A 57671-nucleotide genomic window follows, 5' to 3' on the forward strand; every position below is an offset into this window, starting at 1 on the left:
TCAAGTGGACTTCGTCACCGTAATACATGGACTTATTTTGCCGTATTGAGTGGACTTCTCACTCCGTAATAATCAATAATAATATGGGGGTTTGAGTATGATACATGGAATCATTGATATTGGATCAAATACGATTCGATTAAATGTATATCAAATTAATGAAAATAATGTTTTTGAGATCTTGTTTTCTAAAAAGGAAGCGGTCGGGATCGTTTCCTATGTTAAAAAGCGCATTATGTCTGAAGAAGGTATTCTAAAATTAGAACAGTGTTTAATACGTTTTAAAGAAATGATGCAGTCTTTAAATATTGGCTCTTTTTCAGCTTTTGCGACAGCTTCTTTACGAAATATTGATAACACACAAGAGGTATTGGATAGAGTTAAAAACGACTGTGATATCAAGATCGATTTACTTTCTGGTGCTCAGGAAGGTAGATTGAGTTTTAAAGGAGCTATTCACGGACTGGCCCATGACAATGGTATCTATGTGGATACAGGCGGAGGAAGTAGTGAGATCATTTTATATGATCATAACCAGATTGGGTATGTCGCCAGTTTACCGATTGGATCTTTAAACATGTTCAATAAATATGTAAAAGCCATTCTTCCTAAGGCAAAAGAAGTTAAATTGATGAAAGAACGTGTTATGAAAGAATTAAAAGATGCCGAGAAGGATAAAGGAACTTTTCGATGTCGATATCTTGCGGTGACTGGTGGTAGCATGCGAGCTTTACGCTCTGTGCTTGTGAGCTTGAAATGGATTGCCAAAGATTGTTATGAGTTTGACAGCAATCTATTAAAAGAACTTACAAAATATTTATTAGAAGATGAAGAGCGTTGTGCGCATTTGTTTTTGAAAGTTAAACCAGACAGGATCCACACTCTTTTTTGTGGATTGGTGATCATTGATACGATTGCGCAATATACACAAGCTGAAAAAATTCAAGTATCAATGAATGGAGTTCGAGAAGGTTATTTGATTGAGAGAGTTATAGGAGAACAAAATGCATAAAAAATATCCGTTTACCCAAAATCGTGAACTATCTTGGCTGCGTTTTAATGAACGAGTTTTAGAAGAAGCAGCAGATCCAAGAGTTCCGTTATTGGAAAGATTAAAATTTATAGCTATTTTTACCAGCAATTTAGATGAATTTTACATGATTCGATGTGGTAGTTTATATGATTTATCTTTGATTGATAAAGATAATATTGATAAACGCAGTGGAATGACACCAGATGAACAGTTAGATGCGATTTATGAAATGAGTGAGAAACTATATGTTTTAAAAGATGAAACGTATAAAGATATCAATCGCACATTAAGATCTTTGCAGATGTCTTGTCTTTCATTTAAAGATCTATCTAAAAAGCAGTTAAAATATGTAACCCAATATTTTGATACACAGATTTTTCCTTTGTTGTCACCACAGATCATAGATGCAAGACATCCTTTTCCACATTTAATAAACAAAGGATTGTATATCATTGTTGAATTGGAACAAGGATACGGAATCATAAGTGTTCCTAATTTTATAGATCGAGTCTTATATGTTCCAGATACGGAGCATTGTTATTTGTTAGCAGAGCAAATTATCTGCCACTTCGTACAAAAGCTTTTTAATGAAGAAGTATTGTTTAAAACAGTCATTCGTGTCACTCGCAATGCCGATATCAACCTGGATGATAAAGCGATTGATGATGATGAAGATTATCGACAATCTATGAAGAAGATCTTAAAGTCTAGAAGTCGTTTGTCACCAATTCGATTAGAATTCTATAAAGATATTAAGGATGATGTCTGTGAATACTTATGCGATCATTTAAATTTGAAACGCAAGCAAGTTTTTGTTTCAAAAACTCCATTGGAAATGGAGCATGTCTATTCCGTTATTGATTCAGCTTCCTTGTCGTTAAAGACACCTTTATCTTATGAAGATTTTAATGCTCAGCCATCCATTGATCTAGATAGTAAGAAACCATTGATTCCACAAATCATTGATCATGATGCTTTATTGTTTTATCCATATCAGGATGTTGGAGTATTTCTTGATTTGTTAAAAGAGGCAAGTTCAGATCCAAATGTTGTTTCAATCAAGATTACGATCTATCGACTTGCGAAACATTCAAAGATTTTAAGATATTTATGTCGAGCTGCAGAGAACGGCAAAGAAGTTACGGTCTTGATGGAGCTTCGTGCTCGTTTCGATGAACAGAACAATATCAATGCAGCAGAAATCTTAGAAGATGCTGGATGTCGAATCTTATACGGTTTTGAAAACTATAAAGTTCATTCTAAGGTTTGTCTGATTACGTATAAAACAAGAAATACGATCAAGTATATTACTCAAATTGGAACAGGGAACTATAATGAAAAAACAAGCCATATGTATACGGATATTTCGTATATAACGGCAAAAGAAAGTATCGGTAAAGATGCAGTAGCTTTCTTTCAAAATATGGCAACATCGAATTTAAATGGATCTTATCAACATTTATGGGTTGCTCCTGCCAATCTAAAACAGGAAGTTCTATCGAATATCGATCTTTTGATCGAACATGCCAAGGCTGGCAAAGCGGCATCTATTAAGATCAAGATGAATTCAATGACCGATATGGATATCATGAAACGTCTTGTTGAAGCCAGCCAAGCAGGGGTAAAAATTACTATGGTTATTCGTGGTATTTGTTGTTTGTTACCAGAGCTTGAAGGCTATACGGATAATATTTGGATCATTAGTATAGTTGGACGTTTCTTGGAACATTCTCGAATTTACTGTTTTGAAACACAGGGTGTCAACAAGGTATATATATCCAGTGCGGATTTTATGACAAGAAATACTGAAAAACGTGTTGAAGTAGCTTGTCCAATTTATGATGAACGATTAAAAAAACGTATATTAGATTACTTTGATGATATTTTAAAAGATAATGTAAAAGCAAGATATCTAAAATCTAATGGACAATATGTACGTGTTGATTCTTCACGAGATCCTTATGATTCTCAAAAAATGAATATGGAAAAAGCGATTGAACTTGTCTCGAATAAAGAGGAAAAAGTGGAAAATGGACTATTTGATATATTAACTCAGTTGAAACAATCAATCTTTAAAAAATAGGCCTTCCTCCATGAAAAGTAGAAAAAAAACTAGAAATAAAGTACAATAGAGAAATCATGGAGGTATTTATGAAAAAAGAGAAGAATTTAACGAAGATTTTATATGTATTTGTTGTTTTATCCTTGGTTTACACTGGATACACATTATTTTCAACATATTCAGCACTTTCAACGTATATAGCTGCTGGAACGATCACAACAGCTCAGATCATTGAAACTTTAATTTCTTATTGTTTTAATCCGGTTATGTTAACTGTGATCCTTTATGCTCTTGCTTGTATGAATGAAACTTTGATCAAATTATTGGTACGTGATGAAGAATCAAAAGAAGAAAAAAAAGAGGCACCAGAACAAAAAGTTGAAGAAGATGAAACAGATATGATCGAATCCAAAGAAATTGTTGATAAAACAAACGAAGACCAGGCTGAAAAATAGCCTGGTCTTTTTAAAGAAGTTTTTCTAAAATTTGAACAGCGTTCGTAGCGGCTCCTTTGCGTATTTGATCGCCGCAGCAGAATAAGGATAAAGAGTGATTTGTAGGATCAGAAATATCTTTACGAACACGGCCTACATAAACAAGATCTTGATCTGTTGTTTCTAAAGGCATTGGATATTGTTTGTGTAAAGGATCGTCTTTTAATAGAACGCCTTGTGCTGATGATAGAAGTTCTCTAGCCTTGGTAATATCGATTTCTTTTTCGCATTCGATCGTGATACTTTCAGAATGGCTTCGTAAGATTGGAACACGAACGCAAGTGCAGTTTACCAAAAGGTTGTCATCGTGTAAGATTTTTCTGGATTCATTTTGTAGTTTCCATTCTTCTTTTGATATTCCTAGATCATCAAAGTCTCCGATTTGAGGAATTAGGTTGTAGGCAATTGGATAAGGAAATGCATTACAAGGTGCAGTAGGATCTTTTAATTGATTTTCTAAATCTTGAATACCTTTTACTCCAGCTCCACTAACAGCCTGAAATGTTGTGACAATCATGCGTTTGATCTTAAATTCTTTATGCAGAGCATTTAATGCGACCAGGGCAATGATAGTCGCACAGTTGGGATTGGCAATGATACCTTTGTTCTTGGCGATATCCTCCGGATTAATTTCAGGGATAACTAGAGGAACATCTTGGTCTAAGCGAAAGGCACTTGAATTATCGACAATGATTACCTTGTTTTCTAATGCCCAGGGAATCCATGTTTTGGCAATATCGTTTTCAGTGGCACCAAGAGCAAAGTCAACATCTTTAAAACTATCTGGATTCAATTCTTCACAAATAATTTCTTGATCGAAGAATTTGAATTTTTTTCCTTTAGAGCGGGCACTTGCCAAAAGCTTTAAGTTGCATTGAATGTTTCTTTCTTCAAGGCATTTTAACATCTGTTGTCCTACAGCGCCTGTAGCGCCTACAATTGCAATTGTCTTCATGACTGTTTCTCCTTTGTGACAAATGTGTCGTAGATAACTTGTATCGTTTTTTCAAAATCTTTTTTCTTTACACCAACCGTGATGTTGATTTCATCGCTGCCTTGGGCAATCATCACAATATTGATGTTGTTAGCTCCTAGAGAACCAAATAGTTTACCACTGGTACCTGGCTTGTCAGACATGTTTTTACCCACGGTTGAAATCAATGAAATATCTTCCTGTGTTTTGATTTCATCTGGTTTTAATTCTGTCTTGATACGGGCAAGAATTTCATATAAGGAATCTTCAATGTCTTTTTTAGAGACAACGATACTGAAGGAATCAATTCCACTTGGAATATGTTCTACACTTATATGATATGCTTCAAGGATCGATAGAACTTTTCGGATAAATCCTATTTCGTTGGACATATGTTTTTTATAAATGTAAATGCTTAAGAAATCTGTCTTTCCAGCAATCCCTGTAATGGCATAAGGGTTGACGTAATTGTTATGTTCTTGAATGATCGTTCCTGCATCCTGTGGTCGATTTGTATTCAAGATATGAATGGGGATATTTGCTTCCTTGACAGGGAATATAGCTTCTTCATGAAGAACGCTGGCACCCATATAGCTTAACTCTCTTAGTTCTGAGTAGGTGATATGTGTAATTTGTTCTGGATCTTTTACGATTCTTGGATCTGCCATTAAAAATCCAGAGACATCGGTCCAGTTTTCATAGACATCTGCATTTAAACATCGTGCCAATATAGCTCCGGTAATATCTCCACCACCTCTAGGAAAAATCTGGATTTGTCCATTGGCACTGCCTCCATAGAAGCCGGGAAAAACAAAGTTTTTATACTGAGCGCATTTTGCGGTTAGTTTGTTTGTTGTTGCCTGCCAGTCAATGGTTTTATCTAATCGAAAACGAATGATATCTTTGGCATCGACAAATCCATAGCCTAAATATTCTGCCATTAATTTGGCACAGAAATATTCTCCTCGTGAAACGATTTCGGCTTGGTTCATTTGATTTAAGTTCGTATAAAAACGATCTAATTCCTTTTCAATAGGTTGTTTTAAACCTAGTTCATTCTTTATTTCCAAGAAACGATCTTTGATCAAATTAAAAACATTTGAGGCATCTACGTGATATTGACGATGTGCATCTAATAAATAGAGCAGGTCGGTAATCTTATTGTCATTTCCGTTTCTTTTCCCAGGGGCACTCACTACAACATATTTTCGTGCAGGATCTGACATAACGATCTCTTTAACTTTTTTAAATTGAGAAGCACTGGCTACACTGCTTCCACCAAATTTTGTGATTTTTAACATAAGCTTATCTCCATATTGCGATCATTGCATCTGTATCTTGTTTTTTGATTTTTTGAATGATTGTCTGATCCATTTGTTCGATCCAATAGTAAGAACCATCTTTTTTTGTATAGTTGATTGTAAGCTCTTTATTTGAACGAATGATCCAGTTTTCTTTGATCAGTGTTTCATCATATGTGTACGTATTGGTTAATAAAATCGTACGTTCTTTGTTTTCCAATGTATCAATTGCATTTTGCATCATAGCTTGAGCGGTAGCTAATTGACCAGCCCCTTGACCTAGATAGCCAAGTGTTTCAAAGCTATGTGCATGGATCGTTTGTGCATTATAGTTGTTTTCAACATTGGCTAAGAAAGTTCCATTATCTAAAAATGCCGGTGCAATGATCGTACAAACTTTTTCATCTTTACAAACTGAAATTGCTAAATGGCGAATGATCTTCCCGTTTTCTTTTGCCAAGGCAATATCATTATTTGAAATTTTAGAAATACCAACAGGTTTTGGCAGCTCTAATTTTTTGTTTTTATAAGCCAGCATATTAGATATAACAGCCTTATAGTAAACATCAATTCCTTCCACATCATTTGTAGGATCTTTTTCGGCATATCCAAGGTCCTGTGCATTTTTTAAGGCAACTTCATAATCAAGATCATTTTTAGTCATTTGATCTAGAATATAGTTGCTGGTTCCATTAAAGATTCCTTCATATCCTTGAATTGGTTCCAAACGCTGTAGCTTTAATAGTGCATCTAAAAAAGGAATTCCACCCGCAACACAAGCTTCAATTTGAATGGTCGTATCATTATCTTTAGCTAGATCTAAATAATCTTCCAAATAGGTTGCGATAACTGCTTTATTGGATGTGATTACATGTTTTTTCGCTTTTAAAGCTTTACGAATCAATGTGTTAGCTGGTTCAAGACCATTCATACATTCCATGACAATATCAATGGATGGATCTTCAACGATATGTTCTTCGTTTGAAAAGCGGGGAAGATCTTCCTTTTCTTTTCGTACATATATATATTGGATATTGAGATCATTGGTTAATTCACAAAGTTTTTCAACACCTTTTCCTACAACACCGTATCCACATAAAGTAATGTTCATTTTATCCTCCTTATGTGTTTTTTTAAAAAACACTTGTTTTTAAATTGTGAACATTGTATCATATGAGATATAGTTTTTCAAGGAGGGATTCCCATGAACAATTTCTATGTTTCAACACGAGATAAACAGGTTCATCTGACATCAAAAGAAGCAATTTTAAAAGGAATCAGTGATGATGGTGGATTGTTTGTCTGGCCTGATTTAGCTGATGTAAAAATTGATTTAAATAGAGTTTGTCAAAATAATTATAAAGAAAATGCTGTTTACATTTTGAGCAAACTTCTACATGATTTTACAAAAGAAGAATTAGAACAATGTGTAAATAATGCATATACAGATACTTTTGCCTCTAAAGACATTACCCCAGTTCGTAAGGTAGGGGATATCTATGTTCTGGAATTGTTTCATGGTCCAACCAGTGCTTTTAAGGATGTTGCCTTGACTTTATTGCCACAGCTTATGTCTGTAGCTCTTGAAAAAACAGATCAGAAAGCTTTGATCTTGACGGCTACAAGTGGTGATACTGGAAAAGCAGCGTTAAATGGATTTAAAGATGTAAAAAATATCGGAATCGAAGTTTTTTATCCAGATCAAAAAGTGAGCCAGATGCAATATCGCCAAATGGCAAGTCAGACGGGTAACAATTTAAAAGTGTTGGCAATCAAAGGAAACTTTGACGATGCCCAAAGTAAAGTCAAAGAATTGTTTTTGGATAAAGATCTAAATGAATTTGCCGCTGAGCATAATGTCATGCTAACGAGTGCAAATTCGATTAATATAGGACGACTTGTTCCTCAGATCGTTTATTATTTTGAAAGTTATAAATATCTTGTGAATCATGATGTCATTAAAATGAATGAACCAGTGTGTTTTAGTGTTCCTACGGGAAATTTTGGAGATGTTTTGGCTGGGTATTATGCGTATTTAATGGGATTGCCGGTAAAGAAATTCTATGTAGCCAGCAATGCTAATCATGTTTTAACAGATTTTTTAACAACCGGAATCTACGATCGTAACCGCGATTTTATTCAGACAATCTCACCTAGCATGGATATCTTGATTTCATCCAATCTAGAAAGATTGTTGTATTATATGTCAAATCAAGATACAGAATTTGTCAAACAATGTATGGATGATCTAAATCAAAAAGGAAGATATCAAATTCCAGCACAGATGTTGGAAAAAATACAATCTTTATTTGGCTGTGGTTATATTGATGATGAAGCCACAAAACAAGTCATAAAAGAAACTTATGATTCCAATCGTGTGATCTTAGATCCACATTCTGCCATTGCGTATAAGGTTGCCAAAGATGCCTGTGAAGATGTGATTGTTTCTTTAGCAACGGCATCACCTTATAAATTTCCTCAGGATGTATTGGATGCCTTGGGTATAGAAAGTACTTCTGAATTTGATGCGATGAACAAACTTGCAGAAATCTGTAGCGATCCAATTCCTGGCAATCTAGCAGCTTTACAAACCTCTAAGATCATTCATAAAGATGTGATTTCTGTCAAAGAAATGGAAGAAAGCGTTAAAGGTATGGTGGAGAAGTTCGTATGATTTGTGTAAAGGTACCGGCAACAAGTGCCAATTGTTGTGTTGGGTTTGATACTTTAGGAATGGCTTTGGATTGGTTCGCGACATTTTACTTTGAACCAAATCCAGAGTTTGTAATTGAAGGCTGTTCAGATGAATTTAAAAATGAAGACAATCTAGTAATCGTGGGATTTAAAAAAACTTGTGATTATATGAAGGTAGATATGCCTACCTTAAAATTAAAAATCGATACAGATATACCTTCATCAAGAGGACTTGGTTCGAGTTCAACTTGTATCGTTGCGGGTATCATGGCAGCGGATGCATGGTTTCACGGTCAATTAAACAAGATGGAGATGCTAAAAATCGCAACCGAGATTGAAGGTCATCCAGATAATGTTGCACCGGCAATATTTGGACAAGCATGCACAAGCTTCATGGATGATGGTGATGTTCGCATGATGATGATTCCTTGTCAAAACTTTAAAGGTTTGGCCATGATTCCGGATTATCCGATTCAAACATCTGAAGCCAGAAAGGTTTTACCACAGACCATTGACTATAAAGATGCCGTTAAACAGGTTGGTTATGCGTTAAGTTTTGTTCAATGTTTATCCAGTGGAAATGAATTGATCTTTCCTAAGACATGCCACGATTTTCTTCATGAACCCTATCGTGGTAAACTCATCAAGGAATATGCTGAAATTCATGACTACTGTAAGAGCATTGATTTAGCTATGTGGATTTCAGGAAGTGGCAGTACGATGCTGGCCATGAGTTTAGATGAGAAAAAGCTGGACATGTTACAAGAATGGATTGTAAAATATTGTGGCATGTCTTATAAGAAGGTATCGATTTCTACGAAAGGAGCATATATAGAGTATGAGTAAGTTCTTTGTTGTTTCAAGTGATATTTTGCCTGAAGTTCTTGAAAAAGTTATAGAAGCAAGAACGTTACTGATATCAGGCAAAGCAAAACGCATCTCAGAAGCAGTTAAGGAAGTAGGGATTTCGCGAGGAACTTTCTATAAATATAAAGATGCAGTATTCTCATTTGATCAGGATCAATCGCGCCGTAACGCTGTAGTTTCTATGATCATTAAAAATGAAAAGGGAGCTTTGTCAAAAGTCTTGTCTTTAGTATCGGTAAAACAGGTCAACGTTCTGGCAATCAATCAAACGATTCCAATTAATGGTATTCATAACTTATCACTGACTTTAGATATAACGGATCTAGAAATCAGTATTCAAGCTTTGTTGAAATTAATGGAAGCTATGCCAATGGTTGATAAGGCGGAATTGGTTGCGGTTGAATAATGAAATCATTCATTTCTTTTATTTGGGGTCTAATGTTTATTGTATGTGCTGCCGTTTTCAGCATTCAATCAATCGCGTTGGATCCTGATTTTTATACAACTCGTTATGAACAAATGGAATTGGCTAGTGATTTAAATGTTTCCAATCAAGATCTCAATGACAGCATTATAGTCTTATTGGATTATATTCAAGATAAAAGACAGGATATGGACATTACGATAACTCGCAATGGACAGGCTGTTGAAGCGTTTAACACAAAAGAAAAGACGCATATGGTAGATGTAAAAGCGCTATATCAAAATGCGATTACTGTGGGTATCGTTTGTTTTGTTTTTATGATTGGTATCCTGGTCTATTTTTTTGTAAAAGAAAAGAAGCTCATGATCAGCTATCTTAGCAAAGGGATGATCCAAGCTTCAATATGTTTAGGAATTGTATTGTTATTTTTTGGAATGTGGATCGCATATGATTTTACAGGCTTTTGGACTTGGTTTCATACTGTGTTCTTCTCTAATGATTTATGGCTGTTAGATCCACGTACTGATTTTATGATCTGTATGTTGCCTGAGATTATTTTTAATCAGCTGGTCATTAGTATTATCATCGAATTTGTTTTGATGGTTGCAATTGCATTAGCGTTTTCAATATATTATCAATTTAAAAAAGCACCGATAGGATTTGATCGAAAATGAATTTAATATTAGCCTCTAAATCGCCAAGAAGAAAAGAGATTCTTTTTAAACTAGGTTATACATTTTGCGTGATTCCGGCCTTAAAAGATGAAGTTTTTAAAGGTCAGGATATTGATGCAGCTTTGAAGAATGTAGCTCTTTCAAAAGTAAAGGAAGTATTTGAAAAACACAATAATGATTGTATTATTGGTGCTGATACGATCGTTGTTTATGATGGGCAAATTCTTCAAAAACCAGCTTCCAAAACTGAAGCGTTTAAAACTTTGAAAATGCTGTCTGGTAAAGTTCATGAAGTCAAAACAGCGGTAGCTTTATGTAGTCCAAATCATGAAGTGGTTGATGTCGTTACGACAAAAGTCTATTTTAAAGAGTTAAGTGATGATAGGATCAACGACTATGTAAATAAAGGAACTTGTATGGATAAGGCGGGTTCTTATGGAATTCAGGAAGTGGATTTTGTAGAGCGTATTGAAGGTTCTTATTCAAATGTTGTAGGATTTCCAAAATATAAAGTGCAAGAATTTTTAGAAAAAGAAAAAGACCACTTGGGTCTTTAGAATAGTTCAATTTGATAACTGAATTGTGTTTCTTCACCAGGTTTTAATATCATCGTACCTTCACGATGGTAGAAATCTGGTGTTTCTTTTTCAAAATCACTGTGTCCATACCAAGGTTCAATGCAGATGAAGTTGCTTGGTGTAGGATGTGTCCAAAGAGCCAGGTATGGGAACCCGGCGAAGTGAACACGTAGACGAGGTTCACCTTGATGGCTTAGTGTTACATAGGAACTCTTGTAATCTTTGTATACCAATGTAGCATAATGGTTAATATCTTCACGAGATAACTTCCATGAATTTAGTTGAACTTTCTTTTCTTTGATGTTTTCGCTAAAACTTGGATCAAAGACAAGCTGTGTAGCTTCTTCATTGAATTCAAAATCAATGGAATAGTCTTCAAATTTTTCATTCTTGTATTGAGGGACTCTAAAAGCAGGATGAAGTCCAAATGAATATGGCATATCTTCTTTTGAAGTGTTTTTGATCGTGTAGTCGATATGTAAAGTCTTGCCTTCAAGAGAGTAAGCAATTTCAAACACAAAATCAAAAGGGTACTGTTTTAAAGTTTCTTCATCAGAGCAGAATGTAAAAATCAATTTGTCTTCAAGTTGTTCCCCTTTAAATGTAGCATAACGGGCAAGGCCATGATTTTTCATCGTATATTGTTTTCCGTGAATTTCATAATACTTTGAATATGTACTACCGATGATAGGGAAAAGACTTGGGTTTCTTCCAGACCAGCCTTCATCTCCTTGATACATGATTTCAACATTATTTGTCTTGTCGAAAAAAGAAGTAATTTCTGCAGCTTCCGGGATTACTTCCAAACGACAAAACTCATTTTCTAATTTAAATGGCATATTTTAGACCTCCTTTACCAGCTTTTCTTTAACTAGATATGTATATATACCATCTTCATCGACCGAGTCAGTGATATGATCGGCGATTTCTTTTACTTTATCACAACCATTTTTCATTGCGATTCCAATGTCCGCTTGTTTGATCATTTCAATATCATTTTCTCCATCACCAAAGCAGATGATGCGATCAAGTTCAAAATGGTGTTTGATTTTTTGGATCGCAGTCGCCTTATCTATGTTATTGGCTCGGATCTCAACACATTCTGGATAAAAAACGATGCCACAATCACGTGCTATTTGACAAATTTCTTCTTTTTGTTTATTTGTTTCATAACAAATTAGCACATTATAGGCAATATCATTTTCATAGGGCTTATAATCTGGTGTGTTTAAATATAAAGAAAACTCTAATTCATAAAAGGCTTGTTTGACTTTGGTGCCAAAATAATTTCCATCTTTTGTACTGTATCGATAAAGAAGATCGTTGTTAAGACAATATGTTTCGATTTCCTTCATCAAAGTAGGTGAGATAGGAGTGTCTTCAATGATTTGATTGTTTGTATCTAAGATGAGTGCGCCGCCATCTAAGATTTTGGCATCAAAAGGGAAATTATACATTTCTCGTGGCAAGTGGTCGAGTTCTCTTAAACAACGGCTGGTTGCTAAAAAGAGCATATCTTTTTGATCCTTTAATTGATATAGAGCTTGAAATGTTTTATGTGAAATCGTATGGAAGGCGTTGTTATAGAGTGTGCCATCCATATCAAAAAAATATCCTGTTGTCATGTTCTTATTGTATCAAATATAGATCTTAATTACTATGATCTTTTCGGTATTGAAGGGGAGAGATGCCTACAGATTTTTTGAATGCCTGAGCAAAATAAGATTGGCTTGTAAATCCGACAATATAAGAAATTTCAGAAATTTGTAAATTAGTCGTAGATAAGAGAATCTTAGCTTCGTGTATTCTTTTTTGGATCATATAACTAATAGGAGAAATACCTTTATATTGTTTAAAGGCATGAACGATGTGGTATTTATTTAAAAATGTGAGTTCACTTAATTTGTCTAATGTGATATCCTCTTTAAAGTGCGCGTCAATATATTTTTCGATAAAGACACAATCTTTATTCGCTTTATTGACAGGGGAGACTTCCAGCTTAATTTGAGCGCGACGCATTAAATTGATGATCAAGACTTCCAGAAGGTTTTGACAAAGTGATTGATATTCAACATCTTTTGTCTTTACCTCAAGTAACATCGTTCTTAAGTAGAATAAGACCTCGTGTTTATATTCATAATAGTTTGCGATACTGCAGCCTTGTTCTTCATCCTGTTCTTTAGAAAAAAATGTAATCCCTTCGATTCCCATAACGATATATTCAAAATTGACATTTTCAATACCTCGTTCGGTATGTGAAACAAGTGGATTCACGATGACTAGATCATCTTCTTTTACTGGATAGGTTTTGTTGTCTAGACTAAAAAGACCATGACCTTTCGTTACATAAAAGATTTCGGTACATAAGTGTGTATGTAAAGTAGAATTCCACTCATGGTCGAAACTAGATTCAGTAATGTACAAAAGCTTTGGCCTTGTTTTATCAAAGTTTAGTTGTTCAAGTTGAAATCGATGTGTGCTCATAATAAATCCCTTTTCTACATAATTATATATTGTTTTCTTTGATTTATCAATTTTGTTTAGAATAAACAAAATCGCAATATATATAAAATAAACAACTATATAATTATGATAAAGCGCTTACAAATTCGATATACTGAATTTGTCAAAAAGATTCATACGAATTTATAGGAGGTAGAGTATGAAAAAAATTATAACTGCTGGACTATCATTTGCGATGGCAGCATCTATGTTGGCAGGATGCTCAAGCGCACCAGCTGAAGATGCAGATTCTGGAGATAAACGAGTTCTTAAATTCGATTCATTCTCTGGAGGAAACGGAGAAGAAGTATTTACAAAATTAGCTGAAGCTTTCGAAGCTGCTAACCCAGATGTAGATGTTCAACTTCGTTTCGAAAAAGAATTGCCTGATGTATTGAACAAAGAAAATGCACAAGGTGAATATTCAGATGTTGTTTATTACAACTTAGGACAACCTTCTGGATACACAGAAACTCAGTTAAACACAAATGAAGTATTGGATATTTCTGACGTTATCGAAAATATTAATATTGATGAAGAATACGCAAATAGTCGTATTGTACAGTACTATGGTGATGGAAAATCTTACTTGTTGCCATTAAAGACAACTCCAGCTGGATTCTTCTATAACACAGAATTGATCGGAGAAGGGAAGAAATATGAACTTCCAACAACTTGGGATGAATTCTGGGCATTAGGTGATCAGGCTAGAGAAGATGGAATTGCATTGTTTACTTATCCAACAAATGGTTACTTTGATAATACATTAAATGCATTATTGAAAGAAGCTGGCGGTGAAGAATTCTTATTCAACGTTTTGAATTATGAACCAGATGTTTGGAATTCTGAAGAAGGAAAAACAGTTATCGATATCATTAGTAAATTAGTAAGCCCTGATTACTTGTATTCTGATACAGTATCTAATGCAAACGCTAAAGATGGTTTCACAATGAACCAGCAAGCAGTAATTGATGGAAAAGCATTGTTTATGCCAAATGGTGACTGGGTAGTTAACGAAATGGCTGATACTACTCCTGAAGACTTCCATTGGGGACTTCTTCCTTTACCAGCTCTTGAAGAAGGTGGAGAACGTTTCGTTGGTTCTATGACTGAACAAGTTTGGATCCCTGCTCAGGCTAAAAACGTTGATGATGCAAAAGCATTCTTAGAATTTATCTATTCTGATGAAGGTGTACAGATCATGGCTGAAAGTGGAAACATCGTTCCTACAACAGATATGATGGATCGTGTAGCAGCTATGGAAGATGGATATACTAAAGAATTCTTCTCTGTATACAATGAAGCAACTCCAGCATTCGGTGCATTTGCTCCATATAACACAGAAAATTTACCTGATTTTGACCGTGCGGCTACAGTATTCGGTTCAATTGATTCTTTAGCTACTGGTGAAATCACAGCAGATGAATATCAGAGCATATTGGCTGATGCTTGGGTAAAATTATCAGAAAATAAATTAAATGCTGAATAATTAAACATTAAAATAGTTACAAATCGAAGCGATGAGCAAATTATTGCTCGTCGCTTTTTAAAGATTGGAGGTAAATTATGAATAAAAAGAAAGCACAAAGTCGTTTCGTATTTGCTTGTCTAGCACCGGCAGTTATCTTAGTATTCATTTTTATGGTCATTCCGACGATTGATGTATTTAAGACCGCATTCTTTAAAAAGAGCAATTTTGTCAGTGAAGCAACATTTGCCGGATTCTTTAACTTCAAAGTTCTTTTTAACGATATGCGATTTATCGAGGCTATGCAAAATACAATTCTTTATGTCGTATTGATCACGATCATAACATTGATATTGGCGGTTTTATTTGCAACCTTGTTAACACGTGAAAATTTTGTTGGAAAGAATTTCTTCCGTGTTATTTTCTATATTCCAAATATTTTGAGTATTGTTGTTATTGCAGGTATCTTTTCTGCCATCTATCAGCCTACAAATGGTATCTTGAATACATTCCTTGGTATGATTGGACTTGATTTCTTGCAGCAACAATGGATGGGTAATCCGGATATTATTAACTATTCAATTATTGCTGCTTTAATATGGCAGGCGATTGGTTATTATATGGTTATGTATATGTCAAGTATGACAAGTATTCCAGAAAACCTATATGAAGCAGCAAGCCTTGAAGGAGCAGGTAAAGTAAAACAGTTCTTTATGATCACTTTACCATTGATCTGGGATAATATTCGTACTACTTTGACATTCTTCGTTATTTCTACGATCAACTTATCATTCATGTTTGTACAGTTGACAAGTGAAGGTAATTTAGGTAGTGAAGTTGCCTTGAACTATATGTACAACAATGCATTTGCCGGTAAATATGGATTCGGTATGGCAATTGGTGTATGTATCTTCGTCTTCTCATTTGCTTTGTCAGCTATCATAAATAAGGTAACTGAACGTGAAGTTCTACAGTACTAGGAGGTTGGTTTATGAAAAAACGTAATTTTCCTATATATAAGATCTTTGTTTATGTAGCCTTGATCACATTGGCTATTTCAATCATTGTACCAATCGCATGGGTATTCTTGGCATCTTTGAAATCACAGTTGGAACTGGTTAGTGGAAATCCTTTTGATCTTCCTGCACAGATGTTATGGTCTAACTTTGCCGATGCCTTTGTAAAGGCAAGAATGGGTGATTACTTATTGAATACGGTAATCGTAACAGCTTTATCATTAGTTATTTTATTAGTTGTTGCTCTTCCTGCTTCCTATGTTTTGGCACGATTTGATTTTGTGGGCAAAAAATTCTTTAATGGATTGTTCATGGCTGGATTATTTGTTAATGTTAACTATATCGTATTACCAATTTTCTTGATGTTATTTAATGCGGATATTGCTCTTGGATTTGATTTCTTCTTGAACAATAAATTCTGGCTATCTGTTGTTTATGCAGCAACAGCTTTACCATTTACAATTTATTTGTTAACAGGATATTTTAAAACGTTGCCTAAAGCGTATGAAGAAGCTGCGCGAATTGATGGTTGTGGTTATTTCAAGACTATGTTAAAAATCATGATTCCAATGGCAAGACCGAGTATCATCACAGTTATCTTGTTCCAGTTTTTAGCATTCTGGAATGAATATGTTATCGCCTTTACTTTTATGGATAAAGAAAATGCAACATTGGCTGTTGGTGTTAAATACTTGATGGCAGATGCAAAATCACAGGCAAACTTTGGCGTTATGTATGCTGGTTTGGTAATCGTAATGATTCCAACATTGATTCTTTATATTTGTGTTCAAAAGAAGATCACTCAGGGTATGAGCATTGGTGGAATGAAAGAATAAGAGGTGTTTTTTATGAGAGATGACAATAAAGTAATGAACATAATTATGATCATTCTATTCTTTGTGTTTTTAGGATTGATCATCTGGGCACAGAAAACAGTAAGTGTTACCAATTTGATGATTGAAATCGTTGGTTTAATTGGTTTACTTACATTATTGTTCTTGTACAATAAAAAGCATAAATAGGAGGAAAGATTATGGCAGAGTTATCATTGCAGCATGTAGATAAAATATATGACAACAATGTCCAAGCTGTATTTGACTTTAATTTAGAAGTAAAAGATAAAGAATTTATTGTGTTTGTAGGACCTAGTGGATGTGGTAAATCGACTACACTACGTATGATTGCTGGATTGGAAGAAATTACTGCAGGTGATTTCTATATTGATGGTAAACGCATGAATGATGTTGAACCAAAAGATCGTGATATTGCGATGGTTTTCCAGTCCTATGCTTTATATCCTCATATGAGCGTTTATGAAAATATGGCATTTGGTTTGAAACTTCGTAAATTCAGTAAAGAAGAAATTGATAAACGAGTTCATGAAGCGGCACGTATCTTGGAAATTGAACAATATTTAGATCGTAAGCCAAAAGCTTTGTCTGGTGGACAAAGACAACGCGTTGCCCTGGGACGTGCTATTGTTCGTAACGCAAAGGTATTCTTGATGGATGAACCTTTATCTAACTTGGATGCAAAATTACGTGTACAGATGCGTTCTGAAATTATCAAACTTCACGAAAGAATTGGAGCAACTACCATTTATGTAACACATGATCAGACAGAAGCTATGACAATGGCGGATCGTATCGTTGTCATGAAAGGAGGCTATATCCAACAGATAGGTACACCAAAAGAAATTTATAATAATCCAGCAAACTTGTTTGTAGCCGGATTTTTAGGAGCACCAGCTACAAACTTTATTAAAGGTGTTTACAATAATGGAATCTTCAATATTGATGATATGAAAATTGAAATTCCGCAAATGTTCAAAGACAAACTTTCTGCATTTGAAGGAAAAGAAATTATCTTGGGTATTCGTCCAGAAGATTTGCATGGTGAAGGTATTGTAGCTGATACATATCCAACTGCTTATTTTGATTTTGAAATTGAAGTAGCTGAATTATTAGGACATGAATATATCTTACATGGTTCATTAAAAGGGCAGGATATGTGCGCAAAAGTTAATTCACGTTTAGAACCAGCAGCACATACAAGAATTAAATTAACAATGGATTTATCTAAAGTGCATTTCTTTGATCCAGAAACAGAAAACAGAATTGATTAGTTTAGGAGATAATAAGATGATTGAAAAAGGCCGAGTAACCGTACCGACAGATGTCGATGTGATTGATGCGACCATAGAAATCATTAATCGATGGAAAGCGGATGCAATCCGAGATTGTGATGGAACCGATATGCCAGACGAACTACGTAAAATGGATATCAAACAATACGCAACATACTACACGACAAGAAAAGATAATGAATGGGCAAAAGCAAATCCTGATGAAATACAACAAATGTATTTGATGAGTGATTTTGTAACAGCTCGCTCAAATGAACTTAGAATTAAAATCATGGAGCACTTTTATAAGGATCAGCTTAAGCCAAACACAAAAGATAATCACAGATGGTGGGAAATTATTGACCGTACAACAGATGAAGTGATGACCAACTGGGATTATGATGAAGAAAAAATGGAAGTTATCATCCATGATGCTATCCCTTATCATGCTTATACTGTAAGCTTTTTGGCTTTTGTGATCTGGGATCCTGTGCATATGTATAATGCGATCACAAATGACTGGAAAGATGAAGAACATCAGATGACATATGATGTTAGACAGCCAAAAACCCAAAAGTATGTACTGGATAAATTTAGAAAATTCTGTCAGGAACGCAATGATGTAAATGTGGTTCGCTTTACAACATTCTTCCATCAGTTTACGTTGCAGTTTGATGAATTTGCGCGTGAAAAATATGTCGACTGGTTTGGATACAGTGCTTCTGTTTCACCATATATCTTGGAACAATTTGAAAAAGAAGTAGGATATCCATTTAGACCAGAATATATCATTAACAAGGGATTCAACAATTCTACTTTCTGTGTTCCTACAAAAGAGTATCGTGATTTTATGGATTTCCAGCAGCGTGAGGTTTGTAAGCTGGCTAAAAAATTCGTTGATATTTGTCATGAATACGGAAAAGAAGCTATGATGTTTTTAGGAGATCATTGGATTGGAACTGAACCATATGGTAAATATTTTGAATCTATTGGCTTGGATGCTGTTGTTGGTTCGGTTGGTTCTGGAACGACCCTTCGTATGATCTCAGATATAAAAGGGGTAAAATATACCGAAGGAAGATTCTTGCCATACTTTTTCCCAGATGTTTTCCATGAAAACGGCGATCCATTAAAAGAAGCTAAGATCAACTGGGTAACCGCACGAAGAGCCATCCTGCGTAGTCCAGTAGATCGTATTGGGTATGGAGGATACTTAAAGCTAGCCTTGGATTTCCCTGAATTTATTGACTATATCGAAAAGGTTTGTGATGAATTCAGAACTTTGTATTCTCATGTAAATCAACAAGTGCCACATAACTTATTAAAAGTAGCGGTGATCAATAGCTGGGGTGAGTTACGTCGCTGGGGAACACACTTAGTCCATCATGCCATCTGGTATAAACAGATTTATTCATATACAGGGGTAATGGAGGCTTTGAGTGGATATCCATTTGATGTGCGTTTTATCAGCTTTGATGAAATTCGTGAAGATGCTTCGATCTTGGATGATGTTGATGTAGTCTTGAATATTGGTTCTGCTTATACAAGTTTTAGCGGTGGAATCGAATTTGATGAAGCGATTATTACAGCATTACGTCGTTATGTTGATCAAGGCGGAGGCTTTATTGGAGTTGGTGAACCAACTGCCATCAGCAAAAATGGTAAATTCTTTACTCTTTATGATGTTTTAGGAGTCGATAAGGAATTGGGCTTCACAATGCATACAGATAAATACAATTGGGAAGCAGAAGAAAACCACTTCATTACAGAACAATTAGAACATGAGGACTGGGGGGAATGCATTAATGATGTATATGCATTGCCAGACACAAAGATTCTTTTTCAAAAAGATCTTCATGTAAATTTAGCGGTCAATGAATATGGTAAAGGCCGTGGTGTCTATATCAATGGACTTCCATTCAGCTTTGAAAACGCAAGACTTCTATATCGAGCAATCTTCTATGCTGCTCATAAAGAAGATCAGATGAAACGTTGGTATTCAGATAACTACAATGTGGATGTAAACGTATATCCATCTACAAACAGTTTCTGTGTCGTAAATAATACATATGAGCCACAGAAAACGACCATCTATAAAGGAGATGGTTCAAACTTTGAAGTTGAATTGGATGAATGCGATATTCAATGGTTTGAAATGTAAAAAAAAGAGATGAGTTAATTTGATTAGCTCATCTTTTTAGTATGTTTTCACGATGGTATTTTAAAAATTTTCGACGATTCTTTGTCATATAAATAGGATCCAGTCGTGTATCAAAATTAAAGTGTTCTAAGTGTGGATCTTTTTCTATCAAAGCTTTGGAAATGATGATTGTACCATCATCGTTAAAACTTATATATCCTTGATCAAACAAAAAATCATGGTTGCGACATAACAGAAGTCCATTATCATGTGTTGCCGTTTCATAAATATGTGCACAATCGCGAAATGGTTTAATATGAGATGCAATCAAAAGCTGAGGCACTTTTATATGACATATTGGACAGGCATGATCAAATTCATGCATCTGTGTATCTTTAAAGAAGCTTTGAAGATCTTTTGTGGCTTCTCTAGAGACTGGGATGCCTCTTTGAGGCAGTCGTTCTAAAATAAAGTCTTGATTATCAAAGTTGATCATTTTACGATTTTGATTACGATATTCCAAATTTGATTTTCGTTTAATGATTGATTCAGTATAAATAATATTAAGTGTTTCAGAAACAATATCCTGATCAATTTCATTTTCAATTTGATTTGCCATAGTACAAAGTTCTTTGCGAATATTTTCGTTTTCATCATAAAATGTGGTCAGTTTCAAGAAACTTTTCATAGGATCTTCATTCAGATCCAAATTGCTTCTTAGAGCTATTTCATAAGCAGCTAAAGCTTCTACATCTGAGTTAGGGTTCGCTTTTGAGAAGATGACTGTTGAAGGAAACATGTCCAAAGTGGTATCAAGCCATTCAAGAGCGTGGATTTTTTGCAGAAGGTGAATTACCTTGATGACATCCCCTTCACTCATGGAAGGATTTTGTCGTTTGATTTCTTTTACAGTTTGAGAAACTAAATCATGATCATCGTCTAAAGAAAACTCGTTTAAATAGATAATTGTTTGTTTTAAAAGGTGTTTATTCATATATTTATTTTATCAAAAAAAGGCTGAAAATTCAGCCTTTGTTATCGAACTAACTCTTCCTGATGAGAAGCAAATGTGTATTCTTCAATTGTGTATGCAATACGTGATTTAATTAATTCTTCAGGATCATTTTTTAATGTTCCTTCACGAACCATTGTATACTGCATTGGCATATATTGAGATAACAATGGAAGTGGTACAGGATGTTCTCTTAAATTACTGATCAATTTGTTTAAAGCATCTTGGACTTCTTTGACTGGGAAGTAGTAGCGGCAGCGATCTGAGAAAGAATATTGACGCTTAAAGGCAATTTCTTTTTCAGTACCATGATAATAAGGCTGCCATTTTCCAGGATTTGCCAACATAGCTTTATCTAATGCTTCTTTGAAATGACTTGTTTCAAAATCATATACTTTGGCAAGTTCTTCTTCGATAACACAAAGAGAGAAAATACCTTCACGTGCAGCATATGTCAATCCTGGACCTACTTTTAAGATTCCAACACCATCTTCAACTAATTCTCTCAATTTGTATTTTGTCTGGTAATCTGTTGAGTGTCCTTCAAATACAAGCTGGTCATATTCTTTGATGCTGGCCATCAAATCTTTAGCTCGTTCTCTATCATATTCTTCACAACCTGCATCTTTTTCTTCTACACCAGGTTGTACGACAGCGGCAATGACATGGTTCCAAGCTTCTTTGATTCCCATATCTTCAAAAGCTTTTTCAAATGCAGCTACAGTATTTCTGAAATCCTGAGGTTTAGTAACCTGCATTCCACTGGATTCTTCCTGAGCACCACCAGGGATTGGTACTTCACTACCAACGATGTAGACTGGATGAATCGCTTCAGGGTTTTCTTCTAATAATTCCTGATAAGCTTCTTCGCACACTTTGGCAAGAGTAGCACCACGTCTTGCGATGATCTCATCGCTTAAACGTGTGTTTGGATCATCGTCTGCCACTTTCATGCTTGTGTCAATATGGATCTTAGTAAATCCGGCTCTTACATAATCATGTACAAGTGTTTTGGCATATTCCATTGCTTCTTTTTCTGGTTTTGAGCTGACTGTTAAAGGACCTAAGTGATCGCCTCCAAGGAAAACACGATCTTTATCAAGACCTGCATTTTCAGCTTCTTGTAGACAGAACTCATAAAAGTCTTTTGGTGTCATACCAGAATAACCGCCATTTTGATCGACCTGATTTGCGGTTGATTCGATCAAGACACATGAATTTTGTTTTTTTGCAGTTTCCATTGCGGCTTTGATTACAAAAGAATTGCTAGAGCAGCATGAATAAATAGCTACCGCTTTTCCTTGTTTCTGCAAGGAAACGATATTTAATAATGGATTTTGTTTTGGCATAAAATTCCTCCTATCGCTGTCTTTATTATACTCAAATATTTGTACAAAAATACAATTTTGATAAAAGTTACAAATAAAAAAGGCAAAAATGTAAACATAAAACTTTTTCCTATCAAAAGGTAAATAAATAGCGGTTTTTGCCCTTTATTTAAACGCTTTCTGTGCTATAATTTTTTTAGTGAATAACGGAGGGTATAATATTATGAAAGTTATTATTTGCGAAAATTATGATGAATTATCATTAAAAGCTTTTGAAGTTATCAAAGAATTGGTTACATCTAAACCTGATTGTGTTCTAGGACTTGCAACAGGAAGTTCTCCAGTTGGTCTTTATAAAAACATGATCAAGGATCACAAGGAAAATGGAACAAGCTATAAAGATGTTAAATCTTATAACTTAGATGAATATGTAGGCATCGACCGCAATGATCCTCAATCATACTACACATTCATGAAAGAAAACTTGTTTGATGGTATCGATATCGATCCGGCAAATACACATGTACCTTATGGAAGTACAGCTGAAGATTGTGCAGCTTATGAAAAAGAACTTGAGAAAGTATCTGTTGATCTACAATTGTTAGGAATTGGTCAAAATGGACATATCGGTTTCAATGAACCTGGTACACCATTTGATATCTTGACACATATCGTGGATCTTACAGAAAACACACGTCAGGCGAATGCTCGTTTCTTTGATGATGATATCAACAAAGTTCCAACTCAGGCAATTTCTATGGGCATTGGTACGATCATGAAAGCTAAAAAAGTGTTATTAGTTGCCAATGGTGAAAATAAAGCTGATGCAGTAAAGGCAATGATCGAAGGACCAGTTGATACAGCATGTGCAGCATCTGCATTGCAGAATCATCCAGATGTAACAGTTGTTATTGATAAGGCAGCTGCATCTAAACTTTCTAAATAGCATTTATGTTGGTGTTTCCTAATTGGAGACACCTTTTTTTATTGGGTTTTTATATTGAAAAATACATAGGATTCATATTAAAATGTTTTTATGAAAAAATGGTTATATAGAATATTAATGTTGATTTGTGTAGGGGTGTTTGCTTTTAGTGCCTACCAGTTATATTTAATTTATTCATCTTCAAAACAAGTTGAAGATGAAACGGCTGCTTTACAAGAGTATGTAATAGAAGAAGACTATTTACAACCAGATTGGGCAAGCTTGCAGGCAGAAAATCCCGATATTATTGCCTGGGTCTATGTGCCTGGATGCAATATTAGTTTTCCAGTGGTCCAAGGTGATGACAATAGTTACTATTTAACACATACTACAAAAAATGAATATAATGAAAGAGGAGCTATCTTTCTAGACTATCAGGCAAACCCTTCTTTTACTGACAATAATTCCATTATTTACGGTCACTCTGTTGAAGGTGGAGGAATGTTTACGGATTTGAAAAACTATAGTGATCAGACATTCTTTAGTGAACATCCGGTGTTCTATCTTTTGACACCGAATGCGAATTATGAATGTCAAATCATGGCATATGCAAAATCAAATGATGGTTCTGTATATTACACAACTTCATTTGGAGGATATCGAGATGATGTGATCAATCAAATGAAGACTAATGCATTGTATTATAACGATGTTGATACTACCGATAAATCATTGGTTACACTATCAACGTGTGATCTTGATTATGGTTTTAATTCAGATCGACGTTTAATTTTAACGGGTGTGTTGAACCAAATAACAGATCCAATTAAAATTATCGATTGATTTTATCGTTTTTATGGTATACTTGTATAGGTTTGCTTATGAAGATATGTTTTGTGACAGGTGGTACAGGAGGACATATTTATCCGGCATTAGCCTTGGCAGATAAAGTGAAACAGCTGTACCCAGATACTCAAATCTTATTTATTGGAAACAACGATCGTATGGAAGCAGATCTTATTCCTTCCTATGGTTATGATTTCAAATCTTTACATACTTCTGGTTTAGTCGGTTCAATCTTTTCTAAGTTAAGAGCCATAAGTCAGTTGTTTTTTGCGTATCGTAAAAGCAAGATGTATTTAAAAGAGTTTAAGCCGGATATCGTAATTGGCTTTGGTGGGTATGTGAGTGCGCCTGTGATCTTGGCAGGTCGTTCTATGCACATTAAAACGATGATCCATGAACAGAATTCGATCGTAGGAAAGGCAAACCAGTTGGTGATGAATAAAGTTGATAAGATCATTACTTGTTATACAAAGTGCGAGGAAGTTTTTCCTGGCGATAAAACGATCCTATTGGGAAACCCACGTGCAACCATCGCCAAAGAAGCTTCTTTTGATGAAATGTATTTTAAGTCATTAGGCTTATCATTAGATAAAAAAACGATATTGATCATGATGGGATCATTAGGGTCAAGCAGTGTAAATGCCTTGATGAAAGATTCTTTGACAGACATGCCGAAAGATCTGCAGTTTTTGTATGTATGTGGAAAGAATAATTCGGATGATCTTCATCTATTTGATTCGCAGGAAAATGTATTTGTTGTGCCATATGTAGATACATTAAAGATCTATGCACATATTGATGGTATGATCTGCAGGGCTGGAGCAACGACGATTGCTGAATTAACGGGTCTTGGAATCCCTTCAATTATGATTCCTAGTCCTTATGTAGCTAATAATCATCAATATTACAATGCAAAAGTACTGGTGGATCAAAAGGCGGCATTTATGATCGAAGAGAAAGATTTAAATGCGACAAATCTAAAAAAAGCAATCAAAGAACTATTCATGAATGAAGAAATGATGAAACAAGTTCATCAAAATGCCCTTCGATTAGGAAAGCCTGATGCAGCTTATGACATCATCGATGAAATGGTAAAATTGATCAAAGAATAAATAAAGGGGAATTATATGTCTGTTTTAACACGATTAAAAGTATATGGAAAAGTATTGGAAAATGAACCAATGAAGAAACATACAACATACCACATTGGTGGAAATGTTGCTTATTATATAACACCACACAACGAAACGGCTTTGATGTGTATCCTGGATATATTACAGGATGAAAAAATTCCGTATCATGTAACTGGAAGAGGTTCAAATATCTTATGTGATGATACTGATTTTGATGGTGCGATCATTAATTTGGACGGTACATTAAACGATTACTATTTTGAACCGGATGGAACTCTAGTAGCTCAGGCAGGATGTTCAATTATCAATTTATCTGTGGAAGCTATGAAACGTTCTTTATCCGGGTTGGAATTTGCCTCTGGAATACCTGGTTCTGTAGGTGGTGGTCTATATATGAATGCAGGAGCTTATAGATCAAATCTTTCAAGTTTATTGATTGATGTTTGTGTATTAAAGGATGGACGTATTGAATGGATCAAAAAGGAAGATTTAGATTATGGATATAGACACTCTGCTTTTCAAGAACATAAAGATTGGACAATATTAGCTGGCCGCTTTAAACTTGAAAAAGCTGAACATAATGATATTCGAGATCTGATGGACTCAAGAAGAAAACGAAGAATGGATTCACAACCTCTGAATATGCCTTGTGCCGGAAGTGTGTTCAGAAATCCGGAAACGATCCCGGCATGGAAATTGATCGAAGAGATGGGATTAAGAGGGCATCAAATAGGTGGCGCTCAAGTCAGTACAAAGCATTGTAACTTTATTGTCAATGCGACTGGAGATGCTACAGCTTCCGATGTTCGTGCCTTGATCACAATGATCCAAGCCAAGGCAAAAGAACTGTATGATATTGATCTGATTCCAGAAGTGGAGCAGATGCATTGGTAAGAAAACAAAAAAAATCTAAAAAGAAACGTTCATTTTCAAATAGAACGTGTATCATCTTAAGCAGTATTGTTTTTGTTTTGGCTAGTTTGGTTGTTTATTATTTTTCATTTGATTCTAGGACACATGTTTTAAGCTCGAGCGGAAATTATTATTATACTGATAAACAGATTTATCAGATCGCTGATGTTAGTACGGATACCAGATTATGGCTAACACCTGGTTTTTTGATTGAGAATCGATTTGAAAGCAATCCTTTGATTGCCGATGCTACGGTACACAAATCACAAAACAAGATATCGTTTGAAATTGAAGAGAAGGTGGTCATCGGTTATTATGTACAGGACAATAAGAATTACTTGTTGACTATAGATAATGAATCGATTGAATTAGATACAAAGTATTTAAAAACGATTGTACATTTTCCACTTTTATCAGATTTTAACGAATCACAACGTAAAGAAATTGCGAAGCAGTTTAAGAAAAACGCAAAATCACTGTCTCGTTCTGTTATAGAAAAAATTGCGGAAATGGTCCCATTTCAAACTTCGTATGATGACAATATGATCAAGATGACAATGCAGGATGGTAACATTGTTTATACAAGTATGGATTCTTTAGTCATGATGGCAAATTATCAGGCGATGTTAACAGAACTTCATGGTCAGAATGCGTGTTTATTATTAGATGCACAACATTCAGCTATAGATAAGATCGACTGTGCTGATATAGGTAGTTTGATTGATGGCAGAACGAATGCCAAAGATGAAGCAAAAGAAGAAGATCAAAACCAAAATACAGAAGAAAATCAACAGGAAACGGCTGATACATCACAAGAGATAACGGAAAATACCCAAAGTGTATATGATCAAGCCACAGACTGGACAATCAATAATGATCTAGGACTTGAATATTCAGCTAGTTTAGATGTTTATCGTGATCCTAATACAGGTTTACTGTATCGTTGGAATGCAGAGACAGCTTCTTATGATCAGATTGTTGAATAAGTTTGTTTTCATTGAATAGTTGCGATATAATTAGTTAATAACAGGAGGATTTTAATATGCCTATAAATAAATCAACCGAGTATGGTAATATCAGTATTTCTCTTGATGCGATCTCAAGTCTAGCTGGTGGAACGATCACAGAATGCTATGGTGTTGTCGGAATGGCATCACAGAAAGCAGTTCGTGATGGTTGGGCCGAATTATTAAAAAAAGAAAATTATGCTAAAGGCGTAGTTGTCCGTCAGGATGCAGAAGGCCTTGTTTTGGATCTTTACATCATTGCTTTACATGGCATTAAGCTACATGAAGTTGTTTATGAAGCACAGAAACGTGTTAAGTATGTTTTGGAAAAAACACTAGAAGTAAAATGTTCTCAGGTAAATATCTTCGTCCAGGGCGTAAGAGTATTGAAGTAGGTGAATCACATGGAGAGAATAAGTGGAAAGTTATTTAAAGATATGTTGGCTTCAGGTATGAATAATCTTACCAATCATTCGGCTGAAGTCGATTCTTTAAACGTATTCCCGGTACCGGATGGTGATACCGGAACAAATATGTCTTTGACTTTTTCTAGCGGAGTCAATGATGCAATCAAAGTAGAGGAAGATCATGTTGGCAAGGTGGCCAAAGTTTTATCTCGAGGATTATTGATGGGGGCTAGAGGAAACTCTGGTGTTATTACTTCACAAATTTTTAGAGGCTTTTTTCAATCTGTTGAACATCTAGAAGACATGGATGCTTTACAGCTTGCTCAAGCCTTGGTGAATGGATCTAGAGTTGCTTATCGAGCTGTTATGCGTCCGGTTGAAGGAACGATCTTAACGGTAGTCAGAGAAGCAGCAGATTATACATATGCTTATACTGTGACAGAAGAAATCACAGACTGCATCAAAGTTATGGAGAAAATGGTGCTTGAAGCAAATGAATCGCTTCTTAGAACACCGGAACTTTTACCAGTTCTTGCTGAAGTTGGTGTTGTTGATAGTGGAGGTAAAGGGCTTTGTATTATTTTGGAAGGCTTTTTGTCTGCAATGAAAGGTGAAGTGATTGCTCCATCGAATGATGCTTCCTCATATGATAGTGCTCAAACAAAAATTGAAGGGGGAGAAGAGGAATTTGGATTCTGTACGGAATTTATCCTTCATCTAACACCAACAGGAATTAAGCACTTTTCTGAAGAAGATTTCAAAAACGAATTAGCTACGATTGGAAATTCAATCGTTTGTGTACAAGATGATGATCTAGTTAAAGTTCATGTCCACACTTTAGAACCTCAGACAGCCATTAAAATGGGAAAACGTCGTGGTCGTTTCATGAAATTAAAAATTGAAAATATGCAGGAACAGCATGACAACATCTTAGAAAAAGAACAGGAAGAAGAAGTTGTTGCAGAGCATAAAAAATATGCAATCATCACTGTTGCTCCAGGCAAAGGTATCGATGCGATGTTTAAAGAATTAAGAGCGGATATCGTTGTCGGCGGAGGCCAAACAATGAACCCTAGTACAGAAGATTTTGTATCGGCTATTGGAAAAGTAAATGCAGATCACATTATTATTCTTCCAAATAACTCAAATATTGTTCTTGCGGCAAATCAGGCATGTCAAGTTTGTGAAGACAAGGATATTCATGTGCTTCCAACAAAGACGATTCCTCAAGGATTAAGTGCATGTATCATGTTCAATCCTGAAGTAGACATTGAAGATAACTTAGCCGAAATGCAGGAAGCTATCGATCATGTTAAATCCGGAGAAGTTACGTATGCTATTAAAGATACAACATACGAAGGTTTGGAAATCAAGAAAGATGAATATATGGGCATCTTTGGAAAAGCCATCGTTGTATCGGATCCAGATATGATGGCTTCAACAAAAGCTTTGTTAGACAAAATGTTAGATGAGGATTCTGAACTTGTAACATTAATTTATGGTGATACAGCAACACTGGAACAAGCTGAAGAGATTGCCGAATATATCGAAGATACTTCCGATGCTGAAGTAGAAATCCATGAAGGGAATCAACCGGTTTATTCTTTCATCATCGGTGTTGAATAGTAAAAAGTGCTTGTAGAAGCACTTTTTTTCTTTTTCTTATAAGAAATTCCATTATTGTGACCAACTTTTCCACTTGACTTGTAAGTAAGAATTTCTATGTTATTATATGAGTGTAAAAAGAAACAGGTTATAACATAGATAAAAAAATCTATGTAATATCCATAAAATTCTTGAACAAGGTAGAAGAAAGACAAAAATAAGAAAATCCTGAATAATGAGGATAAAATCTCAAGAAGAAGTATTAACTTCATGAAAGAGAAGATAGCGACTCAAATTAGAGGAGGAAGAAAAAACCTTTAAGAGAAAGTCTTCTAGAAAAGATGATAAAGGTAAATAGTTCAAGAAATTATGGAATATAACAAAGAAAAGAACTGGTGCAAAACTTATCATAATGAAAAAATAAGTTTTGAAAAGCCAGTTCTTTTCATGTATATAGCTAGAAATAATATATAAATAAGGGTATAATTTACAAAGTCAGGAGTTGATATATCTATGGATTTTTCCAGTAAGATCGGCGTTTTTGATTCAGGTCTAGGTGGTATCAGTGTTTTGCATACGATACATGATTTAATGCCAAAGGAAGATCTGATCTATTTTGGTGACAGTCTTCATAATCCATATGGAACAAAATCTAAGGAAGAGATTACAGAACGTTGTATTGAAATCTGCGATTTTTTTATGGCACAAGATGTAAAAGCCATTGTCATTGCATGCAATACGGCAACGAGTGCCTGTGTGAACTTATTAAGGGATAAATATCCAATTGATATTATCGGTATGGAGCCGGCTTTAAAAGTCGCTTGTGAAAAAGGTGAACATCAAAAAATAGCCGTTTGGGCAACAAATCTTACATTAAAAGAAAAAAAGTTTGCCCGTCTAATGGAACGCTTTGAAGATGAACATACGATTTACAAGATTCCTTGTCCAAAATTGGTTGAACTAGTTGAAACTGAAAAACTGCAGAATACTGATTTAGTATATGCAGCATTGCATGAGTATTTACATCAGACACAAGGAGAAGAAATTGACAGTATTGTTTTAGGATGTACACATTTTGTCTTTTATAAAGAGCGCCTACAGGATATGCTGCCTTCATCTATTCAGCTGATTGACGGAAACTATGGCACAGCACATCATCTAAAAGATATATTGACTCATAAAAATCTTTTGAATGATTCGACTGGTACGATCGAGTGGCATAATACAGATGCCGATAAGATCAATCTATCTAAAAGATTATTAAAGCAATTGGAGGGTACATTATGAAAAATGCATGGACTACATATGATGAAACTCAGTTGAAAGAAGTTATGAGCTTATCAGATGACTATATGACATTTTTAAGCAAAGGAAAAACGGAACGAAAATGTGTTTCTTTGATCTTGGAAGAAGCTAAAAAACATGGATATAAAGATATTAACGAGATCATTAAAAATAAAGAATCTTTAAAACCTCAAGATAAAGTATACATGAATATGATGAATAAATCGGTTGCCTTGATGCATATTGGTAATAGACCCATAGAAGAGGGAATGAACATTTTAGGTGCACATATTGACTCACCGAGGTTGGATCTTAAACAAAATCCTTTATATGAAGATGGAGAAATTGCATATTTTGATACGCACTATTATGGTGGTGTAAAGAAATATCAATGGGTAACGATTCCTTTAGCTATTTATGGAGTAGTTTGTTTAAAAGATGGATCGACTATTGAAATTGAAGTCGGTGATAAGGAAGAAGATCCAGTTTTTGTGATTAGTGATCTTTTGGTTCATCTAAGTGCAGATCAAATGCAGAAAAAAGCTTCTGAGGTGATCGAAGGAGAGAACTTAAATGTTACGGTTGGTTCCATTCCTTTAAATGAAGAAGAAAAAGAACCAGTAAAAGCAAACATTCTTAAATTATTAAAGAATAAATATGGCTTTGAAGAAGAAGACTTCATCAGTGCTGAACTTGAAGTTGTACCGAGTGGTAAAGCTCGTTCATGTGGTTTTGATGAATCCATGATCTTAGGTTATGGGCATGATGATCGTATCTGTGCTTATACATCATTAAGAGCTCAATTAGAAGCTATAGACCTTGAAAGAACAGGAGTATGTCTTCTTGTAGATAAAGAGGAAGTAGGCTCTAATGGAGCTACTGGTATGAAATCAAAATTCTTTGAAAACTTTGTTGCCGAAGTTACGAATGCGATGAATTGTTACAACGAACTTGCACTAAAGCGTGCATTTATTAATTCAGATATGTTATCAAGCGATGTTTCTGCGGCACACGATCCAATTTACGCATCTGTCAGCAGTCCAAGAAATCAGGCTGAATTTGGAAAAGGATTGGTATTCAATAAATACACAGGTTCTAGAGGAAAGAGCGGATGTAATGATGCCAATGCTGAATATCTAGCACAATTAAGAGCAGTAATGGAAAAAGGTAATGTCATTTATCAAACGAGTGAACTTGGTAAGGTCGATCAAGGTGGAGGGGGAACAATTGCCTTCATCTTAGCTAATTATGGTATGCAGGTCATTGACTGCGGTATTGCCTTACACAATATGCATGCCCCATTTGAATTGGCTTCAAAAGCCGATATTTATGAAGCAAAGAAAGGGTATGCCGCTTTCTTAAAATACAATAAATAATAAGGAGAAATTTTATGAATACTGTAACTCTCGTTGCGACTGACTTAGATGGAACTTTCTTAAACAGTAAAAAGGAAGTATCTAAACTAAATCGCGAAGCGATTTCTGCTTTAAAACATAAAGGAATCTTATTTGGCATTGCCTCTGGAAGACCTGTAGAAACAGTACATGCAATGTTGGAAGATTGGAAAATCGAAGATAGTGTCAGCTTCATTATGGGTATGAACGGCGGTGTCATATACGATATTCGTCGTCGTACAAAGGAAGAGTTTCACTTATTAGATGGTAAGATCATCTTGGATATCATCAACTTTTATAAAGATATGGATGTTATTTTCCATGTCTTAGTAGGTGATATTCGCTATACTAGTAAATCAACTGAAGAAACAAGAGCACATGCTAAACTGTTTGGAGAAACAGAAATAGAAGTCGATATGGAGTCTTTCTTAAAAGATCGTACTGTCAACAAACTAATCATTTATTGTGATCCAGCATATATGCCAAAAGTTGTAGAACGTTCTAAATCATTTAAGAGAGATGACTGTGTTGGATTTAATACTGCAAATAATTTGTTTGAGTATTGTGATCCAGCCATCAATAAAGGATATGGAATTAAAAAACTTTGTAAGCACTTTGGAGTGAATCTTGAAAACTGCGTTGCCTTTGGTGATGAGGCTAACGACATTCAGATGCTTGACTATGTTGGAATGGGTGTATGTATGAAAAATGGATGTCAGGGAGCAAAAGATGTCGCAAATTATGTCAGTGAATACACCAATGATGAAGATGCATTAGGGCATTTCTTATTTGATCATGTACTTAAGGAGGACAAATAATGTCTGCTTGGGATAAGATTTATTGTCAACTTTGCGAAAATATTTTGACCAATGGTGTACAGGTAGCCAATCGTACAGGTATTGATACGATTAAATTACCAAGTGCTCATTTTCAATTAAATGTTGGAGAAGAATTTCCAATCTTGACCACAAAACAGCTGTTTATTCGTCAAGCGGTCCTTGAGATGTTATGGATCTATCAAGCACAGTCAAATGATGTTCGATGGCTTCAGGAACGCAATGTGCATATATGGGATCTTTGGCAAATTGATGAAAACGGAGATTGGCGTGATGAAAAAACAGGAGAAGTACTTAAACATTTTGATCCTAAATTTGCCAATACGATTGGAACTGCTTATGGATATATCGTTAAGAGATTTAAATTGATGGATCGTTTGATTGATTCATTAAAAAATAATGTAAATGATCGAAGAAGAGTGATTTCCTTATGGCAGGATGAATATTTGGATACAGCTGTTTTACCTAGTTGTGTTTGGTCGAGTGAATGGGATGTGACAAATGGTACATTAAATGCATGGGTGCATCAAAGAAGTTGTGATGTTCCTTTAGGATTGCCATTCAATGTAACACAGTATGCAGTATTATTGAAAATGTTGGCACAAGTCACAGGATTAAAAGCAGGTACGATTGACTGGTCCATCAAAGATGCTCATATTTATGTGAATCAGGTTGATGGAATCAAAGAACAGCTGGAACGTTTTCATACAAAAGGTGATCTAAAAGCACCGGAATTATGGTTAAACCCTGAAATTAAAGATTTCTATGATTTTGATTCTTCTAAAGATATTAAAGATATTAAATTAATAGGGTATGAACATATGGGAAAAATTAAATTTCCATTAGCTCAATAGGAGATTTTATGAAACTAACAATGATCGCTGCAATTGGAAAAAATCGCGAATTAGGGAAAAATAATGATTTAATCTGGCATTTACCTACAGATCTTAAATTTTTTAGAGAACAAACAAAAGGACATACGATCATAATGGGTAGAAAAACTTTTGAATCTTTGCCCGGTATGTTGCCTAAAAGACATCATATTGTTATTTCTAGAAGTAATCCAGATTTGGATCAGCAAGTAGAAATATTCAGTGATATCAATGCTTTTATGGAAGCTTATCAAGATAAGGATGAGGAAATATTTGTGATTGGCGGGGCTCAGATTTATAGTCAAATGTTACCTTTTGCGTCAAAGTTGATCTTGACAGAAATCGATCAATCTTATGATGCAGATGTTTTTTTCCCAGAGTTTGATAAATCAGAATATCATCGAAGCGTTATTAATGATATCTTTGAAAATGATATACATTATCAACATGTAGTATATGAACGTATAAATTAAGGAAAGAAAGCTTTCCTTAATTTTTTTTGTAAAACTTAACATTTATGAAAAAAGCGTTATAATACTTTGTATGAAAATTGGAATTATTGATGTAGGCGGTGGAATGCGCGATATATTTGGAGCCGGTGTATTTGATGCATGCCTAGAAAACAACATTACATTTGATTTAGGAATCGGTGTTTCGGCTGGAAGTGCAAATTTAGCAGGTTTTATGGCAAAACAGAAAGGAAGGAGCAAGCGATTTTATACAGAGTATGCATTCAGAAAAGAATATATGTCATTTAAAAACCTAGTTAAAAAAGGAAATTATGTAGACCTTGATTATATATGCTCAGGTTTAAGCAATGCAAATGGGGAAGATCCAATTGATTATAGTACTTTTTCTTCAAACCCGATGCAATTAGAAGTTGTTAGTACAGAAGCAGAGACTGGAAATGCTGTGTATTTTTCTAAAAAAGATATGCCTGTTAACTGTTATGACATATTAAAGGCTAGCAGCTGTCTACCTGTTCTTTGTAGGCCATATCCAATCGATGGAGAAGTTTATTTCGATGGTGGTATGTCGGATCCTATTCCTTTACAAAGAGCTTTAGATAAGGGATGCGACAAGATCGTTTTGATCTTAACTCGACCTAAGACATGGATGCGTGATCCTAAAAAAGATCTAGTCCCGGCAAAATTACTGGAACATTCTTATCCAGAATCATCAAAGAAACTGATGAACCGAGCTTATCTTTATAACGAACAGTTGGCTACAGCTTTAGAACTTGAAAGAAGTGGAAAAGTTTGTATTGTATCACCAGAACATATTGAGAATATGAAAACTTTAAATAAAGATAAAGAACAATTAGAGTCCTTATATGATCAAGGATATAAATTGATAGAGGATATAAAAAAGTTTATTTAAATGTAAGATCTCATAGGATATTCCTATGAGATTTTAATTGAATGGTACAAAAACTCTTGTTTCCGTCTTGAAAATATGCTAATATTATTAAGCACTGATTGATGGACTCTTAGCTCAGTTGGCAGAGCAACTGACTCTTAATCAGTGGGTCTAGGGTTCGAATCCCTAAGAGTCCACCATTTTTTGTCCAAGAGCCTTTGAATAAAGGCTTTTTTCTTTTATTATGAAAATCATAGAAACTTACTTTTAATTTTTTAAAGCGATTGATATAATATTTCCAAGTGGGAGGAACTTACGAATGTCTGAAAACAAGGGGAAAACAGATCAAAATTCAGTGTCGAAAGAAGAAATAGATGATTTTGCTCAGGCACTTTTAGATAGAAAAACAGAAATGGCATTATTTAAAGATATGCCTAAAGAAGAAAAAACACAGGATGTAAGTCAAAGAAAGCAAGCAGAACGCCAACTTTCCAGTGCTTTAGATATGCTTCGAAAAGAAAGAGGGCAGTTGCCGATTGAAGAAGAAGAAAGACGCTATACATTTCAACAGAGTCTAGATGATTCTAATTTTGAAGAGGAAGAAGATTTTACAACTTATTCTTTAGGAAAAGATGACTTGATGAATGCTTCTTTGAAAAATGTTCATGATGCCTTAGATGGTGATGTTGAAGTTGAAAATAAACCTATTCAAGAAGAAAGTACAAAAGAAGAAGCTGTAAAAGAACCAAAGAAGAAAAAAGAAAAGTTAAAAAAAGTGGATCCAAACCGAAAGAAAAAGATCATTGCGATCATTGCATGCGTCGTTGTGGTACTTGGATTAATGGGAGCTTATGCTTATAAGATTTACATATATGATCCACAGAATGTGGCAACAGAGGCCCAACTGGCTTCTTATGATAAATTAGTTGCCTATGCGGATGAATGGGATATGATGTCTGATGCGGAAAAATCGGAAATCTTGGATCTTAAGGAAGATTATGATTCGTTATTGGATAAACAAAAAACAGAAATAAATAGTTATTTTAAAGAACAGACAGGTCAAACTTTCAATGCGCTTTATAAAGAATTAAAAGCTTTGAATGATGAGCAGGAAGATGAACAAAATCCTGATTATCAGGAAATTGTGGCTTATTTGACAAACTGGAGTTCAAAAACCGATGATGAAAAGATGAATGTTGTCAATCTAAAAACAAAATATGATGGTCTCACAAGTAGTTTGCAAAAAAAGATTGATGACTTAAGTCGTGAACAGACACAAAAATCTTTCGGCGCTTTGTATACTGAATATCAGCAGTTACAACAACAGCAGCAACAAGAAGCTGAGGCAGCTCAACAAGCTGCAAATAATGCGCAGATTGCATATTATCAATCTTTGATAGATCAATATAATGCAAGCTTACAGGAATACACAGCTTATGCATCTACTCTTCAACAAGATCTAGAATATGCACAATCTACAGGACAGGATACTACAGAAATCCAGTCACAAATTGATACAAACAATCAGCTAATTTCTCAAGCGCAAAGCACGATTGCTTATTATCAACAGTTGATTAACGAATTACAATAATCATGAAGAGAAATCATTACTGGTTTCTCTTTTAAATTAGATGGAGTGATTTTATGCAGTATATACGATCAAGAATTGAAGATATAAAAAGTTTATCACTAGAAGATAAACTGATTCTATTTGTTGCCTTTGCTTTATTTTTGCCAATGTATGCATCTACGATTTGCATCGCAAGCGTAACTATTTATGCTCTTTTTAAAAAGAACCTAATTTCTTCGATCAAACATCAAACAGGAGCAAAATTTTTATATGCTTTTTGTTTATTGGAAATTGTTGTGAGCCTATTTTATGCGAATTCTATTGGTATGATCAATGCTTTAGGAATGTTGTTGATAGGTGCATATGTTGCCTATTATCGTGATCATATTTCATCAAAAGTTTTTGATCTCATGATCGAGATGATCTTATTATTATCTTTGATCATTACCGCCTTTGGCCTTTTTGAATTTAATTATTATTCACAATTGGCAGATCATTCTTTTTTTGATTTTTATGTGCAGAATAAACCTTCTAGACGAATTCATGTTACATTTTTAAATGCAAACATCTATGCAACAATGATTGAATTTTTTGTTGTTTGCTGTTTGTATAAATGGGTCAGTTGTTCATCATTAAAGGAGAAAGCGTTTTATGTATTCTGTGGTGTAGTAAATCTAATCATGTTGTATTTAACAGGATGTCGGACTGCTTTTATTCCATTAGCTTTGGTGGTTCCTGTATTCTTTATTTGTTATGGAGAACGCAAATGGATCTTATTTTCTATTGGTTTGATTTTAGCAGGTATCATTGCTGTGTCACTGATCCCGGATCTTATTCCAAGGCTTTCCGATATTTCGACTCTAGAAAGTCGCTTTGATATTTGGTATGGAGCTTTTCAGGGAATCGCCATGTATCCGCTTTTTGGGAATGGTCCTCAGACATATGGACGCTTGTATCCTATATATGATTGGCATAAAGCCCCACATGCTCATAATATTTATATCGATGCGATTTCATCTTATGGAATCATAGGTACAGTTTTATTGGTTGGTTATTATGTGTATTTGGGCAAAGAAATGATGCAGGTTAGAAAACATAAAGCCCTGTTTGGTATGATGGTTAGCTTTGTTTTAGTTTACTTGATCCATGGTTTACTAGATTGTACTTTAAATGCTCTTTGGACCGGAATGCTCTTTTTTGTTGTTTTAAATACAAGTGCGATGTATCGAAAAGAAAATTGAAACTTAGCAACTAATTGTGTAAAATTAAATTACTAGAAAGACAGACATAGATAGGAGAATAATATGAAACTTTCTTTACTATGCATCTGTCTTTTTCTTTGTTTAAGTGGTTGTACGCATGCCTTTGCCAATGAAGAAGTAGATTATGATACGCTTGTAGAACATTGTCGTTTAGATCAAGTAAATGAGATCTCTTTAGCTTTATCAAAAGATTTAAACGAACTTAGTGATCAATTGCAGGTCATAAGTGATACAAAAGATCAATTAAAAAAACAATTAAATCAGATACGTTTACAAAAAGAAACAGTGGATAAAGAGTATGATGAAATCAGAACTCAGGGCTCTATATGCTTGATGCGTTTACAAACAAGATATCCTTTTTCCTATGACACATTGATCGATGCATACACAGAATATGCTTATGACAAAGAGTTTATAAATGAACTTAAAGAAAAGACAGCACAAAAAAGCAAAATAGAAACAGAATATACTAAAATCAGTCATCAATATGAAAAACTGCATATTAGCTGTACAAAACTTCAGGATCAAATTGATCATTTATTTTCTTTGCAGGATCGTTTATTTGCGCGTTTTTCTTCTCAGATTCAAGAGTTTAAAGATTCCGGAGAATATAACGTACATAAGATCATTCAAGGTAATGAACAACTGCCAGCCTATGGAGCCATACATTTGGAAGAATATGAAACCAATGAAAGTTGTCTGGTTGCCGGAAATTATTCAATCGATTCTTATAGTTTAAATTGGTCAAGTGTGATTGAAAATGGTACAATCAGTGCGGGAACATGGACGTATCCTGATGGAGGAATGCATTTGGGGCTGGATATAGCAGCCAGTATGTTTTCTGAAGTCAAAGCACCTGCTAATGGTATTATTTTGTATGCGGATGCGCCTGTGGATTCTGATAATGGATATCTGCAAAACTGGTGTGGCTGGCCTGCTGGTGGAGGGAATACGATTTGTATGATTTGTGCGGTGGATGAAAAACTATATGGTGTTTCCTTTGCTCATCTATCTAACCAAATTTATGTATACCCAGGACAGCAGGTACGACAAAATGATTTATTGGCTCTTTCTGGAAACAGTGGTAATTCCTCAGGGCCGCATACGCATATTGAAATATTTGAATTAAGGGTTTCTTTAGAAGAAGCTGTCGAATATTTCATGCAGGGAGCTGATTTTAGTTTTGGGAATGGTTTTGATATGCCAAATACATGTTCCAATATCGCATGCAGGATCCGACCTGAAAATGTATTGTTGTAGGAGATGTTATATGAATGAAGAATTTTTAGAACGTATTAAATCATATATACCAGACGAATTTGATGTCTTTTTAGCATCATTAGATAAACCTTTGTATCGAGGTTTACGTGTTAATACAAAAAAGATAGATACAGATATATTGAAAGAATATATGCCTGTATTAGATAGACCTAGTATCTTTTCTAAAGATTCATTTTATGTAGATCAGCCATTAGGAAATCATCCTTTTCATTTGTCAGGAGCTTTTTATCTACAGGAGCCCAGTGCTTCGGCTCCTGTAGAAATAATGAATGTACAACAAGATGACATTGTGTTGGATTTATGTGCTGCACCAGGTTCTAAAAGTACCCAGATTGCCCAAGCGTTAGGCGATAATGGTTTTTTATTATCGAATGAGATTGATTCGAAACGAGTGAAGATCTTATTATCAAATATGGAGCGTATGGGTATAGTGAATATGGCAGTTACTAACACAACACCGGAAATCATTTGTAGTAAACTGCAGGGGTGTTTTGATAAGGTCTTGGTGGATGCACCGTGCAGTGGGGAAGGAATGATGAAAAAGCACGAAATGGCTAAAGATAACTGGTCTTTAGATAATGTGTTATTTTGTGCTAAACGGCAAAAAGATATTTTATCTCACGCTTATAAGGCATTGAAAAAAGACGGAATCTTAGTATATTCGACTTGTACTTATGCAAAAGAAGAGAATGAGGATGTAATTGAATGGTTCTTAAATGAATATAAAGATATGGAGCTTATCCATATTGATTCCTCTTTTGGTAGAGAAGGCTTTATTCCTGGTGTTCGAAGAATTTTTCCAATGGATCAAGGAGAAGGCCATTTTATAGCTAAATTGCAGAAAAAATCAGGTGTTGATAAAAAACTATCTTGTCTAAGATCGGCTTCTTTAGATGCACTAGTAACCAGTTTTTTAAAAGACCAAATCGAAAAAGACAAATATTATTTCTATACCAATCATGACAAAGTTTATTTGATGAAGCGACCTTTTATAGATCTGAAAAATATCAAGGTACTTCGACAAGGTCTATATGTAGGGGATATTATAAAGAAACGCTTTGAGCCAGCTCATGCATTTTATATGGCCAACTGTTTGAATTATTTAATGACAGTTGACGTATCAATTGAAACGATGGATCAATTTATGCATGGCCTAGAAATTGAACAGGAAACACGAAAAGGATATGTCGCCTTATGTTATAAAGGAATTAATTTTGGTTTTGGAAAAAGTGATGGAAAAAGAATTAAAAATAAGATTCCTAAAGGGCTTCGTTTAATGGAAGGCTCTCATGTGTTAAAGGAGGACTAGATGTAAAATGGAAAACAATCGAGTATTCTTATATCTGCAAGTTATCTTTGGCAGTGTTTTATTTGCGCTTGGTTTGTATTTTTTCATAACGCCAAGCGGTTTGAATTCAGGAGGAATCATTGGTTTTGCTCAATTGTTTGATTATTTTATTCAATCTTTCGTTAATGTGCCGGTGTCTTTGGATTTAACTGGTATCATTAACATGGCGTTGAATATCCCCTTGTTTATGTTGGCATTTCGTTCCATTTCTAAAGAATTTTGTTTTAAAACACTTTTGAGTGTAGTTGTGCAGATGTTAACATTGTCTCTTCTTCCAAGACAGATGACACCTGTTATGGATGATGTGCTTTCCAATGTGATCTTTGGTGCAATTGTTGGCGGATTTGGAATAGGTCTAACATTAAGAAGTAGTGGCTGTGCTGGAGGCATGGATATTCTAGGAGTATATTTTTCAAAAACGAAACCAAATTTTTCTGTAGGTAAATTATCGATTTTTCTGAATATTGTTTTATTTGCGATATGCGCAGTTGTTTTTGATGTGCAGAGTACTTTATATTCAATTATTTTTGTGTTGATCATGTATTTTGTATGTGATAAAGTTCATTACCAAAATATTAATATGACAGCTTTTATATTTACAAAGAAAGCTGAATTAAAAAATGAAATTATGACTCGAACCGGTCGAGGTGTAACTTATTGGATTGGTAAAGGTGCATATACTGATAATGATCTTTATATCTTATATACAGCATTGAATAAATATGAGATCCGTAGATTGAACAAGATCGTAAAAGAAATAGATCCCAATGCTTTTATAACTTTAAGTGAAGGACAAAAAATTTCTGGCGGTTTTGAAAAACGATTATAAAAAAGGCGATGAGTTTAGTTTCATCGCTTTATTTTATCTATCGTCTTTTGAACGTCAAGTGTTGTTACATCGATTTTCTTTGTATCTAGATCTTTGTAAAGTTCAAGATACTGTAAACTTTTTCGAATGCTTTGATTATCTCTTCGATCAATCAGCATACGTTTTATGAGTTCTTCTTTTTCACAAATCAAGGAAATCAAATGAATGTCAGCACCCTCTGTATCCAATTTTTGAATGATCTGATCAATGATATCTTGTTTGTGCATTACCCAGCAAAAGATGATATTTTCAATACCTGGTGTATGAATGAAGTTATTCAAACAATGGGTAATATTATCCAATACCATATTTTTTGTATCTTGATTGACCATAAATGGATCCATATTCCAACACCAGTCACCATCAAGAAAGACACTATGATCTAAATCCTGATTCAATTGATTACAGATCGTACTTTTACCGATCCCCATTGGTCCGCCAATTAAATATACATGTTTCATATTAAAGACTTTTTCCAATTTCAAGAGCTAGTTTATAGTAGTTATCTAACTCATCTTCAGAAGGGGTAAAGTTTTGTGCAATTGCATCAGCAGCTGGTTCAAATCCAGCTTCTTTTAATTTATCGCTTAGTGTTGAAGGTACGTTTCTAAACCATCCGTACGCACCAAATGCCAGTCCTTTTTTATCATTGATCTTACAAGATTTAACTCGTTCTAAGAAGCTTGCAACACTTGGAGCCATGGCATTGTTGTAAGTGCCTGTTCCTACACAAACCATTTTTGCATCCATCAACTCTTTCATAACAATGCTAGAGCGTGTAATGCTTAGTTTATAAACTTTGACATCCATACCTGCAGCAGCAAATCCTTCTGCCAGGCTTTCTGCAATCTGCTGAGTGTGTTTCCATACAGATTCATAGACAATGACCACTTTGTTTGACTGTTTTAAAGTGGCAAAGTCTTTATACGCTTCAATGATATCCGTAACATAATTTTTCCAAATAATACCATGTGCTGGAAGGATCATTTCAATATCAAGATTCATTGCAAGAATTTGATTTAATTTGTTTTTAACCGGAACAGTATATGGCATAACGATATTCGCAAAATATTCTTTGGCCTGTTCAATGCAGTAATGTTTATCCAGGTTTTCATCTGTCATTTGATAATTAACGATATGTTGTCCAAATGCATCGTTTGAGAATACAACTTTTAATTCAGGACAATATGTCAACATATTATCTGGCCAGTGAATCATATTCATTTCTACAAAAGTAAATGAATATTTTCCTGTTGACAGTGTATCTCCTGTTTTTAATTCATTGAATGGTGTATCTTCGATATATTGAGCCTGCATATGGCGAACACCAGCTTTGGTCGTATAGACTTTTGCGTTTGGATATTTCTCATAGATCTTTTTAAATCCACCTGAATGATCCGGTTCTGCATGCTGAACGATGATGTTATCGATGCTTCTACCATCTAATACAGATTCAATGCGTTCAATGCATTCTCCACAGAATTCTTCTTCAACTGTATCGAATAATGTAATTTGATCATCAATGACCAAATAAGCGTTATACGTGGCTCCTTCTTCGATTGGATATAATTCTCCGTGAAAGTCTCTAACGTTTAGGTCTCTGACACCGACCCAATATACATTTTCTTTAATTTTAATTGCTTGTTTCATCTTCTCACTCCTCGACGATAGTTTAATTCATTTATACAAGAATTTCAATGAATTTGTATTTGCACAAAATTAATAAAATAGTTAAAAATAATATTAAAAAGTGAAAGCGTTAAATGAGACAATAAATTGGAATGATAGTATAATAAATTGTAGAAATGAATGGAGGCATATTGAATCATGATTATTCAAAGTAAAAAGGTTTGGGTCGTAAATACTTGGCTTGAAGCTCAGATCGAAGTTGAGGATGGAAAAATCACAAATATCTATCCATATGGTACAAAAGAGGTTGATGAAGACTATGGTGAAAAACGTATCGTTCCAGGTTTTATTGATGTACATACACATGGTGCGTATGGATTTGATACAAATGATGCTGAAGAAGAAGGTTTACGTACTTGGTTAAAAAATATCGTTAAAGAAGGTGTAACAGGAATCCTTCCTACAACAATCACGCAAAGTGAAGAAGTGTTAACTGCTGCCGTTAGTAATGTAGCAAAAGTTGTAAGAGAAGGCTATGAAGGTGCTGAGGTATTGGGTATTCATTTTGAAGGTCCTTATTTGGATCAAGTATTCAAAGGCGCTCAGCCTGAACAGTATTGTGTAAAACCAGATGTTGAGCAGTTCAAACGCTATTATGAAGCAAGTGATCATTTGATCAAGATCATGACAATGGCTTGTGAACATGATGAAGACTTTAAATTGACTAAGTTCTGCGTGGATCATGGAATCGTTGTTAGCCAGGGACATTCTGGTGCAACTTTTGAAGAGGCAAGATTGGCAATTGCCAATGGTGCTAAGAGTATGACACATGTATTTAATGGTATGTCAAAATTTCAGCATCGTGAACCAGGTTTAGTTGGTGCTGCAATGCGTTTTAGAGATGTATTTGGCGAAATTATCGCTGATGGAAATCATTCAACTTTAGATGCCTTAAATAACTACTATACTGTAAAAGGTCCTAACTATGCTGTTACGATTACAGACTCATTGATGGTTAAAGGGCTTCCTGTTGGTACTAAGGTTCTATTCGGTGGAAATGAAATTGAACTATATCCAGATGGAAGTGCACATTTAACAGAAACGAAAGGGTTGGCTGGATCTACATTGAATGTAAACAAAGGATTGCAGATTTTAGTTGAAAAAGCATTGGTTCCATGGCAGACAGCGATTAACTCTGTTACTATTAATCCAGCTCGTTTGATCAATGTAGATGATCGTAAAGGAACGATCCAGACTGGAAAAGATGCTGATTTAGTTGTCTTAAATGATGACTATTCTGTTGAAATGACTTATACGAAAGGAAAGAAAGCTTTTTAGTAGCATCGAGTGAGATGATCATTTGATCATCTCTTTTTTGTTTCAAAATATGACAGAATAGAAAAAAATACGAAAGAAAAATAATAATAAATAATAAAAACTCCTTTACAAATAATAAAAAACGATATATATTAAAGATGTGCTTAGGAGGACTTATCATGGAGTTAATCTTAGATTCAGCGAACATCGAACAAATTAAAGAATTGAATGAACTTTTGACCGTAACAGGGGTTACAACAAACCCAACGATCATTACAAAATCGGGAAAAGAACCTGAAGTGGTCATCAAGGAACTTATTGATCTATTGGATGAAGATCAATTGTTATTTATTCAGGCAGTAAGAACAGACTATGAAGGAATCATGGAAGAGGCAAAAGCAATTTCTAAACTTCGTAAGAAAAATATGTATGTGAAGATTCCAGTAACTCACGAAGGATTGAAAGCTATCAAAGAATGTAAAAAGTTAGGAATTCATACTTTGGCAACTGCAATTTATACAGCCGATCAGGCATTCTTGGCAGCTATGAACGGAGCCGAATATTTGGCACCTTATGTCAATCGTATGGATAATTATGGCGATGGTGTTGGAAATGTTAAAGACTTAATTGAAATGTTACGAGTAAATCATATGGACAGCAAAGTTGTTGCAGCCAGCTTTAAAAATACGCATCAAGTACATGAATTGATCAAAGCAGGCATTCAGGCTGTTACCGTACCATGTGATGTTGTCTTCAATATGATCGATCATCCAGGTACAAAGATTGCGGTTGGTGAATTCTGCATGAATTGGCAGAAAGCATATCATAGACAAGATTTATTTGAGTAATAGAAGTTCTTGAGAGAACTTCTTTTTTCTTGTAGAATACTCTCATGAGAGAAAAAGGGATTGTATTAACCAGTATATCGGCTATAGCGTATGGCTTGGTTCCGTTGTTTACAGTATATTTAATGGATGCTTCATTTGATGCGATATCAATAGGATTCTTTCGCTTTTTTTTGATGGGTCTATATACTTTTGTAGTTGCGTTGTTAACGCGTTCTAGTTTTAAGATGGATAAAAGTATGTGGCCATCTTTGTTGCTAGCGGCGATTGGTCAATGTGCTACCATCTTATTGTTGAATGTATCTTATGAAATGATTCCTGTTGGAAATGCAACATCATTGCATTTCATGTATCCTATATTTGTTTCCTTGATTTTGTATTACTATTATCGTAATCAGTTCTCCAAACGTCAGGTAATCGCGTTGTGCTTATCTGTTGTTGGAATTGTTTGTTTTATGGATATTAGCAACATGGGAAATCTTTTGGGGATGTTGCTTGCATTATGTTCAGGCTTTACGTATGCGATGTATATGGTTTTATTAGAAAAACATCATTTGACACAGCTTTCTTCATCTGTATTGACAACATATCTTTGTCTGATCGAATCTGTGGTCTTATTTGTATTGGGATTGACGCAGAATAGTTTTTCAATATCTTTTGATGCAAATATCGTATTTTATCTTATAATATTAGTAGGATTTACATTAATTGGTCAGCTGTTTCTGCAAAAAGGGACGCACTATATAGGAGCAGCCATGGCGAGTCTGTTCTGTCTTTTTGAACCATTGACTTCATTAATCTCCGGATGGATCTTTTTAGGTGATCCTGTTCGAATCATGAGCATTATTGGCTGTGGTTTTATATGTGTTGGTATCATGCAGATCATGACAAGAAAGGAATAAGAATGGTAATCATAGTTTGCCTTGATCAAAAAAATGGAATGCGCTTTAATCATAGACGCTTATCAAGAGATCGAGAAATTATAAAAGATATTTATAAGATGCTTTTGGATGCTCCCTTATATATGTCATCTCAATCTCAAATTTTGTTTGAAGATTATGATGGCAAGATCGTGGTCGATCCAAAATTCATGGAAAAAAGTGATATGTTCTGTTTTGTGGAAACAAGTGATTTTGATACACATAAAGTGGATGAAATCATCGTTTATCGATTTGATACAGTTTATCCGGCAGATGAATACTTTCCAATAGATCTAAATGAATATATCTTAATGGAAGAAAGTGAATTTAAGGGATATTCCCACGATGTGATTACTAAAGAAATATACTCAAAGATCATGTAGATGGCTTAGGCCATCTTTTTTAATCGTCTTGATATTCTTTACCATTGAAAAAAATGAAATATTCTATTGTATAATTGTTTAAACATTTGAACGAATAGAAAGAGGGTAAGAATGCAAATGTTGGATTTAATGAAAGAAAGACATAGTGTACGTCAGTACTCAGATAAAAAGATCGACGGTGATGTGAAAAGTAAACTAGATAAGTATGTCGCATCAATCAATGAAGAAAGTGGATTATCGATGCAGATATTTTATAATGAACCAAATTGTTTTAATTCCATGCTGGCTCATTACGGAAAGTTTTCAAATGTTAAGAATTATATCGCGATTGTTGGGAAAAAAGAAGAACAGGAAAAATCAGGCTATTATGGAGAAAAGCTTGTGTTAAAGTGTCAGGAATTAGGTTTAAATACATGCTGGGTTGCCTTGACACATGGAAAGGTAAATGTACAAACAAAACCACAGCAAAAACTTTTGATCTTAATTGCGCTGGGTTATGGTACAAACACGGGTGTTGCTCATAAAAGCAAGCCAATTAAAGAATTATGTAAAGAAGATGCGTATCCTGAGTGGTTCATGAAAGGGATGGAAGCAGTAAGCTTAGCACCTACTGCCATGAATCAACAAAAGTTTTTATTTGAAATGAAAAATGGTCAAGTCTATGCCAAGGCTTTAAGAGGTTTCTATTCAAAAATAGATCTTGGAATCGTGAAATATCACTTTGAAGCTGTAACAGGTCACAAGGTGAGATAATGGATGCTCAAAAAGAAATTGAGCAATTGGCTACAGATTTTGAACAATGTCGAAAGGTTTTGATTGCTCTTGGAGATGAGAATCGACAACATATGATCTTGGAAATGATGAAGATGAAGGATTGTTATGGAGTACGTGTAAATGATATTTCAAAAAAGACACATTTATCTAGACCGGCTGTATCTCATCATTTACAGATCTTAAAACAAGCCGGCATCTTGAATATGCGAAAGGAAGGAACAAAAAACTATTATTATTTTGATCCTGATCAAACAAGTTTTGAGTTGTTGATCAATGTTTTACAAAAGATGATATTCATTATTTCCAGTTTGCCTGATCGTAGTAAATCAAGTGACGAAGAATAAAAGTATAAATTTTTAGCACTCTTTGCTTGACTCTGCCAAATATTGTGATATGATATTAGCAGTTAAAGATAATGAGTGCTAAGGAGGTGCTATTATGAACTATGAACAAATGTCAGAAAGGCTTCAGAAGATACTGGTAGCGGCTGTTGAACAGGCAAGAAATGCACAGCATCCAAGTGTGGATACAATTGATCTGTTGCAGGTGATTTTCGAAGATGATGTCCTAGATGGTCTATTTACAAGAATTAATCTAGATAAACAGCGTGCTCTAGAGATCATCGCAGAAGAAAATCAGAGAATCGTCAAAAGCCCTGCTCAAAATTTAAATTTCTCAAATGAAGTAAATAAGAGTTTTGAAAAGGCATTAAAATGGGCAACGGAACATGAGGAAACGTATCTATCAGTTGCCAGTGTTTTTCTAGCTTTGTTGTTTAATAAATCGTATATATCAAAACGTATTGTCAAAGAATTTAATTTAAAAGAAGAAGTATGTAAGAATGCTGAATTGGAAAGACGAAATGGTAAAAAGTTTGATACTCCAAATTCAGAAGAAAATGTGGAAGCTTTGAAGAAATACGGAAGAGATTTAGTACAGGATGTTCGTGATGGTAAGATCGATCCAATTATTGGTCGTGACGATGAAATTCGTCGTGTTATTCAGATCTTATCTCGTAAGACAAAGAACAACCCAGTATTGATTGGTGAACCGGGTGTTGGTAAAACAGCCGTTGTAGAAGGAATTGCCTGGCGAATCATGAAAGGGGATGTTCCAGAGTCTTTAAAAGAAAAAAGATTGATTGAGCTGGATATGGGCTCTTTGATTGCCGGTGCAAAATATCGTGGTGAATTTGAAGAACGTTTAAAAGCTGTTCTTGAAGAAGTTAAAAATGCCAATGGTCAAATCATATTATTTATTGATGAGATTCATAACTTAGTTGGGGCCGGTAAAACTGAAGGGTCTATGGATGCTGCAAATTTATTGAAGCCGATGTTGGCACGTGGCGAGTTACACTGTATAGGTGCAACGACATTCAATGAATATCGTAAATATATCGAAAAAGACGCAGCATTAGAAAGGCGTTTTCAAAAAGTCATGGTTGCTCAGCCAAGTGTTGAAGATACGATCAGTATCCTTCGTGGATTAAAAGATCGTTTTGAAAGTTATCATGGCGTTCGTATTCTTGATGAATCTTTGATTGCGGCAGCCGTATTATCGGATCGTTATATCACAGATCGTTTCTTACCAGATAAAGCCATTGATTTAGTAGATGAAGCATGTGCTACTTTAAAAGTGGAGATGGAAAGCATGCCTCAGGAATTGGATGAATTATCTCGTAAGATTTTGCAATTGCAGATTGAAAAAACGTCATTAATTAAAGAAGAAGATAAGAAGGCTATTGAAAGACGTCATGAAATTGAAGATGAATTGTCAAAGTTACAGTCACAGCGTGATGAAATGCATTCACGTTGGGAAGATGAAAAAGCCGCATTGAATTCATCAAAAGAAGATAAACAGAAACTTGAAAAAGCACGTTTAGACTTAGAACAAGCTCAAAATGAAGCGCGTTATGAAGATGCTGCAAAACTTCAATATGGTATAATTCCTGAACTCGAACAACGAATTGCCAAAAGTTCTCAATTGGAAAAAGAAGACGCTTTGATTCAGGAAACAGTCGATGAAGAATTGATTGCAAAGATCGTATCCAGATGGACAGGTGTCGAAGTTTCTCGTTTAGTTGAAAGTGAAAGGCAGAAACTTATTCATCTAAAAGAAGAGCTTGAAAAACGTGTTGTAGGACAAGATGAAGCATTAGAGTTGGTTTGTGATGCAATCTTGCGATCTAAAGCTCAGATTCAAGACGAAAATCGTCCAATTGGTTCTTTCATGTTCTTAGGGCCTACAGGTGTTGGTAAGACAGAGGTTGCCAAAGCTTTGGCAGAACAATTATTTGATGATGAACGTCATATCGTAAGGATCGATATGTCTGAATATATGGAAAAACACAGTGTAGCACGATTGATTGGTGCACCTCCAGGATATGTTGGGTATGAAGAAGGTGGACAGTTGACCGAAGCTGTACGAAGAAATCCATATAGTATCGTATTATTTGATGAAATTGAAAAAGCGCATCCAGACGTATTCAATGTTTTATTGCAGATATTAGATGATGGAAGAATCACGGATTCCAAGGGTGTCACAGTTGATTTTAAGAATACGATCATTATCTTAACCAGCAACTTAGGTAGCCAATATGCATTTGAAAAAGATAATTATGATAAGTATATGGATGAAGTGAAACGTCATTTTAAACCAGAATTTATAAATCGTATCGATGAAATCATTGTCTTTAACAGTTTAGATGATGAATCCTTTATCAAGATCGCTCATAAATTTATTGATCAGCTTGTACATCGTTTAAGCTTACGTGACATTAAATTGAATGTATCCGATGATGTTTATCGCCAGATTGCCAAAATGGGCGTAGATCCAGTTTATGGTGCTCGTCCAATGAAACGATATATTCAAAGGCAAATCGAAACAAGAATTGCCAAAGCAATCATTGCTTCAAAGGTTGATAAAGATCAAACTATTGATTTGGATTATATTGATGATGACTATAGGATCACGATTCATGAAAATTAGTCATTTATTAAAGATCAACACAAAAATATTCGTGTTGGTCTTTTTTTTGATACTTTTCATCTTGGTTTTTTTCTTCTATAATTTCATTAGAAAGAAGGAAAAATTATGTCATTAAAAGAATGGATCAAAGAATCAAATAACATCGTCTTTTTTGGAGGCGCTGGTGTTTCAACAGAAAGCAATATACCAGATTTCAGAAGTGATAATGGTCTATATAAAAAACAATACCCTTATCCAGCAGAAGTAATGTTGTCACATAGTTTTTATGAATCAAATCCTAAAGAGTTTTTTGAATTTTACTTTAATCAAATGATATATAAAGATGCGAAACCAAATAAAGCACATTTAGCATTAGCACAATTAGAAAAACAAGGCAAGCTAAAAGCTGTGATAACACAAAATATTGATGGTTTGCATCAGGCAGCTGGTTCAAAAACTGTGTATGAGTTACATGGGTCGGTTTTAAGGAATACATGTACAGGATGTCATGAAAAATATACTTTAGATCAAATGTTAGAATTTCGTGATGAAAATGGCATTCCTAGATGTCCAAAATGCAATCATATTATTAAGCCGGATGTCGTGCTGTATGAGGAAGGTTTAGATGAAAGAACCATGATGAATGCCATTCAGGCAATTGCACAAGCCGATCTGTTAATTGTTGGTGGTACAAGTTTAGTTGTCTATCCAGCCGCTGGATTGATCCGTTATTTTCAAGGAAAACACCTGGTGTTGATCAATAAAGATAAAACATCAATGGATGACATAGCGGATCTAGTGATTCATGATTCAATAGGAAAAGTGTTATCAGAAAGTGTTGAACTTTATGACTAGAGAATTAAAGAAGATGCTTTTTAAAGATATTTTTCCCTTATATGTAAATAAAGTCGAAAGAAAAGGGCATACAAAACAAGAATTAATAGATATGCTTAACTGGTTGTGTGGGTATGATGAAACAGATATTAAAGTTTGTATAGATAAAAATATAGACTTGGAAACTTTTTTCATGGATTGTCCTAAATTGAATCCAAACAGAAAGAATGTGACAGGTACTATCTGTAATGTTAAGATACAAGACATCGAAGATGAAATGATTCAAGATATTCGAATCATGGATAAACTGGTTGATGATATCGCAAAAGGAAAAAAGAAACAGATATGGAAAAGCTAGATGTTTTGAAACAAGGCAGACCATTGGATTGTGATTTAAAAGTAAAATTGTATTATGACATATTGGATGATTTACAGATTGCGTATCAGCGTCTTGATTTGAAGGCTTTGTCTTTAAATGAAGATATAAAAAGAATTGATGATATTTTAGAAACAAGAGCAATCAAAAATCTATTGTTTCGAACGCTTTCAAAGAGAAATCCAAGATATTTTATGATCATCTTATTTAGTGATGAACGATTTGACACCCATGCATTTCGTAATAAATATCAATTACCTAAGATTGAAATGGTGCTAGAGGATGAATTAAAAAGTTTATTGCATACGCATTCAGGAGCTGTAAGTATTATTGAATTGTTTCATGATGTAGAGAATCAAATCAACTTATATATACAGGAGGATGTTTTAAAACAAACATTTTTTCGCTTTCATCCAAATGATGAAGATACACTGCTTTGTATAAAGACAAAAGATCTGAGGGAAACATTGATCCCATTTCTTCATCATACGTGCCATATATTTTAGATTGTGAGGAATAGAACATGAAAAATGATTTTTGTTTAATATTTGATATGGATGGTACATTATGGGATGCAACAGGAAGCATCTTGAATTCTGCCAATGAAGTTCTGGAAAAGGAAAAAGGATGGAAAGATTATTTAGATCTGGATACATTAAGTCGTGTCATGGGTTTGGAAATTGAGGAAATAGCCAATATTTATTTTCCTGAGCTGGAACAGGAAGAAAAAATGGATTTGATTTATAAGGTCATGGATAATGAAAATTTATATTTATCAAAACATGGAGGTATTTTGTATCCGAATGTTGAATCGACACTTCAGATCCTTTCACAAAAATATGATTTAATGATCGTAACGAATGCACAGGAAGGATATACAGATGCAATGTATCAATCCCATGGCCTAAAAAAATATTTTACAGATGAATTGACTTATGGAGAGACAATGAAACCAAAAGGCCAAAACATTTCTTTGATCATGGAAAGAAATAACTACCAAAAGGCTTATTATATTGGGGATACGCAAAAAGATAAAGATGCTTGCGAATTCGCTAAGATTCCTTTTGTGTATGCAAGCTATGGCTTTGGGGATGTCAAAGATTATGATAAAAAGATTGATTCATTCGAAGAATTGTTGAATTTATTTTAAAAAAATGTGAATCATATTGTTACTTCGTGAAAAAATAACAATATATTTGCATTTTTTATTTTGAATTAATCAAGAATATTTAAAATAGATAAAAAACAGTTATAATGTGATTGTAGAAATTTAATAGAAAAGGAGATAAAAAATGTTCGGAAAAGAAACTCAAGAATGGCAGGAAAATAATGGTATTTATACCGCAACAGAGATTGCTCAACAGCCTGCTACATGGAAAAAAACTATTGCTCAGATTAAATCTGAAAAAGAAGCTATTAAAGCTTTCTTAGAACCTGTATTAAGTGCAGATGACTATGACATCATTTTTACTGGTGGTGGAACAAGTGAGTATGTTGGTAATGCCGCATTTTCTTATGTAAATCGATATACGGGATATCATGCAAAATCATATGGTTCAACAGATATTTGTGAAACTCCTGAAAATTATCTTTCTAGAGATAGAAAAACTTTATTAGTAAACTTTGCTCGTTCAGGAAACTCTCCTGAAAGTGTAGGTTCAGTTCAGGTTGCAGATGAAGTATGTAAAGAAAATGTTTATCATCTATTTATTACATGTAATATTGACGGAGCATTATCAAAAGAAGCTGCAAAACGTGATAATGCATATGCAATCAATCTAACTCCAGAAACACATGACCAATCCTTTGCTATGACTTCAAGTTTTTCAAATATGTTATTAGCTGCAGTTTTATGTTTCCGTTTGGATGATCTAGATGAAATGGAAGCAGAAATGCAGTCAGTCATTGAAAAAGGTCAAGAAATGATCGATGAAGGATACAAAGCTTTAGAACAATTGGTTAAAGACTTTGACTTTGATCGCATTGTGTATTTAGGAGCAAATGTATTAAAAGGAATCGCACAGGAATCTCAGTTAAAAATCTGTGAGTTAACAGCTGGTAAAGTAACAACAACATTTGATAGCCCAATGGGATTCAGACATGGTCCTAAATCTGTTATAAATGATAAAACATTGACAATCGTTTACATGAGCGATGATGAATATCAGCGCCAGTATGAATACGATATCGTTAAAGAAATTTCTTCTCAAAGAAAAGCAAATCGTTTGGTTGCTGTAAGTGCGCATTCTGATCCAGAAATTGAAAGTATGGTAGATCTATTCGTAAACTTTGATTTGGATCATAAGAAAGATAATGTATTCTTAGGATTTGATTATATCTTAGTGGCTCAGATCATTGCGTTATTCAAATCATTGTCTTATGGAATTACACCAGATAATCCATGTCCATCGGGAGAAGTTAACCGTGTTGTTAAGGGCGTAACGATTTACGAATATAAAGCTAAATAAGGTTATAGGAGGTCAATAAAGATGATAGGATTAATTGTAACTGGTCATGGTCATTTTGCGACTGGACTTACAACAAGTTTAAACTTGATTGCTGGAGAACCAAAAGATTATGTTGCGGTAGATTTTGAGGCAACAGATTCTGTAGAAGATTTAGAGAAAAAATTAACAGCTGCCATGGATTCACTAAAACATTGTGATTCAATCTTGGTTTTGAGCGACCTTGCAGGTGGTTCGCCATTTAAAACCTCAGTTGAAATTGGTTTCCCTAAAGGAAATGTAGAAGTTATAGCTGGTACAAACCTTGGTATGTTAATTGAAATCAACTTAACTCGTACATTTATGGAAGATGTTAAAGATTTAGCAGCTTCTGCAGTAAATGTTGGTAAAGATCAGGTTGTACGATATGAATTTAAGCCTGTAAAACACGAAGAAGTAACAGACGGTATTTAAAAAAAATAATTAAATAATACGTGGGACTTAGTGTTCCCACGTATTTTGTTGTATAATGAATAATATTTTGAAAGGAAATGTTTTATGTCACGTAGTATAGTTATCGTTATTCTTGTTATTATCTTGATTGCTATCCCTATTCTTATGAGAAAGCTTTCATGGAAAAAAATGATTAATGCTCTTAACGACGTTGATTATAATCGATATTATGATATTATCGATTCTTTTTCATGCAAAATGACTTTTTCAGCGTTTGATCGTGAAAATATGCGTTTGTCTGGGTTTATTGCACAAAATCGAAAAGATGATGTTGAAAATCAGATAAAAATGATGATGAATATGCGCATCAAACCAAAACAAAAAGTGGCGTTAGGTACTCGAGGTTTTTATTATTATTTAGAGCAAGGGAAGGCAAAAAGAGCCAGAGATATGATTGATTTTGCTAAAGCAAATGGACCAGAATCGTCATATAAAGATTTAGAGCTTCAATATAGTATTCTCTTAAAGAAAGAGAGTAAATATATTGATGAGGTTAAAGCAAAAATAGATGCAATTTGGAATGGCAAAGACCCATTAGATGGAGATAAAAAGATGGTTGTAGGAACTTTCCAATACTTAATAGGATTACAATATTCTTATATAAATGATTTAGAGAATATGAAACTATATTTTGAACAGGCGTTAGAGAATGTAGCTGGAACACCTTATGAGGAAAATATTAAAAATATATTAAAAGAAAAAAATATATAAAAAAGGCTGAATCTCAGCCTTTTTATTGGTTAATGCTTTTTGCGTAATCTGTAGGGGATAATCCATACTGCATTTTAAATTTGCGTGAGAAATAATGAATGCTGGTAAAACCTAAAATGTCAGAGATTTCAGATATTGTTCTTTTATGTTCTTGAATCAAAATTTTTGCTTGACTCAGCTTAACGTTAGAAATGTACTGTTTAGGTGTTATATGAATATTTGTGCGGAATAAACTTTGTAAGGAGCTTCGCGAAATAGAAAATTTCTGGCAAAGATCTTCAACCGTAAAGCTTGAATACATATTGTTATGAATATAAACTAAAATTTCATTCAATAAGGTGTTTTCATAATGCTCCTGCATAGGATTGTTTGAAATAGCTTCTTCCTTTTTTATATCAAATTGATAAAGAAGAATAAGTACTTCTTTTAAATAAAGTATCGCAAGTTCATAATTTAAAAATTGTTGATTTTGCATAACTTTCATAAATTTAGATAAAACTTGGTAGACATCTTTTCGTGTGTGAAAAATGCGATTGATTAATTTTTGTTCTAATTCACTGTGCATATCAAAAGTTATTGTTAGATAGGAACATGTGCTTTCAGAGTCGGTGGATTGTGTGTGAAACTGTCCTGGGTAATAAATGACTAAATCATATTTGTTCAAGACATACTCTTTACCATCAATTGTGGTATGTAGTTTTCCATGGTCAATGTATGTTAATTCGTAATAATCATGGCTTTCTCCAGGAAAGACATAGTTTGATTTACGGACTTGGTAATAACAAGTTAAAATTTCATGCACATCAAGTTTTGAGATAATAGGTTCATATTCATAAGGTTCATCCATTGTTTTTTGATTTAATCCGCTTGGTGCATAGGCAGTTTCAACTGTAGACTCATTTGAAATACTGATCATATTAAAAAAGATACCTGGTTTGATTCTTACAACACGATGAATAACAAATTCATCGTATTTAATACCATCTCGACTGGTTACTAATAAGACAATTCCACTTGTACAATTTAAGTAAACTGTAGTAGAAGAGTAGTACCAGGAATCAAAGTTTTTTGAATTTAAATGTAATGTACTTTGCGCAGTAGATCCATTTTGACCTGCACTTTTCATTGAGTAAAATACATCGCCATAAGTCTGAAATCGATAATTCGTTGTTCGTTTTAACATAAATTCTCTCCTTTCTGCCAAAAATTTCAATAAATTTGTGAAAAACGAATGCAATTTTGAGTAAATTTTTGAGATTATTAACAACATTTTTGGTTTCTTATATTAAAAAGTATAAACACATTCACAAAATGTGTAAAGTAAAATGTTCTTAAAGTTATATAATAATTACAGATAGATTTTTCCTCGAAAGAAAGCGCTATCACCTAGAAAGGAGAGAGATTTATGCCAAACATTTTGTTGACTAGAATTGACAACCGTTTAATTCATGGTCAGGTTGCAACTCAATGGTGTGGTGTTTTAGGTGCCAACCTATTGTTAGTTGCGAATGATGCTGTAGCAAATGATGAGTTCCGTCAGGGATTAATGAACATGGCTGCTCCAGCCTATGCACAGACTCGTTTCTTCTCTATTCAGAAGACAATCGATATCATAGGAAAAGCTAGTCCAGCTCAGAAAATTTTCATCATTTGTGAGAATCCACAGGATGTCCTAAAACTTGTGGAGGGTGGTGTTCCAATTAAGAAATTAAATATTGGTAACATGCACATGGCTGACGGAAAGCGTCAAGTTGCAACAACAGTTGCAGTTGATGATAATGATGTTGATGCTTTCAAAAAGCTTCAAGAACTAGGAGTTGAATTATCAATTCAGCGTGTTCCTGATACAGCTCCTGAAAGCACAGACAAACTTTTTAAATAAGTATTTTGAAAGGAGAATAAGTTAATATGGGAGATATTAACGTAATTGAGTTAGTATTATTGGCAATTGCTACATTTATCTTTGCGATTGATCAATTCTCACTAACAGAAGTATTATATCGTCCAATGGTTGCTTGTCCTATTATGGGAGCGATTCTTGGTGATATCAATACTGGTTTAGTAGTTGGTGGTACTTACGAGCTTATGATGGTTGGTAATATGCCTATCGGTGGAGCTCAGCCTCCTAACGCTGTATTGGGTGGTGTAGTTGCAATGATTTTTGCCGTTAAAGCAAATATGGATGTTAATGCTGCTTTAGGTGCATGTATGATCTTCGCTACATTCGGTCAGTATATCGTTACATTGGTTTTCTCTGTTGCATCTGGTTTAATGGCTAAAGCTGATAAAGCTGCTGCAGAAGCAAATCCTAAAGGTATCACTAATGTATTGAACATTCATATGTTAATGTTAGGTTCA

General features: G+C 34.4%; 59 protein-coding genes and 1 tRNA gene (1 of these 60 running past the window's edge). 49 read left to right on the forward strand and 11 right to left on the reverse strand.

What is annotated here, in order from left to right; all coding sequences use genetic code 11:
- The first annotated feature begins 97 nt into the window (after window positions 1-97).
- The 3 genes from PND65_RS03990 (at window position 98) to PND65_RS04000 (ending at window position 3550) form a co-directional block, all read left to right on the forward strand.
- Entirely contained in the window at window positions 98-1012 is a 915-nt protein-coding gene (locus tag PND65_RS03990; RefSeq protein WP_271990783.1) for a Ppx/GppA phosphatase family protein, read from the forward strand.
- A complete protein-coding gene (gene ppk1 / locus PND65_RS03995; RefSeq protein WP_271990780.1) occupies window positions 1005-3116 on the forward strand; it encodes a polyphosphate kinase 1 in 2112 nt (703 codons plus the stop codon). Before PND65_RS03990 ends, ppk1 begins: the two co-directional genes overlap by 8 nt.
- Before the next feature lie 68 nt (window positions 3117-3184).
- The gene (locus PND65_RS04000) at window positions 3185-3550 is read left to right on the forward strand and encodes a hypothetical protein (RefSeq protein WP_015536384.1); all 366 of its coding nucleotides are present in this window, start codon (window positions 3185-3187) and stop codon (window positions 3548-3550) included.
- Window positions 3551-3560: 10 nt separating this feature from the next.
- Here PND65_RS04000 and PND65_RS04005 read toward each other — a convergent pair whose 3' ends face one another.
- The 3 genes from PND65_RS04005 to PND65_RS04015 are packed head-to-tail and all read right to left on the reverse strand — an operon-like array spanning window position 3561 to window position 6974.
- Window positions 3561-4544: an aspartate-semialdehyde dehydrogenase gene (locus tag PND65_RS04005; protein WP_022356523.1), complete on the reverse strand. Its 984-nt coding sequence runs from the start codon at window positions 4542-4544 to the stop codon at window positions 3561-3563.
- Window positions 4541-5863 (reverse strand): aspartate kinase, encoded by a 1323-nt coding sequence (locus tag PND65_RS04010; protein WP_022356524.1) that lies wholly within the window; start codon window positions 5861-5863, stop codon window positions 4541-4543. The genes PND65_RS04005 and PND65_RS04010 overlap by 4 nt, the downstream gene beginning before the upstream one ends.
- 4 nt (window positions 5864-5867) lie before the next feature.
- The gene (locus PND65_RS04015; protein WP_271990778.1) at window positions 5868-6974 is read right to left on the reverse strand and encodes a homoserine dehydrogenase; all 1107 of its coding nucleotides are present in this window, start codon (window positions 6972-6974) and stop codon (window positions 5868-5870) included.
- 93 nt (window positions 6975-7067) lie between these two features.
- On the opposite strand from PND65_RS04015, the gene thrC reads away from it, so the two are divergent.
- Genes thrC through PND65_RS04040 form a run of 5 tightly spaced genes read left to right on the forward strand, consistent with a single transcriptional unit; the run spans window position 7068 to window position 11079 of the window.
- Window positions 7068-8537, forward strand: coding sequence for a threonine synthase (thrC, locus tag PND65_RS04020; RefSeq protein WP_195376204.1), 1470 nt, complete (start codon window positions 7068-7070; stop codon window positions 8535-8537).
- Window positions 8534-9403, forward strand: a complete 870-nt coding sequence (gene thrB, locus PND65_RS04025; RefSeq protein WP_271990777.1) for a homoserine kinase — start codon at window positions 8534-8536, stop codon at window positions 9401-9403. The genes thrC and thrB overlap by 4 nt, the downstream gene beginning before the upstream one ends.
- Window positions 9396-9830, forward strand: coding sequence for an ACT domain-containing protein (locus PND65_RS04030; RefSeq protein WP_022356528.1), 435 nt, complete (start codon window positions 9396-9398; stop codon window positions 9828-9830). The genes thrB and PND65_RS04030 overlap by 8 nt, the downstream gene beginning before the upstream one ends.
- Window positions 9830-10522, forward strand: a complete 693-nt coding sequence (locus tag PND65_RS04035; RefSeq protein WP_271990774.1) for a TIGR01906 family membrane protein — start codon at window positions 9830-9832, stop codon at window positions 10520-10522. Before PND65_RS04030 ends, PND65_RS04035 begins: the two co-directional genes overlap by 1 nt.
- Entirely contained in the window at window positions 10519-11079 is a 561-nt protein-coding gene (locus tag PND65_RS04040; protein WP_271990772.1) for a Maf family protein, read from the forward strand. Before PND65_RS04035 ends, PND65_RS04040 begins: the two co-directional genes overlap by 4 nt.
- Here PND65_RS04040 and PND65_RS04045 read toward each other — a convergent pair.
- Genes PND65_RS04045 through PND65_RS04055 form a run of 3 tightly spaced genes read right to left on the reverse strand, consistent with a single transcriptional unit; the run spans window position 11076 to window position 13584 of the window.
- Window positions 11076-11939: an aldose 1-epimerase family protein gene (locus PND65_RS04045; protein WP_195191315.1), complete on the reverse strand. Its 864-nt coding sequence runs from the start codon at window positions 11937-11939 to the stop codon at window positions 11076-11078. The genes PND65_RS04040 and PND65_RS04045 overlap by 4 nt on opposite strands.
- Before the next feature lie 3 nt (window positions 11940-11942).
- Window positions 11943-12725: a Cof-type HAD-IIB family hydrolase gene (locus tag PND65_RS04050; RefSeq protein WP_081683661.1), complete on the reverse strand. Its 783-nt coding sequence runs from the start codon at window positions 12723-12725 to the stop codon at window positions 11943-11945.
- 25 nt (window positions 12726-12750) lie between these two features.
- Entirely contained in the window at window positions 12751-13584 is an 834-nt protein-coding gene (locus PND65_RS04055) for an AraC family transcriptional regulator (protein ID WP_022356533.1), read from the reverse strand.
- 178 nt (window positions 13585-13762) lie between these two features.
- Here PND65_RS04055 and PND65_RS04060 point away from each other — a divergent pair, with 178 nt between their 5' ends.
- The 6 genes from PND65_RS04060 to gnpA all read left to right on the forward strand — a co-directional run bounded on the left by PND65_RS04060 (window position 13763) and on the right by gnpA (window position 20372).
- Entirely contained in the window at window positions 13763-15091 is a 1329-nt protein-coding gene (locus PND65_RS04060) for a carbohydrate ABC transporter substrate-binding protein (RefSeq protein WP_271990770.1), read from the forward strand.
- A 77-nt stretch (window positions 15092-15168) separates the two neighbouring features.
- On the forward strand, window positions 15169-16050 hold the full coding sequence (locus tag PND65_RS04065; protein WP_022356535.1) for a carbohydrate ABC transporter permease: 882 nt from the start codon (window positions 15169-15171) through the stop codon (window positions 16048-16050).
- 11 nt (window positions 16051-16061) lie between these two features.
- Window positions 16062-16922, forward strand: a complete 861-nt coding sequence (locus PND65_RS04070) for a carbohydrate ABC transporter permease (RefSeq protein WP_035402931.1) — start codon at window positions 16062-16064, stop codon at window positions 16920-16922.
- A gap of 12 nt (window positions 16923-16934) precedes the next feature.
- The gene (locus PND65_RS04075) at window positions 16935-17108 is read left to right on the forward strand and encodes a DUF6903 family protein (protein ID WP_015536396.1); all 174 of its coding nucleotides are present in this window, start codon (window positions 16935-16937) and stop codon (window positions 17106-17108) included.
- 11 nt (window positions 17109-17119) lie between these two features.
- Window positions 17120-18211, forward strand: a complete 1092-nt coding sequence (locus PND65_RS04080; RefSeq protein ID WP_271990769.1) for an ABC transporter ATP-binding protein — start codon at window positions 17120-17122, stop codon at window positions 18209-18211.
- A gap of 16 nt (window positions 18212-18227) precedes the next feature.
- Window positions 18228-20372 (forward strand): 1,3-beta-galactosyl-N-acetylhexosamine phosphorylase, encoded by a 2145-nt coding sequence (gene gnpA / locus PND65_RS04085; protein WP_271990766.1) that lies wholly within the window; start codon window positions 18228-18230, stop codon window positions 20370-20372.
- A gap of 28 nt (window positions 20373-20400) precedes the next feature.
- Here gnpA and PND65_RS04090 read toward each other — a convergent pair whose 3' ends face one another.
- Together PND65_RS04090 and PND65_RS04095 are read right to left on the reverse strand one after the other, a co-directional pair.
- Window positions 20401-21345: an HNH endonuclease gene (locus PND65_RS04090; protein WP_271990764.1), complete on the reverse strand. Its 945-nt coding sequence runs from the start codon at window positions 21343-21345 to the stop codon at window positions 20401-20403.
- 41 nt (window positions 21346-21386) lie between these two features.
- Window positions 21387-22712 carry a class II D-tagatose-bisphosphate aldolase, non-catalytic subunit gene (locus tag PND65_RS04095; protein WP_195191310.1) on the reverse strand — a complete coding sequence of 442 codons (1326 nt, stop codon included), beginning with the start codon at window positions 22710-22712 and terminating at the stop codon, window positions 21387-21389.
- Between the two features lie 202 nt (window positions 22713-22914).
- Between PND65_RS04095 and nagB the strand changes: the two genes are divergently transcribed.
- From nagB to PND65_RS04190, 19 genes are all read left to right on the forward strand, one after another.
- Window positions 22915-23637 carry a glucosamine-6-phosphate deaminase gene (nagB, locus tag PND65_RS04100; protein ID WP_035402920.1) on the forward strand — a complete coding sequence of 241 codons (723 nt, stop codon included), beginning with the start codon at window positions 22915-22917 and terminating at the stop codon, window positions 23635-23637.
- Window positions 23638-23727: 90 nt separating this feature from the next.
- Complete coding sequence (gene srtB / locus PND65_RS04105) at window positions 23728-24459, forward strand: class B sortase (RefSeq protein WP_271990761.1); 732 nt, start codon at window positions 23728-23730, stop codon at window positions 24457-24459.
- A gap of 38 nt (window positions 24460-24497) precedes the next feature.
- Window positions 24498-25574 carry an undecaprenyldiphospho-muramoylpentapeptide beta-N-acetylglucosaminyltransferase gene (murG, locus tag PND65_RS04110; RefSeq protein ID WP_022356543.1) on the forward strand — a complete coding sequence of 359 codons (1077 nt, stop codon included), beginning with the start codon at window positions 24498-24500 and terminating at the stop codon, window positions 25572-25574.
- A gap of 15 nt (window positions 25575-25589) precedes the next feature.
- Complete coding sequence (gene murB / locus PND65_RS04115; protein ID WP_015536400.1) at window positions 25590-26489, forward strand: UDP-N-acetylmuramate dehydrogenase; 900 nt, start codon at window positions 25590-25592, stop codon at window positions 26487-26489.
- On the forward strand, window positions 26483-27493 hold the full coding sequence (locus PND65_RS04120; RefSeq protein ID WP_271990758.1) for an FtsQ-type POTRA domain-containing protein: 1011 nt from the start codon (window positions 26483-26485) through the stop codon (window positions 27491-27493). Before murB ends, PND65_RS04120 begins: the two co-directional genes overlap by 7 nt.
- Before the next feature lie 56 nt (window positions 27494-27549).
- Window positions 27550-27909 carry an Asp23/Gls24 family envelope stress response protein gene (locus PND65_RS04125; RefSeq protein ID WP_035402911.1) on the forward strand — a complete coding sequence of 120 codons (360 nt, stop codon included), beginning with the start codon at window positions 27550-27552 and terminating at the stop codon, window positions 27907-27909.
- A 9-nt stretch (window positions 27910-27918) separates the two neighbouring features.
- Window positions 27919-29547: a DAK2 domain-containing protein gene (locus tag PND65_RS04130; protein WP_087319156.1), complete on the forward strand. Its 1629-nt coding sequence runs from the start codon at window positions 27919-27921 to the stop codon at window positions 29545-29547.
- Window positions 29548-30039: 492 nt separating this feature from the next.
- On the forward strand, window positions 30040-30813 hold the full coding sequence (murI, locus tag PND65_RS04135) for a glutamate racemase (protein ID WP_022356548.1): 774 nt from the start codon (window positions 30040-30042) through the stop codon (window positions 30811-30813).
- Window positions 30810-32186: an aminopeptidase gene (locus PND65_RS04140; protein WP_408611297.1), complete on the forward strand. Its 1377-nt coding sequence runs from the start codon at window positions 30810-30812 to the stop codon at window positions 32184-32186. Before murI ends, PND65_RS04140 begins: the two co-directional genes overlap by 4 nt.
- A gap of 14 nt (window positions 32187-32200) precedes the next feature.
- Complete coding sequence (locus PND65_RS04145) at window positions 32201-33022, forward strand: Cof-type HAD-IIB family hydrolase (protein WP_271990755.1); 822 nt, start codon at window positions 32201-32203, stop codon at window positions 33020-33022.
- The gene (gene thyA, locus PND65_RS04150) at window positions 33022-33894 is read left to right on the forward strand and encodes a thymidylate synthase (protein ID WP_271990753.1); all 873 of its coding nucleotides are present in this window, start codon (window positions 33022-33024) and stop codon (window positions 33892-33894) included. The genes PND65_RS04145 and thyA overlap by 1 nt, the downstream gene beginning before the upstream one ends.
- An 8-nt stretch (window positions 33895-33902) precedes the next feature.
- Window positions 33903-34385, forward strand: a complete 483-nt coding sequence (locus PND65_RS04155; RefSeq protein ID WP_271990750.1) for a dihydrofolate reductase — start codon at window positions 33903-33905, stop codon at window positions 34383-34385.
- Window positions 34386-34455: 70 nt separating this feature from the next.
- Window positions 34456-35292 (forward strand): patatin-like phospholipase family protein, encoded by an 837-nt coding sequence (locus PND65_RS04160; RefSeq protein ID WP_271990748.1) that lies wholly within the window; start codon window positions 34456-34458, stop codon window positions 35290-35292.
- Window positions 35293-35395: 103 nt separating this feature from the next.
- Window positions 35396-35471, forward strand: a tRNA-Lys gene (locus PND65_RS04165).
- Between the two features lie 119 nt (window positions 35472-35590).
- Entirely contained in the window at window positions 35591-36862 is a 1272-nt protein-coding gene (locus tag PND65_RS04170) for a hypothetical protein (RefSeq protein ID WP_271990746.1), read from the forward strand.
- Between the two features lie 53 nt (window positions 36863-36915).
- Window positions 36916-38082 carry an O-antigen ligase family protein gene (locus tag PND65_RS04175; protein WP_271990744.1) on the forward strand — a complete coding sequence of 389 codons (1167 nt, stop codon included), beginning with the start codon at window positions 36916-36918 and terminating at the stop codon, window positions 38080-38082.
- A gap of 63 nt (window positions 38083-38145) precedes the next feature.
- Entirely contained in the window at window positions 38146-39363 is a 1218-nt protein-coding gene (locus PND65_RS04180) for a peptidoglycan DD-metalloendopeptidase family protein (protein ID WP_271990743.1), read from the forward strand.
- A gap of 10 nt (window positions 39364-39373) precedes the next feature.
- Window positions 39374-40693, forward strand: a complete 1320-nt coding sequence (locus tag PND65_RS04185) for an RsmB/NOP family class I SAM-dependent RNA methyltransferase (protein WP_271990740.1) — start codon at window positions 39374-39376, stop codon at window positions 40691-40693.
- A gap of 7 nt (window positions 40694-40700) precedes the next feature.
- Complete coding sequence (locus PND65_RS04190) at window positions 40701-41561, forward strand: YitT family protein (RefSeq protein ID WP_087158070.1); 861 nt, start codon at window positions 40701-40703, stop codon at window positions 41559-41561.
- Between the two features lie 20 nt (window positions 41562-41581).
- Here PND65_RS04190 and PND65_RS04195 read toward each other — a convergent pair whose 3' ends face one another.
- Window positions 41582-42061, reverse strand: coding sequence for an AAA family ATPase (locus PND65_RS04195; RefSeq protein WP_271990738.1), 480 nt, complete (start codon window positions 42059-42061; stop codon window positions 41582-41584).
- A 1-nt stretch (window position 42062) separates the two neighbouring features.
- A complete protein-coding gene (locus PND65_RS04200) occupies window positions 42063-43250 on the reverse strand; it encodes an FprA family A-type flavoprotein (protein WP_271990737.1) in 1188 nt (395 codons plus the stop codon).
- Between the two features lie 177 nt (window positions 43251-43427).
- Here PND65_RS04200 and nagA point away from each other — a divergent pair, with 177 nt between their 5' ends.
- The 14 genes from nagA to PND65_RS04270 all read left to right on the forward strand — a co-directional run bounded on the left by nagA (window position 43428) and on the right by PND65_RS04270 (window position 55313).
- Entirely contained in the window at window positions 43428-44567 is a 1140-nt protein-coding gene (gene nagA / locus PND65_RS04205) for an N-acetylglucosamine-6-phosphate deacetylase (RefSeq protein ID WP_022355255.1), read from the forward strand.
- A 158-nt stretch (window positions 44568-44725) separates the two neighbouring features.
- On the forward strand, window positions 44726-45394 hold the full coding sequence (locus PND65_RS04210) for a transaldolase family protein (RefSeq protein ID WP_015535924.1): 669 nt from the start codon (window positions 44726-44728) through the stop codon (window positions 45392-45394).
- A 44-nt stretch (window positions 45395-45438) separates the two neighbouring features.
- Window positions 45439-46293, forward strand: coding sequence for a DMT family transporter (locus tag PND65_RS04215; protein WP_035402258.1), 855 nt, complete (start codon window positions 45439-45441; stop codon window positions 46291-46293).
- Between the two features lie 2 nt (window positions 46294-46295).
- Window positions 46296-46694 (forward strand): hypothetical protein, encoded by a 399-nt coding sequence (locus PND65_RS04220; RefSeq protein ID WP_271990735.1) that lies wholly within the window; start codon window positions 46296-46298, stop codon window positions 46692-46694.
- A 111-nt stretch (window positions 46695-46805) separates the two neighbouring features.
- The gene (locus PND65_RS04225) at window positions 46806-47447 is read left to right on the forward strand and encodes a nitroreductase family protein (RefSeq protein WP_271990733.1); all 642 of its coding nucleotides are present in this window, start codon (window positions 46806-46808) and stop codon (window positions 47445-47447) included.
- Window positions 47447-47812, forward strand: a complete 366-nt coding sequence (locus PND65_RS04230) for an ArsR/SmtB family transcription factor (protein ID WP_271990731.1) — start codon at window positions 47447-47449, stop codon at window positions 47810-47812. Before PND65_RS04225 ends, PND65_RS04230 begins: the two co-directional genes overlap by 1 nt.
- A 94-nt stretch (window positions 47813-47906) precedes the next feature.
- Window positions 47907-50456 carry an ATP-dependent Clp protease ATP-binding subunit gene (locus PND65_RS04235; protein WP_271990729.1) on the forward strand — a complete coding sequence of 850 codons (2550 nt, stop codon included), beginning with the start codon at window positions 47907-47909 and terminating at the stop codon, window positions 50454-50456.
- A gap of 105 nt (window positions 50457-50561) precedes the next feature.
- Entirely contained in the window at window positions 50562-51290 is a 729-nt protein-coding gene (locus PND65_RS04240) for an NAD-dependent protein deacylase (RefSeq protein ID WP_035402268.1), read from the forward strand.
- Complete coding sequence (locus PND65_RS04245; protein WP_195376412.1) at window positions 51283-51627, forward strand: DUF2200 family protein; 345 nt, start codon at window positions 51283-51285, stop codon at window positions 51625-51627. Before PND65_RS04240 ends, PND65_RS04245 begins: the two co-directional genes overlap by 8 nt.
- Window positions 51615-52151, forward strand: a complete 537-nt coding sequence (locus tag PND65_RS04250; RefSeq protein WP_271990727.1) for a YbaK/EbsC family protein — start codon at window positions 51615-51617, stop codon at window positions 52149-52151. The genes PND65_RS04245 and PND65_RS04250 overlap by 13 nt, the downstream gene beginning before the upstream one ends.
- Before the next feature lie 17 nt (window positions 52152-52168).
- Window positions 52169-52795, forward strand: a complete 627-nt coding sequence (locus PND65_RS04255; protein ID WP_271990725.1) for an HAD family hydrolase — start codon at window positions 52169-52171, stop codon at window positions 52793-52795.
- A 142-nt stretch (window positions 52796-52937) separates the two neighbouring features.
- Window positions 52938-54113: an SIS domain-containing protein gene (locus PND65_RS04260; protein WP_035402277.1), complete on the forward strand. Its 1176-nt coding sequence runs from the start codon at window positions 52938-52940 to the stop codon at window positions 54111-54113.
- Window positions 54114-54134: 21 nt separating this feature from the next.
- Window positions 54135-54563 carry a PTS galactosamine/N-acetylgalactosamine transporter subunit IIA gene (gene agaF, locus PND65_RS04265; protein ID WP_022355244.1) on the forward strand — a complete coding sequence of 143 codons (429 nt, stop codon included), beginning with the start codon at window positions 54135-54137 and terminating at the stop codon, window positions 54561-54563.
- Window positions 54564-54647: 84 nt separating this feature from the next.
- Window positions 54648-55313, forward strand: a complete 666-nt coding sequence (locus tag PND65_RS04270; RefSeq protein WP_271990723.1) for a hypothetical protein — start codon at window positions 54648-54650, stop codon at window positions 55311-55313.
- A gap of 22 nt (window positions 55314-55335) precedes the next feature.
- On the opposite strand, the gene PND65_RS04275 is transcribed toward PND65_RS04270, so the two are convergent.
- Window positions 55336-56496, reverse strand: coding sequence for an AraC family transcriptional regulator (locus PND65_RS04275; protein WP_271990722.1), 1161 nt, complete (start codon window positions 56494-56496; stop codon window positions 55336-55338).
- Between the two features lie 222 nt (window positions 56497-56718).
- Here PND65_RS04275 and agaB point away from each other — a divergent pair, with 222 nt between their 5' ends.
- Both agaB and PND65_RS04285 read left to right on the forward strand, forming a co-directional pair.
- Window positions 56719-57195, forward strand: a complete 477-nt coding sequence (gene agaB, locus PND65_RS04280; RefSeq protein ID WP_271990721.1) for a PTS galactosamine transporter subunit IIB — start codon at window positions 56719-56721, stop codon at window positions 57193-57195.
- Window positions 57196-57221: 26 nt separating this feature from the next.
- Window positions 57222-57671: the 5' portion of a PTS sugar transporter subunit IIC gene (locus PND65_RS04285; RefSeq protein ID WP_271990720.1), read on the forward strand. It continues 360 nt past the right edge of the window; 450 of the gene's 810 nt are visible here — the first part of the coding sequence; it begins with the start codon at window positions 57222-57224; its stop codon lies beyond the right edge, outside the window.

It is taken from the genome of Faecalitalea cylindroides (assembly GCF_028321995.1).
GTDB lineage: Bacteria > Bacillota_I > Bacilli_A > Erysipelotrichales > Erysipelotrichaceae > Faecalitalea > Faecalitalea cylindroides.

Excerpts from the sequence above, each read along its gene's own strand:
- PND65_RS03990 (WP_271990783.1), top strand. The coding sequence starts at position 98 with ATGATACATGGAATCATTGATATTGGATCAAATACGATTCGATTAAAT.
- ppk1 (WP_271990780.1), top strand. The coding sequence starts at position 1,005 with ATGCATAAAAAATATCCGTTTACCCAAAATCGTGAACTATCTTGGCTG.
- PND65_RS04000 (WP_015536384.1), top strand. The coding sequence starts at position 3,185 with ATGAAAAAAGAGAAGAATTTAACGAAGATTTTATATGTATTTGTTGTT.
- PND65_RS04005 (WP_022356523.1), bottom strand. The coding sequence starts at position 4,544 with ATGAAGACAATTGCAATTGTAGGCGCTACAGGCGCTGTAGGACAACAG.
- PND65_RS04010 (WP_022356524.1), bottom strand. The coding sequence starts at position 5,863 with ATGTTAAAAATCACAAAATTTGGTGGAAGCAGTGTAGCCAGTGCTTCT.
- PND65_RS04015 (WP_271990778.1), bottom strand. The coding sequence starts at position 6,974 with ATGAACATTACTTTATGTGGATACGGTGTTGTAGGAAAAGGTGTTGAA.
- thrC (WP_195376204.1), top strand. The coding sequence starts at position 7,068 with ATGAACAATTTCTATGTTTCAACACGAGATAAACAGGTTCATCTGACA.
- thrB (WP_271990777.1), top strand. The coding sequence starts at position 8,534 with ATGATTTGTGTAAAGGTACCGGCAACAAGTGCCAATTGTTGTGTTGGG.
- PND65_RS04030 (WP_022356528.1), top strand. The coding sequence starts at position 9,396 with ATGAGTAAGTTCTTTGTTGTTTCAAGTGATATTTTGCCTGAAGTTCTT.
- PND65_RS04035 (WP_271990774.1), top strand. The coding sequence starts at position 9,830 with ATGAAATCATTCATTTCTTTTATTTGGGGTCTAATGTTTATTGTATGT.
- PND65_RS04040 (WP_271990772.1), top strand. The coding sequence starts at position 10,519 with ATGAATTTAATATTAGCCTCTAAATCGCCAAGAAGAAAAGAGATTCTT.
- PND65_RS04045 (WP_195191315.1), bottom strand. The coding sequence starts at position 11,939 with ATGCCATTTAAATTAGAAAATGAGTTTTGTCGTTTGGAAGTAATCCCG.
- PND65_RS04050 (WP_081683661.1), bottom strand. The coding sequence starts at position 12,725 with ATGACAACAGGATATTTTTTTGATATGGATGGCACACTCTATAACAAC.
- PND65_RS04055 (WP_022356533.1), bottom strand. The coding sequence starts at position 13,584 with ATGAGCACACATCGATTTCAACTTGAACAACTAAACTTTGATAAAACA.
- PND65_RS04060 (WP_271990770.1), top strand. The coding sequence starts at position 13,763 with ATGAAAAAAATTATAACTGCTGGACTATCATTTGCGATGGCAGCATCT.
- PND65_RS04065 (WP_022356535.1), top strand. The coding sequence starts at position 15,169 with ATGAATAAAAAGAAAGCACAAAGTCGTTTCGTATTTGCTTGTCTAGCA.
- PND65_RS04070 (WP_035402931.1), top strand. The coding sequence starts at position 16,062 with ATGAAAAAACGTAATTTTCCTATATATAAGATCTTTGTTTATGTAGCC.
- PND65_RS04075 (WP_015536396.1), top strand. The coding sequence starts at position 16,935 with ATGAGAGATGACAATAAAGTAATGAACATAATTATGATCATTCTATTC.
- PND65_RS04080 (WP_271990769.1), top strand. The coding sequence starts at position 17,120 with ATGGCAGAGTTATCATTGCAGCATGTAGATAAAATATATGACAACAAT.
- gnpA (WP_271990766.1), top strand. The coding sequence starts at position 18,228 with ATGATTGAAAAAGGCCGAGTAACCGTACCGACAGATGTCGATGTGATT.
- PND65_RS04090 (WP_271990764.1), bottom strand. The coding sequence starts at position 21,345 with ATGAATAAACACCTTTTAAAACAAACAATTATCTATTTAAACGAGTTT.
- PND65_RS04095 (WP_195191310.1), bottom strand. The coding sequence starts at position 22,712 with ATGCCAAAACAAAATCCATTATTAAATATCGTTTCCTTGCAGAAACAA.
- nagB (WP_035402920.1), top strand. The coding sequence starts at position 22,915 with ATGAAAGTTATTATTTGCGAAAATTATGATGAATTATCATTAAAAGCT.
- srtB (WP_271990761.1), top strand. The coding sequence starts at position 23,728 with ATGAAAAAATGGTTATATAGAATATTAATGTTGATTTGTGTAGGGGTG.
- murG (WP_022356543.1), top strand. The coding sequence starts at position 24,498 with ATGAAGATATGTTTTGTGACAGGTGGTACAGGAGGACATATTTATCCG.
- murB (WP_015536400.1), top strand. The coding sequence starts at position 25,590 with ATGTCTGTTTTAACACGATTAAAAGTATATGGAAAAGTATTGGAAAAT.
- PND65_RS04125 (WP_035402911.1), top strand. The coding sequence starts at position 27,550 with ATGCCTATAAATAAATCAACCGAGTATGGTAATATCAGTATTTCTCTT.
- PND65_RS04130 (WP_087319156.1), top strand. The coding sequence starts at position 27,919 with ATGGAGAGAATAAGTGGAAAGTTATTTAAAGATATGTTGGCTTCAGGT.
- murI (WP_022356548.1), top strand. The coding sequence starts at position 30,040 with ATGGATTTTTCCAGTAAGATCGGCGTTTTTGATTCAGGTCTAGGTGGT.
- PND65_RS04140 (WP_408611297.1), top strand. The coding sequence starts at position 30,810 with ATGAAAAATGCATGGACTACATATGATGAAACTCAGTTGAAAGAAGTT.
- PND65_RS04145 (WP_271990755.1), top strand. The coding sequence starts at position 32,201 with ATGAATACTGTAACTCTCGTTGCGACTGACTTAGATGGAACTTTCTTA.
- thyA (WP_271990753.1), top strand. The coding sequence starts at position 33,022 with ATGTCTGCTTGGGATAAGATTTATTGTCAACTTTGCGAAAATATTTTG.
- PND65_RS04155 (WP_271990750.1), top strand. The coding sequence starts at position 33,903 with ATGAAACTAACAATGATCGCTGCAATTGGAAAAAATCGCGAATTAGGG.
- PND65_RS04160 (WP_271990748.1), top strand. The coding sequence starts at position 34,456 with ATGAAAATTGGAATTATTGATGTAGGCGGTGGAATGCGCGATATATTT.
- PND65_RS04170 (WP_271990746.1), top strand. The coding sequence starts at position 35,591 with ATGTCTGAAAACAAGGGGAAAACAGATCAAAATTCAGTGTCGAAAGAA.
- PND65_RS04175 (WP_271990744.1), top strand. The coding sequence starts at position 36,916 with ATGCAGTATATACGATCAAGAATTGAAGATATAAAAAGTTTATCACTA.
- PND65_RS04180 (WP_271990743.1), top strand. The coding sequence starts at position 38,146 with ATGAAACTTTCTTTACTATGCATCTGTCTTTTTCTTTGTTTAAGTGGT.
- PND65_RS04185 (WP_271990740.1), top strand. The coding sequence starts at position 39,374 with ATGAATGAAGAATTTTTAGAACGTATTAAATCATATATACCAGACGAA.
- PND65_RS04190 (WP_087158070.1), top strand. The coding sequence starts at position 40,701 with ATGGAAAACAATCGAGTATTCTTATATCTGCAAGTTATCTTTGGCAGT.
- PND65_RS04195 (WP_271990738.1), bottom strand. The coding sequence starts at position 42,061 with ATGAAACATGTATATTTAATTGGCGGACCAATGGGGATCGGTAAAAGT.
- PND65_RS04200 (WP_271990737.1), bottom strand. The coding sequence starts at position 43,250 with ATGAAACAAGCAATTAAAATTAAAGAAAATGTATATTGGGTCGGTGTC.
- nagA (WP_022355255.1), top strand. The coding sequence starts at position 43,428 with ATGATTATTCAAAGTAAAAAGGTTTGGGTCGTAAATACTTGGCTTGAA.
- PND65_RS04210 (WP_015535924.1), top strand. The coding sequence starts at position 44,726 with ATGGAGTTAATCTTAGATTCAGCGAACATCGAACAAATTAAAGAATTG.
- PND65_RS04215 (WP_035402258.1), top strand. The coding sequence starts at position 45,439 with ATGAGAGAAAAAGGGATTGTATTAACCAGTATATCGGCTATAGCGTAT.
- PND65_RS04220 (WP_271990735.1), top strand. The coding sequence starts at position 46,296 with ATGGTAATCATAGTTTGCCTTGATCAAAAAAATGGAATGCGCTTTAAT.
- PND65_RS04225 (WP_271990733.1), top strand. The coding sequence starts at position 46,806 with ATGCAAATGTTGGATTTAATGAAAGAAAGACATAGTGTACGTCAGTAC.
- PND65_RS04230 (WP_271990731.1), top strand. The coding sequence starts at position 47,447 with ATGGATGCTCAAAAAGAAATTGAGCAATTGGCTACAGATTTTGAACAA.
- PND65_RS04235 (WP_271990729.1), top strand. The coding sequence starts at position 47,907 with ATGAACTATGAACAAATGTCAGAAAGGCTTCAGAAGATACTGGTAGCG.
- PND65_RS04240 (WP_035402268.1), top strand. The coding sequence starts at position 50,562 with ATGTCATTAAAAGAATGGATCAAAGAATCAAATAACATCGTCTTTTTT.
- PND65_RS04245 (WP_195376412.1), top strand. The coding sequence starts at position 51,283 with ATGACTAGAGAATTAAAGAAGATGCTTTTTAAAGATATTTTTCCCTTA.
- PND65_RS04250 (WP_271990727.1), top strand. The coding sequence starts at position 51,615 with ATGGAAAAGCTAGATGTTTTGAAACAAGGCAGACCATTGGATTGTGAT.
- PND65_RS04255 (WP_271990725.1), top strand. The coding sequence starts at position 52,169 with ATGAAAAATGATTTTTGTTTAATATTTGATATGGATGGTACATTATGG.
- PND65_RS04260 (WP_035402277.1), top strand. The coding sequence starts at position 52,938 with ATGTTCGGAAAAGAAACTCAAGAATGGCAGGAAAATAATGGTATTTAT.
- agaF (WP_022355244.1), top strand. The coding sequence starts at position 54,135 with ATGATAGGATTAATTGTAACTGGTCATGGTCATTTTGCGACTGGACTT.
- PND65_RS04270 (WP_271990723.1), top strand. The coding sequence starts at position 54,648 with ATGTCACGTAGTATAGTTATCGTTATTCTTGTTATTATCTTGATTGCT.
- PND65_RS04275 (WP_271990722.1), bottom strand. The coding sequence starts at position 56,496 with ATGTTAAAACGAACAACGAATTATCGATTTCAGACTTATGGCGATGTA.
- agaB (WP_271990721.1), top strand. The coding sequence starts at position 56,719 with ATGCCAAACATTTTGTTGACTAGAATTGACAACCGTTTAATTCATGGT.